The organism is Cupriavidus sp. PB-02 (genome assembly GCF_058252315.1).
In genome coordinates this window covers 632,985-688,783 of record NZ_JBXPSX010000003.1, presented here as the reverse complement: position 1 = coordinate 688,783, position 55,799 = coordinate 632,985, and the positions used below count along the sequence as shown (strand labels likewise).

The following is a 55,799-nucleotide window of genomic DNA, read 5'->3' as shown; positions in this document are numbered from 1 at the left end:
AGCGACTGGGCGTATCCGACAAACGGCTGGATCGGCCGAACTTCTGTCGTTCGCAGAGCAGTGTGCGAATGACCGTGAGGGGTTGGTCAGAGACGGCCGCGCCGGCCAGGAGCCGTCATTCACCGCTATGTTCGCTGGCCCCGCAGCCGGAACGCCCGGTGCGCCCAGGGGCTGCCTTGCTTTGTGGCCGGTGGGCGCCGCAAAGCGCAAGCGGCTCTTCACGCGTGCGGCCAGAAAAGAGACAGCCCTGCACGTCCGGTCGGCTATCATGCCAATCCTCTCCGAAATAGCTCCCTATGATTTCCGTCCGTAATGTCACGCTGCGTCGCGGCGTCAATGTCGTACTCGACCGCGCATCCGTCACCTTCAACCCCGGCGAAAAGATTGGTCTTGTCGGCCGCAATGGCGCCGGCAAGTCGTCCTTCTTCGGCCTTCTCAACGGCACGCTGCACGAAGACAGCGGCGAGTTCTCGATTCCCGCTGCATGGAAGATGGGCCAGGTCGCGCAGGAGATGCCGGAGACCGAGCAGAGCGCGACCGACTTCGTAGTCGAGGGTGACACCGTGCTGTTGGCCGCGCAGGCCGAAGTAGCCGCCGCCGAGGCCAGCGACGACGGCATGCGCATGGCGCACGCTTACATGGCCCTGCACGACGCTGGTGCGCACGATGCCCCCGCACGTGCCCAAGCGCTGATCCTGGGCCTTGGCTTCAGTGCTGCGCAGCTTAGCCAGCCAGTCAACAGTTTCTCCGGCGGCTGGCGCATGCGACTGCAACTGGCGCGCGCGCTCATGTGCCCGTCCGACCTTCTGCTGCTCGACGAGCCGACCAATCACCTCGACCTCGACGCGCTGGTCTGGCTGGAAGCCTGGCTCAAGCGCTATCAAGGAACCCTGGTAGTGATCAGCCACGACCGCGAATTCCTCGACGCGGTGACGCAGGTGACGATGCACGTCGACAACGCCAAGCTCGTGCGTTATGGCGGCAACTACAGCAAGTTCGAAGACATGCGCGCTGAGCAGCTCGTATTGCAGCAGGCCGCGATGGCCAAGCAGGCGGACAAGATCGCCCACCTGCAGAAATTCATCGACCGTTTCAAGGCCAAGGCCTCGAAGGCGAAGCAGGCGCAGAGCCGGGTCAAGGCGCTCGAACGCATGGAGAAGATCGCACCGGTACTTGCCGACGCAGAGTTCAACTTCGAGTTCAAGGAGCCGCTCAACGTCCCGAACCCGCTGTTGTCGATGCTGGACGCGAGCTTCGGCTACCCGGCGCCGACCGGCGCACTGCCGGGCACGCCGCCCACGGTCATCGTGCGGGGCATCAACCGTTCCGTGCTAGCCGGGCAGCGCATCGGCATTCTCGGTGCCAACGGCCAAGGCAAGTCCACGCTGGTGAAGACGGTGGCGCACGCGCTGGCGCCGATTGCCGGCGAAATCAGCGAAGGCAAAGGCCTGAATATCGGCTACTTCGCACAGCAGGAACTCGACGTGCTGCGCCCGCTCGATACGCCGATGGAACACATGATCCGCCTTGCCAAGGACACGCCGGCTCACATGCGCGCCCCCGGCCAGAGTGGAACCGAACAATCCCTTCGCACCTTCCTCGGCACCTTCAACTTCAGTGGCGACATGGTCCATCAGGCGGTTAGCACGATGAGCGGCGGCGAAAAAGCGCGGCTCGTGTTGTGCATGATCGTGTGGCAGCGCCCCAACCTGCTGCTGCTCGACGAGCCTACCAACCACCTCGACCTGGCCACACGCGAAGCGCTAGGCATGGCGCTCAACGAATTCGACGGCACAGTGATGCTGGTCAGTCACGACCGGGCCCTGCTGCGCGCCGTATGTGACGAGTTCTGGCTGGTCACCAAGGGCGGCGTCGAGCCCTTCGACGGCGATCTGGACGATTACCAGCAGTTCCTGCGCGACGAAGCCCGTCGCATGCGCGAGCAGCCTGCAGCAGAGTAGAAGGTCATCGCCTGAAACGGTGAGAACCAGGCGTGAGCTTTACACATTTCGCCAGCCTTCGTGTGCCGGATAACATACATTCCCACCGGTTGCGCGGCTGAGGCATTTTGGGTGGGTGCAGCTTCCCGAACACCCGGAAGCCGGCGTCGAACAACATGTCCGGGGCGGACTGGTGCAGATCGATGGCAGCGATCACGCCTGATTCCATGCGCTAGAGCTAGATGAAGCGGATCGCGCAACTGATGGGCGCCGCGACCGACGGCTCGCTCGCCTCGCTTCCGCGGAATAAGTAGCGCATCGCGCTCGCACGCACCCGACCAACCGTATCTGCGGTCCCGCGCTCCCGTTACTATGCTGCTAGTCACCACCGACCGGCACGGGAGCGAGCTTGGCCAACCCGGATCTTCTCGATAGCGACCAAATGACCGCGCACGTCGTCGCTGCACAAGCAAGCCCGTGCGACGAACTCGTCATCCGCACCCAGCCCACCGCGGTCGACCGCCCGTGCCAGCGCAAGCGTCTAGCACTCGCCGCGACGATCCTCGGCTCAAGCATGGCGTTCATCGACGGCTCCGTCGTCAATGTCGCGCTACCCGCCATTCAGAGCGAACTCGGCGCGAGCGTCGCGGCAATGCAGTGGATCGTTAACGCCTACCTGCTCTTTCTCGGGTCCCTCGTGCTGGTGGGCGGATCGATGGGCGACAAGCTCGGCCGCCGCACGGTGTTCATTGCGGGCATCGGGGTCTTCACGCTGGCGTCGGCCGCTTGCGGGTTCGCGCCGGACGCGAATTCGCTGATCGCCGCGCGCGCAGTGCAGGGCATTGGTGCAGCACTCTTCATACCCAGTAGTCTCGCGATCATCGGCGCCGTGTACGAAGGCGAAGCGCGCGGACGGGCAATCGGCACTTGGGCGGCCGTCGGGGCGATCACGTCCGCGGCGGCGCCGGTGGCGGGCGGCTGGCTCGTCGACGTGTTGTCCTGGCGCGCGATATTCTTCCTCAACGTCCCGCTTGCAGCGGTGACGGTCGCGCTCGCGATTTCGTCGGTGCCGAACAGCCACAAGCTCGATGCGCCTCAACGGTTGGACTGGCCCGGCGCGCTTAGCGTCGCAGCGGGGCTCGCTGCCCTCACCTATGGTCTGACCGAGGCGTCTTCGCGCGGTTTCGCAGATCCGCTTGTACTGTGCGCGATCGGCGCCGGCGCGTTCGTGCTGGTCGCATTCGTGATGATCGAAGCGAACAGCCGTCACCCCATGATGCCGCTCGACGTGTTCCGCTCGCGCGATTTCACCGGCGCCAACCTCGTCACACTGCTGCTCTACTTCGGTCTGAGCGGCGCACTGTTCTTCCTGCCGTTCACGCTGATCCGCGCACATGCCTACACCGCAACCGAAGCGGGTGCGGCGGTGCTACCGGTGCCGGTCATCATCGGCTTGCTGTCGCGCTTCACCGGCGGCCTGACGAGCCGCTTCGGTTCGCGGATCCTGTTGAGTGCTGGCCCGGGCGTCGCCGGAATCGGGTTCGTGATGCTGGCGTTTCCGTTTGTGCGCGGCAGCTATTGGGCCGGATTTTTCCCTGCGCTCACCGTGCTCGGGCTTGGCATGACGATCACCGTTGCGCCACTCACGACGATTGTGATGGGCTCGGTACCGGGCGACCACGCAGGCGTTGCATCCGGCATCAACAATGCGGTTGCACGTGTGGCGAGCCTGCTGGCGATTGCGGTGCTCGGCATCGTGTTCGTGTGGTCGCACCAAGCGGCGCTTTCGGCGCGGCTCGATGAACTGGACGTTCCTAGGGACGCACGCCGGACCGGGCAGTTGCTGGAGCCGGGCGCGCAAGCCGGGGCGGCAGCGGGCGACGCCCATTTGCCGACTCAGACACCCGTGGCGCAGGCGGAAGCCGAAGCTATCACCGACGCGCTGCGCGCCGTTGCGCTGGTGTCCGCTGTGTGCGCGTTCGTCGGAGCGGGTCTCGCGGTGGCGACCATCCAACCCCGCAGGTGATATGCCTCGTGTCGCTGGACGCGTCCGTTGCCTATCGGCGCCCTCCCCTCAACTAGCCGAAGTCGGCCAGCCTCAGCCGCTCATGGCGCAGCGCTTGAATGGCCGATCACCGGTCAATGCGGGCCCTAGCGACTACGTTATAGCCCTGAGGTGCCTCCCCGGATACAGCTTCCGCACCAGCGCTAGCGCTCGTCACGTACGCCTGGCACCGTTAATATCAATCTCGACGGCGCGATCGTCGACGCGCCCGACCTCTCCTTCGCCTCGCTCTGAACCCGGAGAAGCAAAGTGCCATACGTAACGTCCGACGGTGTTTCGATCCACTACGAGGTCAAGGGCCAAGGTTCGCCCGTGCTTCTTCTGGCGGGGCTTGCAGGAGTGGGCGCATCCTGGGGCCCACAGATCGATCTATTCGCCGAGCATCACCAAGTGATCGTACCTGATCACCGCGGCACCGGCGAGTCCGAGCGCACCGCACGCGACATGACAATTACGCAACACGCGCGGGACATGGCGCGGGTCATCGAGGCGGTCGGATGCGGGCCGGTCCACGTGGTCGGCTCCTCGACCGGGGGCGCCATCGCGCAGTTGCTGGCGATCAATCATCGCGAACTATTGCGCAGCGCGACCATTGCCTCTTCGATTGCGCGCTCGGACGCGTTCTACCGTCGTCAGTTCGCCATGCGGCGACGCATGCTGACTGATTCCGGGCTGCGCGCCTCCACCGAGGCAAACGCACTATTCCTCTTCGATCCGAAATTCATTCGCGAGCACCCGGAGCAGGTGCAGGCATGGGTGAACACTTCATCGGCTGGCACATTCGAACCGGAGATCGGCTTTGCCCGGATCGACATGATCGTAGGGCACAACGCCTTCGATGATCTTCAGTCGATCACGACACCGACGCTGGTGCTGGTGGGCGAGCGCGACTTCTGCTCCCCGCCGTACTTCTCTGCGGAGCTTGCAGAGCGGATTCCGGGAGCCGAGTTTGCCACCCTTGACGGTGGGCACCTCATCTTCCTGGAGAAGCCCGTACTACTGCACGACGCTGTTGAAGCCTTCATCGCCAAGCACGAACGATGATCAGCCCGTCTCTCTAACGGAAGGCGGGCGCCTCCCATCAGAGAGCCGGCGCGAGCTGGCCGTTATCTGGCCGCGACCTGCGACCGGCCGGTTCCGCCGAACTCCGGTCGTTCGCAGATGGGCGCGCGAATGACCGTGACGGGTCGCTTTGAGCCCCTCATCCACCCCACAGGCCGGCGAAGTTCCCAATTTCCGGCCCAATTGTTGGGGCCTCTTTCCAGCATTTAGGTGCGCTGCGCCACAAAACCACCGCCTCGGAGGGGTGGCTAATCCGGCGCTTTACCCAATATTGCCTTGGCTCCCAGGCTGCGGCCGTCTTTTGACCCAGGACCAACTGCCATGAAGAGAAGACTCCTGTTGGCCGCCGTTCTCATGTGTTCGTTTCCGGCTATGGCGGGATGGATAGATGGTAATGGACGCCCGGTGCCGGATAGTGACGATCGCAAGTCCTCAGGCGATTTTGGCGTACAACTTGTGTTGACAGGCGATGCCAAGACGTTTCGGGACACGTGGAACCGCCCGGGCACGCCGATCCTCCCTACCACGAAGATCGTACAACAGGGGGAGTCGGTGAGCACCATACTCCTGTTCGCTGGATGTAAGCCTGGTAAAGATGGGCGATGTAATGTGGACGTGAAATACCTCCTGATCTCACCAAACGGCTCGAGCGACGACTTTGGTACGACACCGGTCTCTCGTCGAGCGGCACCGAAGCCCGGAATCACGGAGCTCGGGGATTCCGGCGTGACCTTAGAATTCAACCACGACGACCCCGCGGGAAGGTATGTATTTGTTGCCACCGTCACAGATCGCGTTGCCAACAAGACGGTCGAAGTCTCAGCGCAGGTGACGGCCAAGGACAAATGGATTTAGAGAGAGGTCCGGAGGCGCTAGCCGTTAAGGCTACGCTGAACAAGCTGGGTGAATGGTTCGCCAGGAAGGGCTGAAGGCCGAAGTCGGCCAGAAGCGGCCGTTCGACATCGAGGGGTAGATGGTCGACGATTCAAGACACTAAACACAGCGTCTTAAATAATGCAGCATAGCCGTCGTAGTACCTCGTTTGGTCTCTTCCATTGCTGGAAGCAGGCGTCGACTGCCGAGAGAACTTCTACGAGGGTGGCGAAGTACCGGTTATGTAACCCCAGGCGGCGTGTCAGTTTCCATACCCGTTCGATAGGCGCCAGTTGCGGGCTGTATGGTGGCAGGAACAACAACGTCATGTGCCGCTTGTATTTGTGCAGCAACGGTTTGAGCAGGACGGCATGGTGGTACTTTGCGTTGTCCAGGACCACGACGATGCGCTTGCCGCGACGTCGATGGCGCAGTAGTTGGCGAAGAAAGGATGCAAACGTTTCTGCGTTGAAGACAGGGCATACCTGCCAGACGAAGCGACCCGTGCTCAGACTGACGGCGCCAAAACATGCCACCGACTTTCGCGTCGGCGCATGCATCAACACCGGATCGCGGATCTCCGGGGCCACCCACATGCGACAGCGCGATCCGTGTTGCTGGAAATGGCATTCGTCCAGGCTCCATAACTCAATGTCGTCGCGCTTTGCCAGTCGCCGCAGTTTTTTTTACCGTCGCCACGCGAACGGGATCAGACTGGGCAACCTGCGGGCGCGGCTTGCGCAGCCGGAAACCCATCTGGCGAAACAGCCTCTGGCACTGCCGCACGCCCAGCTTGATGCCATAGCGCTGACGCAAGTGCTCCGATAGAACGGGCCCATCCCACAGGCCCGCTTCAAATCCGAAGTCGCGTGGTGTCTTGCGCAGATCCGCCTCGATGCGACGCCATTGCGAGTCATTCAACGCACGCGGGCGACCGGGCCGTTCACCTTCCCGCAATCCGTCGAAACCGCCCCGCTCGAAACGTCGGACCCATCGCTGAACTGTCGTGGCTGCTTGACCGAACATCTGGCCCACTTCAGTGCACGAGTAACCGCTGCTGACCAGTAGCACCCCGTGCAGGCGGTGGTCATACCGCGACTCCTCGCTTCGCTCGATCTCCTGTCGAATCGCCAACTGCATTATCTGTGCGTCTGCAATCTCGAGTCTGCGCATGGCTGCCTCTCCATTAGAGTAACCACGCAATCATACATGCTGCAATACTTATGTCGTCATGTTTAGAAGCACGGCTGCCCGTCAATGCCGATCGAGTGCGCTGGCTTGCGCGGAGGCAGCGAATACGCTTCGGCGGACATCAAGTCGGCAGGGTAGAGCTGGAGGAACGACCGCGTTTCATCCGCCCTCGCGCCGGACAGCCAATTCACGTCAAGCCACCTTCTAAAGCCCGACGCCATACAAGGGTTGCAGGTGCCTACTTGCCGCCGACGCCGACCTTGCCGCGCCCGACCTTTCGATGCGGCACACAGGGGCGCAGCCTCTTCCTGGAGCCAGCCGTCAACGTGACGTGCTCCGCAGGGTAGCGGGTCGTCCTGTGCGGCGCGGCCTGATAGGCGGAATGGCCCGGATCGATGCGCTTGATAGCTGACATGACTGACACCTCCTCAGAGGATTCTAGTCCGAAACGGCACGGCGCTTATGCCGCCCGTCGCTAGCAGCCCATGGGCGCTGATCTCGGGGCGCTCACCAGTGAGGGGCCCATGACCGCAACATGCCAGACAGGCGCGGCAAACCTCTCCATCAAGGCAATCGAGGACGCGATCAACGCGTGGCGCAACCGGCAGCCGACCCCGTCAACGGGCGACCGCGTAGCCGCCAAACGAGAGGCAATGCCTTACTAAGCAACGGTTTGAGCAATGCGAAATGAGTCTTTCATCGTCCGGCTCGGGCAGAAGTCCTCGCCGAGTATTTCGAGAATCTAGCTCTCCCGCGCATTACTTACGGCCCTGCGCTGGATAGATTTGCTGCCAGTCTTGCTTCATGCTGATAACGGTCCAGCCTCGCGCCTTCGCAGCATTTAGTGCTGCGTCGAGCTTCCCAACCTTGGCACGAGTCCGGTCCGCACTTTTCCCGCCAGCGGCCAATTCCTTTCATACGCCAATCCAAAAGATTCACTTCAAACTGGCATGCGCCTAGTAGATCCTAAATTGGCTGGAGATCGACAACTGGAATGCCAATCAATAGCCAAGAGCCAGTATCGCACGTGATGTTTCGGCGCCAACGGCCAAACGCACAAGGGAGAAAGCCATGAAAAGTGATATTCGCAGCATACTGGCGCTGCTCCGCTCGGCATGGCGCTACGCCTCCACATGCATTCTCATTGCGCTGACTCTGACGCTGATCCCGGCTCTCGCCTTTGCCCAGACGCCTGCCACGAAGCCAAACATTGTTGTCATCTTCGGCGACGATATTGGCATGTGGAACGTGGGGGCTTACGCGCACGGCATGATGGGCCGGACTCCCAATATCGACAGCCTGGCGCGTGACGGCGCGCTCTTTACTGATCACTATGGCCAGCCCAGTTGCACCGCCGGGCGCGCAGCGTTCATCACCGGCCAAATGCCGGTGCGCACCGGCATGACGACGATCGGCATTCCGGGCTCTTCACGCGGCATCCAGAAGGAAGACCCCACGCTGGCCGAAGTGCTGAAGACTCAAGGTTATGCGACCGGTCAGTTCGGCAAGAACCATCTTGGCGACCGCAACGAGTTCCTGCCTACCGTGCACGGGTTCGATGAGTGGTTTGGAAACCTGTATCACCTGAACGCGGAAGAAGAACCGGAGGAGCTTGATTATCCGGGGCAACGCAACCCGGAGTATCTAAAGAAGTTCGGGCCGCGTGGCGTACTTCACGCTTGGGCGACCACCCAGGACGATTCGACCACCGATCCAAAGTTCGGCCGCGTCGGCAAACAGCGGATTGAGAATACCGGACCGCTCACGCGCAAGCGCATGGAAACCTTCGACGCCGAGGTCCTCCAACACACGCTCAACTGGATGGACCGGGTCGGCAAGGACAACAAGCCGTTCTTTCTCTGGTTCAATTCTACGGCGATTCACATTTGGTCGCACCCGCAGCATCAGTATGTGCAGAAGGCCGTTGCCGAGGGGCGTGCAGAGCAGGACGTGGTGCGCGCCAGAATGATCGAGCATGACGAGCAAGTCGGGCACATCCTCAACAAACTGCGTGAAATGGGCGTGGCTGAGAACACGATTGTCATCTACACCACTGATAACGGCAATGAACTGATGATGTGGCCGGACGGTGGCTACGCCCCGTTCCGAGGGGAGAAAGGCACTACTTGGGAAGGCGGCGTGCGGGTGCCCTGCTTGATTCGCTGGCCCGGCAAGATTCCATCAGGCTCAGATCTCAACGGGGTCCAGAATCACGAGGACTTGTTCGTATCGCTGGCCGCGGCAGCAGGTCTGCCCACGCTGAAGGACGACATGCTGAAGGGGTATCGGATGGGTGGCACACGGTACAAGGCGCATCTGGATGGCTATAACAATCTCGACTACTGGATGGGCAAGACCGACAAATCGGCACGACGCGAGTTCATCTACTACGACGAGACGGATCTAATGGCCATTCGGGTTGACGGCTGGAAGATGCATATCGGTGTCAAGAAGGATGGAAGCTGGTTCAACACGAAGTACTACCCAAGCGTGCCGTACATTTTCAACCTGCTGATGGACCCGCTGGAGAAGATGGATCCGGAATCGCACGAATGGGGCTATGCGGGCCGACGCTTTGTCGGACAGAAGCTCTGGGCACCGACGGCAGCCGTGCCGTTCCTGGATGCTCACTTGAAGTCGATGCAAGAATATCCACCACGCCAGGGTGCGGACACGCTCAGCATGAAGAAAGCGATCGACGAAGCAATGAAAAAAATGTCGACGCCTAATAAGGGCAGCAATTAAATTGCAGATGGCCTCCGCTGATTCACGCTGGCAATCCGACGTTCATCGCCTGGCACGGTACGTGAGATCCAATGATCGTTCATTGCCGATGAGCGGTATTATGGGGGGCTCTCATACGTCCGCTTTTCGGTGCGATTCGGCCATCCCGCCGCAACCTGCTGTACGCCCCATAAGGGTCGGCTCCTGCCGGCTGGCGCAGTCGTAGCGGATCTCGGGGTCGATCAGGCGCTTGCCGGCCAGTTTCGGCCGTTGCCCGGCGCCATAGCGCGGACAGTTGAGCGTCGGCTCCGTACCAGGCACCGGACGCTCGCCGCCTCAATACCCCGTCACGGTGTCGGCCATACCAGCCCTAATAGGATGCGGGGTCGATTGGCCGAAGGTGGCCATGACCTTCAGCCTTCCAAGCACACCATAGAAAGAACGGAATTCGGTGAGTTCGGCAGACTTCGCGTAAACTGCGCCAGATCCCCCGTTCGCTAGTTGGTCGGCTTGTGGCGACGGTAGAAACTCCCGTTATGCGAGGAGGCGTCTATGCATGCAATGCCTTTGCCGGATAGCAGTGCCATCGACCCGCACGCTAACGCGCCCGTGCGCGACCTGCGCCGTGTGCCCATCCATCCCGATCACTGGTTTCCGCTGGCCTGGTCGAATGAGGTCAAGCGGGGCAAAGCCCTCGGGGTGCATTTTGCCGGCGATCCGATCGTGCTGGTTCGTACCGAGTCCGGTACGATATTCGCACTGGAAGATCGTTGCGCACACCGGCAGGTGCCGCTGCACGCGGGCGTGGTGGAAGGCGAGTCCATCCGCTGCGGCTATCACGGCTGGACTTATGACTGCACCGGCCGCTGCGTCGATGTGCCATACCTCGGGCGTGAGCGCCTGCCCAACGGCGTGCGTGCCTATCCCTGCCGCGAGGTGCACGGCCTGATCTTTGTCTTTCCTGGCGATGTGGCGCTCGCCAAGGAGCGGCTGCTGCCCGCTCTGCCATCGGTGGCGGACAAGGCGTACAAGACGCGTCGCTTTGGCCGCGAGGTCAAGTGCCACTACTCCTTCATGCACGAGAACCTGATGGACATGAACCACCAGTTCCTACACCGGCGGCAGATGGGGCAGATGCGTGCGCGCTCGCTGGGCCGCCGTCGCGGCGAGGACTGGGTGGAAGTGGACTACACGTTCGCGCGCATGGAAGGCAAGCAGCCTGTGGGTGAGGCGCTGGTGTTTGGCGCCAGCAAGAAGAACGGCGACCGGGACGGCAAGGACGTGATGACGGTGCGCACCGGATATCCGTACCAGACCCTCCAGATCCGCTCGGGCGACGGCACATTAGTGATGGACCTGTGGATCGTCTACGTGCCGCTTGATGCGGCGCAGCGCACCAACCGGACGTTTGGCCTGCTCTCCATCCGCAAGCCCGGCATTCCGTTTGCACTGGACCTGGCATGGCCGCTGCTGGTCTGGTTCACAGAACGCATCTTCAAGGAGGACCGCTGGATCGTCGAGCGCGAGCAAGAGGCCCACGACAAGCAGGGGGCCGACTGGAACCACGAGGTATTTCCGGTCATCATCGAATTGCGAGACGTGCTGCGCAACTGCGGCGGCCGCGCCATGATCCCGATCCGCGAGGTGGGCGACACGGCCTGACGGCGAGGCCAACGGGGACTAGGGTGTCGAGATGGCGGTTGTACTTTGGAAGCGGCCGTTCACCTGCCGGTACTCGCAACGGCCGAGAAGTCGACACCAGCTAATGGATCTCCGTGAATGCCCACGCATGCAAATTACTGACCAGTCCCAAAATAAGGCGACAAAAATTGAACGAATGGGATCGACGGTAGTCTCATGAGCCATGAAACGAGATGGCCGCCAACTGGATCGCGCGACGCAGGAAGAATTTCGGCTGCTGGCGTTGCGCCGGGTGAAGGAAGGCGAGAAGCCGTCGGAGGTAGTGAAGTCCCTGGGAATGAATCGCACCTCGATCTACCGATGGCTCAAGGCTGCCAGCGGGCGCGGCAATGGGGAGCGGGCACTGGCAGCGCGGCCTGCCACCGGTCGACCGCCCAAGCTCACAGCGCACCAGCAGGCCCAGGTTCTACGCTGGATTAACGGCAGGGACCCGCGGCAATTCGGATTGGACTTCGGGCTGTGGACGCGGCAAATCGTGGCCACCTTGATTAAGCAAAAGTTTGGTGTGCGCATGGGTCTGACCGCAGTGGGGAGGTTGCTGGCCCGTTTGGGCCTGACGCCACAAAAACCACTGCAGCGCGCCTATCAGCGAGATCCGCAGGCGATTGAGCGCTGGCAGCGTGAGACCTATCCTGACCTTGCAGCAAGGGCCCGACGTAGTGGGGCGGAAATCTACTTCTGGGATGAATCCGGGTTTCGAGCCGACACGGTGCACGGCAAGACTTGGGCGCTCAAAGGGCAGAGTCCGGTGATCGAGCGCCCCGGCCAGCGCCAATCGATCTCGGCAGCCTCGGCGGTCAACGCCCGGGGCGGCTTCTGGTTCGCGACGTACAAGGGCGCGCTCACCGCGGAGCTGTTCATCGAATTGCTCAGGAAGATGATGAGGGGCAGGCGCAAGCCGGTGCATCTTGTCATTGACGGCTTGCCAGCCCATAAGAAGGCAAGTGTGCGCGAGTACGTCGAATCCACTGGCGGCAGATTAACGTTGCACTTCCTGCCGGGTTACGCGCCGGACCTCAATCCGGACGAGCTGGTATGGAGTCACCTCAAGCGCACCGGCGTGGCGCGCAATCCGCTGCGCACCGGCGAGAAGCTGGAGATTCGCGTCGAGCAACAACTGCGTGGGCTGCAGAAAAAGCGCACCCTCATTCGATCATTCTTTGATGCCCCATCTGTCGCATATATTTGGGACTGCTGAGTAAGGCGCCTCCCGGCGAGGCCACCGATCTCCGGCCATCGCTGGCCGACGTCGAAAGCCGGGGGCATCACCAGGTTGCAGCCTTACTTGCGCCGCCGGTCGCCTCCACGCGGATCAACGATGATCATCGTGCGATCCAGTACCCCCCGGTCATCAAAGTAGGCACTGAGGTGAGCCGGCTGATAGCCACTCGCATAGAGCCGGTACGACCAAGCCTCGCGCTTCATGAGCGCGTAGTACTGGACAGGCTCGCGCGGCAGGCCGAAGCGCTCGGCCACGCCGCGCTTGGTCCAGACCCCCGGCTTTGCCTCGTAGATCTCCTTCTCGGTCAACATCTGGCGGAAGCTGACCAGCTTTCCGTTCGCGTCAAAATCTGCGGCGTAGACCTCATACCCCAGGGGCCGGTGCGAATAGATCCAGCGGCTGGTGCCGTCGGCAAGCTGATAGGCCTCCGTGGGCGCGCCAAAGGTCTCACGCACGGAGCTTGCCGGACTGCCGGTCATTTTCAGTGCTGTCTGGAGCGGTTGCAGGGACGCACAGGCAGCCAGCGCAACCGCGCTGCCGGTAGCCAGCCACATGGCGAAACGATATTGCATGACCATCCTCCAATGCCGAAAGGCGCAGTTTCTGTCGGCTGGCATTCGATCCAGGCATGATCCACCGGCTACATTCCGGACCCTGCCCCTGCCCCTGCCCCTGCCCCGCCGGCGCCTGACACCGCCGCCCCCGGTGCCTGGCGTAGGCTGGAATCCGGGAGCGCTTCCCGACGAGGCGCCGCCCGTCATGCCCGCCCCCGATCCGGCAGTGGTGCCGGAATCGTCCTCGCCTCCACCGCAAGCCGCAAGAAGGAACGCGGCAAGCAACGCCGCAACAATTCGGGTCGACATGATGTTCTCCTGTGTTGCATTGGTGAACAAACCCCTGGTATTGCCCGGCGCTTCAAGGTCCATGCACGAACTCCACCTGGATATTCACGTGCACGGCATCGCCCACAGTGGGGAACCATGCTGACAGCCCAAACTCCCGGCGGCTGACTTCCCCGGCCGCGGAGAAGGCAAGCGTGCCGTCGCGCCTCGGACTTCCGATGGCGCCGCCGGGGGTCACGAGAAGGCTGACCGGGCGCGTAGTACCGTGAATCGTAAGATTGCCGAAAAGCCACCCACTGCCTTCCCCGGTCCGTACAAAGCGGGTACTGACAAAGCGGATCTCCGGATAGCGGGCCACATCGAGCATGCCGCCGCCCCGGATGATCAAGGACAGAAAGCGCGGGTGCGCCTCAACGCTTGAGGCATCGATCGTCACCGTCACGCGGCCCGAGTCAAGCCCGGCCTGCGTCCCTTCAAGCTGGGCATGCATACGGTGAAAGCGCATCTTGATATGCGAGTCCGAAAAGGCGTCGACGTCGAACGTGACGCTCGAGCGTTGTGGCTCCAGCACGTACCGATCTAGCCACCCGTCCGCCTCGGCTAGCTGGGCCTGGCAGACGGCACCCGCTAGCGATGCGAAAGTGGCGAGCACAAGTTTGGCAATCGCGTGTCCGCGAGTGGCCAGGAACCGGCGTGGCGAATCGCGCACGACCCCTCATCGGCAGAAAAACGATGGTCCGTTTGAGTAAACGCCTGGCGGCCAGGATTTATTCCATTGCCCGCCGCCCAGATGCCGAAGGGTTGCTTGCTACGCTATCCGCCCTCCCTCCACAAAAACCCTAGGGTGTGTTGACATTTAGACCGAAGTTCCCCAACCCCCTGGGCGAGTTTCCCCTTGTGCGACAGGCACTTGGCGTAATTCCCGGGTTCCGATTTCTGTCTACACGCGGATTTGCTGAAGCAATTCCAGAGCCTGCTTCTGTTTCGCGTTTGCCGTGGTGACGTGTTCGAACGTCGGCACTTCAGCGCCAGCGCTGGGTGTGCGGCAGGTGTTACGCACGATCGTGGCGAGTTCGGCCATCAAGCTCGAGAAGCTGTGCACGGGCGTGCCGTCGTCAAGTGTGTGGCGCGCCGCCTTGGCCAGCGCTGCCGCAGAGCGCACGGCAGGCGCCACCGGATCACGCGTGGCCTTGGCGGCCTGATCCGGGTCGGCGAACATCAGTTCGCGCCAAGCCTCACGCATGTGCCATTCGACGTAGTAGGCCAGCATGCACAGCAGGATATGCGCACGCACCCGATCGGCCGTGCGGTGATGGATTGGCCGCACCTTCAGGTCCACCGTTTTTAGCGAACGGAACGCGCGCTCCACGTTGGCCAGCGCCTTGTAGTTGCGCACGCACTCGGCCGAGTCCATCTGCGCCGCACTCACCGAAGTGCGGATGATGTAGAGGCCGTCGAGCGCCGCCTCGCGGGCGATGCCCTCGCTGTTGCGGCTGAACGTGAAGGCCGCGTCGTCGATACTCAGCGCAAAGTGCTTGGCCACCTTGTACTTGTCGATCACCTTGCCCACGCGCAGGCCGATCTGATCGCGCCCGGCAAGCTTGCCCGCCTGCACGCGGGCAACGATCGGCTGCAGGCACGCCTCGGTGGCCGCCAGCAACTCTTCTCGCTTGTGGGCACGTAGCCTGGCCAGTTCCGGATTGCGGCACGCCACCAGCCGCTCGCCCGGATAGTCCGGTGAACTCAGCTCCAGCAGATTGCGCTCGTCGAACAGGCCAAGCTGCAGTTGCCCTTGCTCGAGCAGCGGGCGGATCGAGGCGCTCTTGAGCGCGGTGATCCAGCCCAGGTCACCGCCTTCGCGCATCTGGTCGATGGCCTTGCTGGAGATCATGCCGCGATCGCCCACCATGACCAATCGGGAGAGACCAAATTCCTCTTGCAGGCGCCGCACCTCGGGCATGAAGGTCTGGCTGTCGGCCACGTTGCCCTCATGCACCGACACCGCCACTGGGCAGCCGCGCGCATCGGTGAGCAAGCCGTAGTTGACCTGTAGCAGCCCCTTCTTGCCATCGCGGCTGTAGCCAAGCTTGGCCAGCGGGCAGGTGCTGCCCTCGAAGTAGCTGGAGCTCAGGTCATACAGCACCAGGCCACCGGCGCTCAAGTGGCGCGCGGCGAGCTTCTTCTGGATTGTGCCCTGGCGCGCGAGCAGCCAGTCCATTGCCGCGTACAGGTCGTTCTCGTTGGCCTCGGTCACGCCGAAGTCCTCCGCCAGGGTGCTGGTGTGCCACCAGCGCGTGGTGGCCAGCTTCGTGTGCGGCGCCGCGATGCGCGCGGCCACCATCGCCAGCACCAGGTCGCGCTCGCGCGAAGGCTTGGAGGCGATCAGCGAGGCAAAGCCCAGACGCTGCATGGCCGTGGCCACCGCCTGCACGTGGCCGTGAGCGCGCGAGCGTGTCACCTCGAACGCCTCGCCCAGCGGCACGAAGGTCTCGCCCTTGAGTGAGCGGCGGATGATCTCGATCAGTGCCTCGGGCAAGTGGGACAGGTTGCCCAGCGTCTCGTTCTTGACCACGCCGTCCTCGCGGTAACTGCGCCGCAACAGGTGGGTGCGATAGATCTGGTCCTTGTACTTGCGGGTCGTCGTAACGACGTGAGCGGTTCCGTTTCGTGCTGGCATAGCCAGCAGAATAGGAGAAAACCCGCCAATGTCAAGAACTTTTAGTGACTACAAAATGAGGGCATCGAACGCCCCCCGATGAGCCGATTCCTCAATCAGGAAAAGGGCTTCGCGACGCCGCAGCCGCGGCGTCGGCATGGAACTTCGGTTTAGACGAGCCAGATGAGCGCGGAGGCCAGGGCAACGAAGGAAGCAAAGCGCTCGGAGAGCTTGTCGTATCGCGTGGCGATGCGTCGAAACTGTTTGATGCGGGCGAAGAAGCGCTCGACCAGATTGCGGGACCGATAGAGATGCTTTTCCAATGGACGTTGTACAAGCCGGTTCGCCCGACTCGGGATGACAGCCTGGACATCGAACTTGTGCAGATGCTCGATGAGCGCATCGGTATCGTAGGCCTTGTCGGCGGCAACACTGCCCGGGCACAAACTGCCCAGCAAAGGCAACGCCTCGGGGCTGTCGCCCGCCTGTCCGCCGGTCAAGCGAAATCTCGCCAACATGCCCAGTCCGTCAACCAGTGCATGAATCTTCGTGCTCAGGCCACCGCGCGATCGCCCGAGCGCCTGGTCACCTTTTTTTGGGCGCGCCAGCGGCATGCTGATGGGCGCGCACAATGGTGCTGTCGATGAAGACTTCCTCGAAATCCGCGTCACCTGCCAGCGTTGCAAATACTTTATGCCATACCTCGGCACGCGACCACCGAGCGAATCGCTGGTACACACTGTTCCAGTTGCCAAATTCTTCCGGCAGGTCTCGCCACGGGCTGCCGGTACGGGCAATCCACAGTACGGCCTCCACGAACTCCCGATTGTCGGCGGCGGTTCGTCCCCGATCCCCGGCCTTACCGGGTAGCAGCAGCGCGATGCGCTCGTACTGGTCGTCTCGCAACAGCCTTCTTGCCATCCCTGCCTCGCCCAAAAGACAGGATGTAAACAGATTTCGATCGAAGTTAACACCCCTTCGTGCCTCGGCCTTGCCTAACGTCAACACACCCTAGTCGGGGCCGAGGCAAGTTGCCGGTAAGTTTTGGCACCGGATTCGGGCCATGGCGCGAACTAGTACAACATCCCGTAAATAGGTTTAATAATTATCGGGCTGCCACGGGCCAGCCCGTAAAGGCAGTGTGTCGGTGATTGACTTTGCCACACGCAAGGTCATAACGAACTGGCCGATCCCAGGTGGCGGCAGCCCCGACATGGGCAACGTGAGTGCAGATGGCAAGATGCTGTGGCTGTCGGGGCGATTTGACGATGTCGTCTATGCAATCGATACGACGACCGGTTTCGTCAAAGCCATTCCAGTCGGCATGGAACCGCACGGCCTTACCTTCTGGCCGCAACCCGGTCGCTATTCGTTAGGCCACACGGGAAATATGCGCTGACTCCGCTGAATTCCGCGGGTCAGGGCTGACGTACTCAGTGATCGGCCCCGCAAGTACGTCCAGCAATGGCATCTCTCCATCGCCTGTGAATGGGTTCATCGACGCGGCGCTGGTTGACCGCCACCATGGCGCCAAGGAGATCCTTGCCGCCGGCAAAACGCAAGGTCATTGGTGCGACATGACCGATTTCCGGGGAAGGCCGCCCGGATCTTGAGGAAGAAGTAGTGGTCATCACGGAAGCCGCAGGCCGTAAGCTTGATCACCTTGATCATGTCGATGCCTTCGACCAGATTGGTGCCCAAGGGCCAGCGGGTGTGGGCCAGAATGGCCAGTAGGTAAGGCTTTAGCCGCCGGGGCGAACCGGCACAGCGGCCCCATCTCGCTATGGCGTCATGCTCGCCAGAAATGCTGATGACCCGATGTCGTGCACAGCCCGCTGCGAACTAACGGAACACCAGCACTGGGATCTTGCAGTGCGTCAGGACTTTCTGGGTTTCACTGCCGATCAGGAGGCCACGCACGCCGGCTTGGCCGTGCGATGCCATGACGATCAGGTCGCAGTTGCGTTCCTCGACAGTCCGGATGATCACCTCATAGGGGTGATCGCCCGTGACGCAAATCGTCTCGTATGCCACGGACGCATCCCTGGCCGCTCGCGCAATTACGCCCAGGTAATGCTCCGCATGCTGCTCGGCAAGCTGCGCGTAGCGCTCTGTTGCATCTTCCAGCATGTCGATCCGGTGGGTGAAAACACGATACTCCGGCAGAACATGCAATCCGGTGAGCTTGCCATGAAACACTTTGGCGAGTCGCACCGCCATACGGGCCGCGTCTTCCGAGAGCGCCGACCCATCGGTTGGCACCAAGATATGTTGGAACATCGTTGTCTCCTCAGTAAGCGTCCACGTCTTCCACCTTAAGCTGATGGAAGCGACCATCAAGGATGGCCGGGATTGGCAAGCAATTATGTGAAGCTTCGCATATTCACGAGCCCAGGTCTGCTCCTCCACCGGCTTCAGGTTCACCGCCCAAGGGCAGAGGGTCGGCCGGGATTCGCATATATGTGAAGCTTCAGATATCTGCGAATGGTGAGTAGCCCGGGGAGTTTTCTTGCAGAACCTTATGTGAGACTCGCGCCTCAGACGGCTCCTGTTATCCAAACCGTTACGCCGGATGACGTGCCAGTGGACAAAAAGCCTGGGGTAGACGGCCGCCATCTTGTAGCCATTCCTCGCTACGCCGTTTGTGATACGAGGGATCGTACGGCCGGAGGTGCATGCGTTGTTAAGGGAGATCGCGCGCCTTCAAAGCATCGTGCTGCGTGCCTGGCGGTTACAAGAGTGCTTTCCGAAGGGCAGCTGCTATGTGACGGGGAGCTACCAATCTATGATCCTCTGGCACCTGCGCCGCGGCTGGCAGAGCCCCATGCACCCACGTAGTTCACCTGCTGGGGCGCCGCCCTATACCCCGCACTCGCCGTGAGGGCAGCCGGGCAGGCGTTAAAATCCCCCTGCCAAGCAGCCGATAGCGTGGGATCCTCCAGGCTTTCGCGGCATAGACGTGACGATACTTCCGTCGTATTTGTTCCACCGTCCTCTGCCCCCGTTCCGGGCCGCTGCGTAGTGGCTTGCTGCTTGTTATGCCGGGCGGTCAACCCAAGCCTATATTTGACACAGTGCCAGTCGTGCTGTGCGACGCACCGCGATGATTTCGCTAACAGGAGGGCAAGATGAACGACATCCGATCCGATTTCTCCATGCACAAGGACGCATTGGCCCGCGACGTCGATACGCTGATGGCCGACGTGCAGGCGCTTCTTCATGAAGTCAAAGCCGAAACCGGCGTAGGGACCAGCCTTGAGCGCCACGCACTCAAAGCCCGGCAGCGCGCGCTGCAGGACCGCCTCGTTGCGCTGCGTGAAGAGAGCCGCGCCAGAGTCTCCGAGTGGGCGACAACGACCGATCGCTACGTCCATGAGCATCCGTGGCAAAGCATTGGTACCGTGGCCGCCATCGCGGCAACCACAGGCGCTATCGTCGCGCTGGCTGGCAGCCACCGTTAGGCATTTGTGACTGCGGCGCCGGCATGGCAATGACACGTGGTAGTCGTGCATGAGCCACGTGGTATTTGCTATGCCGGCAAATGGACGGTCTGCCAGCGTGCGATCCCAAGGATGTCATTCAAGAGGCCAGCCATGGAAGAGCTGACAAAGGAGGAGTTGGCGACATTGGCGGCACAAATGGACGCTGAGGAGTCGCGTATCCGTGCCGCCGCCGGAACCGCCGGAACCGCCGATTCGCCTGTCGTACTTTTCGTGAGTGAAATACCGGCGACCAAAGCACCGGCACGTAGAACATTTCCGCTGTGGTCCGGATAGTGTTCCAGCATCGCGTCGCCCTGGCGCTGCGCGTTCTTTCGTCCGCCAGTTCACCTTCATCACGGTGTTCACGTTGCGTTGGCGGCCACCGACACATGGATTTCTCCGTCGGGCAGGGTCCTTGATCTGGTGCCAGAATGCCAGCAGGGTTGCTACCCGGAGGCGCGCAAGTCAAGGGGACAGCGGCGCGTTGCAATGTTTTCAGATGCGATTTCCGCGCTCCTCAGTGGTGCATGCCGCCCCCATGAAAGCCACCACGCGCGCGCCCCCCATTGTGAAAACCCCTATGGAAGCCCCCATGGAAACCGTTGTGGAAACCACCGCGAACGATCACCCCCGGCCTGCGGAAGAACACATGGTGCATGTGGTGGAAATGATGGAAGCGGTCGACAAAGATCACACTGCCGCCAAAGCCGACGCCGACTGGGGCCCAGTACCAGGGATCGTAGTAGTAGGCCGGGGCCGCATAGGTGACCGCCCCGCTCGCTCCGTCGACCAACTGCCAGGTCCCGCCCGGCTGCAAGCAGGCCACACCCGAGATCTCCTGCAGCACGCCGCCAATCTCGGCCTGTCCGACCACTTGCTGGCAGGGCGCCGACACCAATTCCTCGGCCGACGCCGCCACGCCAAAGCTGAGGCCTGCGAACACGGCCGCCGCGGCCGCCAAAGCCTTGCCCATCATTTTCACCCTGATCTCAAAGTCCCGACGTATGCCCTTGCGGATCTCATGGCACATCGGTTTGCCTGCCGGACCGCGTCCGCTACCCACAGCCACGCCAGTCCTGCATGAAGTAAACGGATTAGAGCCACGTTTTATTCCACACGGCGGTGACGCCGCGCCTCACTGCCATGCTTGCGAATTGCCGCCCAGGCTGCTGCAGACGTCCATCGCGATCTCGCGCAGGCGCGGCTCGCTGTGCTGGCCCGAGAGCGCGTAACCGGCACCCGCGCTGGCCCAATAGAACGTGCGCCGGTCGTCCTGGCGCAGCACACGGAAGGAGGTGGTCGGCGGCGCTGCCTCGGTGATATACAGCGTGAGGCGCCCGCCCGCCTGGTTCTGATACATCAACTGTGCCGCTGGCCCGGCCGCGCCGGGCAACAGCCGCCCACCAATTAGCGTGTAGCCGTATTCGTTCAACGCTGGAATCGTCAGTGTGCGCGCCAGCCGGCGCGACAGCCACTCCACCAGGTGCGCCTGATCGGTGGCCGCCACTTCTACCGGGTGGCCCTGCTCCGGCGCAAAGACCGCGTAGGCAAGGTCAGCATGGCGGGCGAAATCCCAGGGATCGGGCCCGCGCAACGACAGCCAGGCGCCGCCGGTGCCCAGCAACATCCCCGCACCGACCCAGGCCAGCGCGGCCACCGCACGCCACCACCACGCGCGGCGCGGCATCACCACGACATAGTGCGCATCCGTCGGCAACGGAAACAGTGACCTGAGAGCGGCGCTCTGACGCCGATAATCCTCCACACGTGCGGCGGCCTGTACATCTTGCGCCAGCGCGGCCACGACCTCGACTTGCTCGTGCGGCGCAAGCTCGCCATCGACCAGCGCCGAGAGCCGCTTCAGCTCCGGGTCTGTCGCCGGCGCGGTGGAACTTCGCTTGTCAGTCATGGCCTGTGCCTCACGACTTTGAAAACCCAGGGCTGTTTCCAGCGTCGCCGCCGCCGAGCAGCACGCGCAGGTGCTCGAGCGCCCGCGACAGCCGCGACATTACCGTCCCCACCGGCACCTGCAGGATCGCGGCGGCTTCGCGGTAGCTCAATTGCTCCAGTGCCACCAGCAGTAGCACATCGCGCTGCTCCAGCGGCAAGCAGTACAGCGCGCGCTGCACATCGAGCAGTAGCAGCCCGTCGACCTCCCCGGCCGGCGCTTCCAGCCGCTGCCACACAGGGTCATCGGCATCGAGCGCCAGCTCGCGGCGCTTGCGCAACTGGTCGATATAGAGGTGACGCAATATGGCCATCAACCAGGCACGCGTATTGCTGTGGGCGCGCAGCAGCGAGGTGCGCGCGAGCGCGCGCTCGAGCGTGTCCTGCACCAGGTCGTCCGCCCATGCGGCATCACCCGTCAGCGCGCGCGCGTAACGGCGCAGTTGCGGCAGGCAGGCGGCGAGGTCGTCGCGCAAGCTCACCGGGATGGACTCTCCTCGGGCCGGCGGCCAGGACCAATTAGTAGCCGCCGGGATACATTGCGCCGCCCGTGCTCCGGCTACTGCCACTGCGGGATTGGGACGAACTGCCCGACGGATCTGTACCACTGTCGGTGGAGCACGCCGCCACCGCCATCATGGCAAGCAGCAAGCCAGAAATCAGATGGAGCATTTTCATTTCGGTCTCCAGAGGGTAGGCCGCGGAGCAGCATTCTCCACGTCGAAAACGCCGCACCCGGGCAGCGCATGTTGCTGCTGCCACAGTCCTGTCAATGGGTAAACGCGCCGCGGCGGCGCTTTATTCCACTGTCATGGAGTTTGTTTATGCGGTGCCGCCCCAAAGTCGGCAGATTGCCCTCGCCGAAGCCGCGACGGCCGTCGGGCTGAACAATCTCGAGGAGAACATTCCTACCTCGCGCGTGGCGGAGGCTTGCAGGAAACGTTCGCGGGTGGCACGGCGTCTGCCAGCCCCCCCGGAGAGAACGCGCCCAAACATCTGGAGCACTGGCATGCGGAGGGATTTTCCAACTCATGCTGGCGGTGGCTTCGGGTCAACACTCGAAAAGCGAGCTGCATGGCCATGGCCAGAAAGAATTCGTCCCCTGGCAGCCGGAGCAATCACTTGGCCTGCACCGGCGGGCTCGACTGCGGAGTATCTACCTAATGGCGCAGGCACGCTCACCGGCGGCACGGCGTGAACATCCGTCCTTGCGGCCGACGCACCGACTCATTCACCGCGAAGTGTGGACTTCATGGTCGAATGCAATATGCAGGTGCAAGGGGAAACCCCGGCCTTCCTCGCTACATACATCCACGACATGCCCGGCGCGATGTTCTTCGAGTCGAATCCACCGGATTGTGCCGTCACCGTGTGAGGGAAGGGATCTCTGTTGACCCACACGACGATGTCACCTGACCGGATGCTAAGGGACTGAGATTCGTAACGAGTTCCCTCGATCACCACGGGCTTGGCGCACGGCGGCAGACCTGGTGCCGTCAGCAGCAGGCCCGCCGTGACCCACAGCGCCGCAGACCGAAAACGCATGTCAGAGTAAGCCACGCGGGCAGTCACTTCTTCTGCCGAGCGAACCCTGAAATTTCACACTGCCGCAAAGCGGTGCCCTCATGAAGCGGTGTCGTCCGGGATGCCAACGTCCATCTGGAGTAGCGATCGCAGAACTTCATTCCATCGTTGACGCAAGAATGCGGTGAGCAGCAGATCGCCGCTCACCGCCCATCCCGCGCGCTGCCCTATTGCGGTTATTCAGCCACGACATTGGCCGCCTTCGCGACCGCACCCCACTTGTCAGTTTCGCTCTTGATATAGCCGGCAAACTCTTCGGGCTTGCTGGCTATAACTTCCGCACCGAGGGTCGCGAGCTTGTCCTTCACGTCAGGCATGGCCAACACCTTGACCAGCGCGGCGTTGAGCTGCTTGACAACTTCCGGGGGAGTTCCCGCCGGGGCAACAAGACCACCCCAGGAGGAGGCATCAAAGCCTTGCAACACCGTCTCATTAATGGTCGGTGCACTCGGAAATGCCGGAACGCGCTTCTTGCTGGCCACTGCAATCAGCTTAAGCTTGCCCCCCGTAATGTACGGACGCGCGGCAACCGCCGTGGTGAACATCATTGACACCTGACCGGCCATCACGTCGGTCATCGCCGGGCCGTCCCCTTTGTACGGTACATGCATCATGTCAAGTTTCAGGCCCGACCTGAACATTTCACCAACGAGGTGGTTCGACGAACCATTGCCGGCGGAGGCAAAAGTGTACTTCCCGGGGTTGGCCTTGACTTCGGCCACGAGGCCCTTGATGTCCGTCGCCTTGACCTTCGGGCCGGCAACCAGCACGATCGGCACCGTGGTGGTCTGGCCGATCGGCGCAAAGCTCTTGTTGACGTCGTAGTTCAAGTGCGGATAGATGGTCTGGCTGATCGCGTTCGGACCGACGTTCGCCATCAGCAGCGTATAGCCGTCTGCCGGCGATTTCGCCACCATTTCCGCAGCGATGTTGCCATTGGCCCCAGGCCGGTTTTCCACCACGAAGGTGCCGCCGGTCACTTCCTTGAGCTTTTCGCTCAGCACACGTGCAGTGGTATCGGATGCGCCGCCGGGCGGGTACGGGACAACAATGCGTACCGGCTTGTCCGGGTACGCTGCCGCGGCCACGCCCGACGCCAGCGTTGCAGCAACGATGGCCGTGCGCCAGGTGATTTTGATGATTGCTTTCATGTCTCCTCCAGATAATCGTCAACGGGGATGGATCGGAATCAGTACGGCCCCGCGAGCCAGCGGCTTTACTGTCTTGCTATAGATGTTCAGCCAGCCCTGCTCCGTGGCGCCCAGGATCGGCGCCGTCCGGGCTCGCCGTGCGGCCATCTCGCGCTCGTCGACAAGCAGGTTGATTTGCCGGCCGGGAATATCGATTTCGATGTCGTCGCCATCCTGAACCAGCGCGAGCGGCCCTCCGGCGGCGGCTTCCGGGCAGACCTGACCGACGGCCACGCCGCGATTGAGGCCCGACAACTGACCATCGGTCACGACCGCCACCTTGCCGTTGAATCCCGCGCCTTCCACCGCTGCCACGAACGACGAGGCCAGCGCCACGCCCGGCCCGCCAATCGGGCCCATGCCGCGCAGGCATGCCACGGTGCCGGCGGTGATCCTGCCATCCGCCAGCGCAGCAATGGCCTCCTCCTGCGAGTGGAACACCATGGCCTTGCCACGGAAGCGCTCCGCCTTTTCGCCAGCATTGCCAAGTTTCAGGATACTGCCCTCGGGCGCCAGCGATCCCTTCAGGATGACCAGCGATGGCTTGGTCGAAACGGGATCGTCGAGCGTACGCAGGATGGAAGGCGACGGCGCTTCATAGTCGTCCAGAATCGCACTCCAGGTCTTGCCGGACACTGTCAGGCAATCCTGCTCGATCATCGGCGCCAAGCGCTTGATTGTGGCCAACGTGCCACCCGCCGCTTCCAGTTCTTCTGTGCGATGAGGACCATTCGGCTTGACGGTGGCCAGCAGCGGCACTTCACGGCCAAGGCGGTCGAACAGGTCGTAGAGATCGACATCGGTGCCCGCCTCCTCGGCAACGCCCTGCAGATGGCGCAAAACATTGATCGACGTCGAAAGTGCAAGTGCCACCCTGACGGCATTGCGAAACGCCGCCGGCGTCAGGATGCTGCGCGGCGTCAGGCCAGCGTTGACCATTTCGACGATGCGCGCCCCCGCAGCCCTGGCCTGCTCCACCATCGCCGGCGAATTCGCCAGCACCGGGCTCGCGCCCGGCAGCGTCAGGCCCAGTGCCTCGCAGACGATGTGCATCGAGTTGGCCGTGCCCAACCCTGCGCAAACGCCCGGGCTGCGCACCGCGCGCTTGCACATGCCGTCGAGATCCTCGAACGAGAGTTGCCCGGTCACATGCATGCCGACCTTCTCGAATACGTCCTCGATATCGACATGCTCGCCCTTGTATTGGCCGCTGGCCTGGTAGCCGCAGATCACGACGATCGTCGGAATGTTCAGCCGCGCCGCCGCCATCATCTGACCGGGGGTGGTTTTGTCGCACGATGCCAGGCAAACCATGCCGTCAAGCTGCGCACCCTCGACCTGTACTTCGATGTCGTTGACGATCAGGTCGCGCGACGGCAGGATGTAGCGCCCCTGCTTGCCCGCACTGGTGATGAAGTCGCTCGGCGCGGCGGTGCGCACTTCGAACGGCACGCCACCGGCCGCGCGGATCGCTGCCTTCACCTGCACGGCCACCCCATCGAGGTGGCTGAAACAGCTCGACAATTCCGATGACGTGTTGACCACGGCAATTTTCGGCTTCTCCATGTCCGCATCGCTGAGGCCAAGCGCCTGCCATTGCGCCTTGCGCAGCGCCCAGCGCGTAGTGCCCGGGACGAAATTGCTACGGTATTTCTGCGAAGTCATTGCGCGTCTCCAAGGAAGGCGCCGTTGCGGGCCAGGGCCTGCTGGATGTCAGTGACGGGAACGCTGTGCACGCTGCATTGCCGCGCCACGGCGGCTGCAGCGGCTTGGCCCGCCGCCTCGCCCATCGCAAAGCACTGCGCGGTGACGCGGATCGACGCCTGCGCGCCATGTGTGGCCGATGCGCAGCGGCCCGCCACCATCAGGTTGTCGAAGCCGGGGAGCGTCAGCGAGCGCAGCGGAATCTGGAAGTACGTGCCCGGCTGCAACCAGATCCATTTGGTTGCACGGCCCGCCGCGTGGTCCTCCATTGGCCAGGCGCAGCAGGCGATAGCGTCGGAGAACCGCGCGCCTTCGAGCACGTCCTGATCGGTCAGGACATAGCTGCCGACCGTGCGCCGGCTCTCGCGCACGCCGATCACTGCGCCGGTATCCATCACGAATGCTGATTCGAAACCCGGTACGAATTTGCGGAACGCCTGCAGATACAGGCAAACCTGTTCCCGCCCGGCCAACTCCGCCCGCGACATCACGCTGACGTCGAACGGATTAGGAGACTTGCCATCCACCGCGACCTTCGTGATATTCAGATGCGCCAGACCCGGCCGTTCGGCAAACACGCCGCCGGCCGTTCTAGGCAGGTCGTAGCCGTCTTCCACGGCGCGTTCCAGACACTCGCGCAACGCCGCCCGGCTCAGGTTGCCGAGCGCCGTGGTATTGACACCGCCAAAGCGCACCATTGTGGTCGGAAACTGCAGGTCACCCGTGGAAATTTCGAACGGTGCGCCGGCGAACTTCACCACGTCCGCATCGCCCGAGCAGTCCACGAATGCCTTCGCGCGGATCGCCAGGCGGCCTTGCTTGGTTTCGATGAGCACGGCATCGACGTCCTCGCCATCCATGGCCACATCCACGACCAGGGCGTGAAACAGCACCTCGACCTTGGCGTCCTGGATGAGTTGGTCGAGCACGACCTTCATCGCGAAAAGGTCATAGGGCAACGAGGCCGTCTCCAGCCATCGCGTTGGCTCGCCTACCCCGTCCAGCGCATGCAGGCGTTCGATAACCTCATTGCAGAACCCGCCGACGATCTGGCGGACTTCCGACTCGGTGACCGCATATAGACCGCAGATGCTGCCCAGGCTGACTGAGGTCAAGGTGCCGCCGAGGAAGCCCTCGCGTTCCAGCAGCAGCACCTTCGCACCGGCCCGCGCTGCCGATATGGCGGCTGCCACACCGGCGGCGCCCCCGCCCACCACGCAGATATCCGCCGTCCGGACCACCGGCGTCGAACGCGGCGGTTCGGCAACGGCCCCCAATGAATACGTAGTCATTCTGTCTCCAAAAAATTGCGGTGGCGCATTCATGCGAGCCAACCGCACCTGTAGAAATGGTTACGTAGTCATTATAGGCGCAAGCCTTGCGGATTCAACCTCAAGATGTTGTGCACCGCAGCACCAGATCATTCGGCAACACGAACGTGTGCGGGGCCAGCCCGGGGTCCGCCATGCGACGTTCAAGCCGCTCAACCACCTGCTCCACCATCGCCGGCAGCGGTTGCTGAACGGTGCTCAGGCCGATGCATTCCCACCGAGCCATCGGAATATCGTCATAGCCCACGATCCACATCTCATCGGGCACCGACCGCCCACAGCGCTTTGCGGCATCCAGTGCGCCGATTGCGACGATGTCATTGGTGCAGAAGACGCTGTCAACTTCGGGGCGGTCGGTCAGCAACGTCTGCATGGCGCGGAAACCGAATTCATAGCCGAAGTCCGCCGCGTCAGCACGAGTGAAAGCCGGGCCAAGTGCCACATCCCCGAGCCCTTCCATGAACCCCCTTTCGCGCTCGCGAATCGTGCTTGCTCTCGAACTCTTGCTCGATTTTGCGGAAATCAATCCAATATGCTTGCGGCCCGCGGTCAGGAAATACTCCGCGACGCGTCTGCCACCGGCGTAGTTGTCGCTGACGATCGTATCGAAAAGATTGGTACCGACGGATCGGTTGATCAGAATGATCGGCTTCTCTGCCGCCACCCTGGTCAGCAGCTCCCTGGATTCATCGAGCGCGGCGGCAAAAATCACGCCGTCCGTCGCACTCTCCGCCAGCGCGCGCACTGTTGCATCGTCCATCACGCCGTCCAGTTCCCAGACCGTCGTTCGGAAGCCGTGGCTCGCGAGGCGCTCCACCAATAGCTGAAGCAGCAACGGGTAGAGCGGATTCGAAAGGCTTGCGACGACGACAGCAACCGTGCCACTGCGCCTGGTTTTCATCTGGCGAGCTGCGGCACTGGGGGAGTATTCATGATCCTGGATGACCTTGAGTACCCGAGCCTTTGTTTCCGGTTTTACTGACGGCAGATCTTGAAGAACACGGGAGACGGTGGTCTGGGACACTCCCGCCAGGCGGGCAATGTCGATACTGGTAAGCCTCTTGCTCATGGTGCTGGCAGAATCAGCGGCGCGTTGTAGGGATGCGCCCCGATTCTAAACGAACACGTCAGAATGAGCTGTGGCGGCCAGTGCCGCACCATGGAAGACCGGCACTTCAGTGCCGAGTTAGCGTGCGTGATGACCTTGCCAAAGGGCGTATTGAGTGGAGGGAAGAGCAGCTTTGCAGTGTCTCATTACGAAAGAATTCAATTCTTTACCGACGCGGAGCTCACTTTCGTCGTAAAGCCAAGAGTCCGCTTTTCGGCCAGCACGGCCTCTCGAACCAAAGCCTCCGAACGATCGAGAAGGGGTCATAAAGCGACGACCGGTGAGCGGCTGCCGTAGGTCACTTGCCGGCCGATAGTGTTGAAAAACTCGTTGTGGCCAGTGAGGAGGCCGTGCCTGGCGAAACTCGACCTATCAGATCGCCCTGTATTGAACGATCGTCGATCGGTTGGGGGTTCGGGTAACCCCAAAAATCTAGCTGGAAACCCCGCCTGCCGAGTTTTTCAACACAATCGGCCAGTAGCTGTCGTTGGATAAAGCCCGATTCGACGGCTGAGGTTGAAGCAAGAACGGACGTCTGGGCAAGTCCGGCGCGCTGAGCGGCCAGACCTGGCTTCGAGTACAAGCTCCTTCGCGGGTGCGACTGAACGCCAGCGAGCAGCAAAGTACCTCCGGTCTACCTCCTGCCGATCGTCATATAGCGGCTTCCGCTTGGGCGGCCAGGGACGGTCAATCCACGTATCTTCGCTGGTCCGCATGGACGCCCCACTCGAGCAGTCTGTCGAGGTCAGTCATGGTGTACGAAGTCCTGGGCCCTCCTTTGAGGGGGGCGGAGATCTGCAGCCAGCAGGACCCCTAACCTTAAAAAACTGTTTCATCCAAGGTACTCGTGGCGCCCTCCCTTCACTGAATCCTGTGGCGCATTTGGCTGTGCCCTGCGCGGGCGGAACTTCCCGCCAGCATGGCAAGAGCGGGAAGCGCTCGGGACGACATCCTTGGTCTGGTCCGGGCCCCTCCAATGCTTCCTTCGGGCTTGCCGCGTCGCCCTGAGAATCGGCTTCAATCGTCTTCGTCATCGTGCCAACGGTGCCACTTGCGATGGCGCTCCCGCCACCGCTGCTCACGCCACTGTTGCTCACGCCACTGTTGCTCACGCCATGCGCGTGCTTGCCAATCGTCGTAGTAATAACCAGGCGCCACTACCACTGGGCGCGGCGCAACGTAGACAGGGGCCGGCTCGTAGTACACCGGGGGCGGAGGTGCTACGACACCTGGAATACCGATGCCAATTCCGACGTCTACTCTTGCTTGCGCAGCGCTTGAGGCAAGCGCGGAGGCGGCTGCGATTACACATACTGCCAAGATCTTCTGCATGATGCTGTTCCGTCCAATGATGCTCACACCTTAGGGCGTTCTCGCCCAGTCTGATATGAGCAGAACCTAAAGCCGGTTACCTTGTGTAACGGCGGTAGGTTGTCACGGTTGACCACTGCGGCGTGAGCGTCTTGTAAGGCTTTGTATCCACTCCTTTGACAGCAGCAACTTCACCCTGGCTGTCGCTCCGAACCAACATCACCATGAGTGATCTCGATACACCCAAACCCGGTCGGTCCCTCCGTTCGGGTGGTTCTGCGATCTGCCCGCTACCACTTCTAGCCCTCGACCACTCCGGCCGAGGGCCTTTAAAAATGCAGCGATTTCGTCTGGCAGAGACTCTGAGATTGAGGTGGTCGTAGCCAGGATACGTACCTGCTTCTTGAGTGGCGTGGACCGCCGCACCATATCGGGGTCATCGTACTTTTGGTGCGAAATCTGCTGGTTTGACTTAAAAAACCATACGAATCAATGTTTTGCAAACATGTCTAACGCTCAGAATGGGGATGGTCAAGAACCGTTGCTGCGAGTGGCTCCTCCAGCTTGCTACCACCAGATCCTGCGCAAAAAGTACGACTACCCCAAACCAGCCGTCCTGGCGGCGCCTGTGTCCGGCCAGCCGAAGGTAGCCGCCGTCAATGCCTACCGCGCGGACCGGACTGGGTTCCGGGATATCGGGCGAACCGACGGTCGCGGCCATCTCCCCCCTGCTGCCGGGCATCGGTAGCCAGTTCCGCTTCCAGCCGGCGACCGAGCGCGGTCACCTGACGCCGGATCGAACTGGCCGCCAGCACATGATCGAGCGGTAACACCTCCTGCAAGACATTGACGGTCAGGCCGTAGGACATTTGCGCTGCAAACTTGACCTCGAAATACTGTAGTTCTGCACTGACCCGCTCCGGCAAGCCGCTGGCGACCACTCGGCTGTGCAACCTTACTGAGGCGGCTGGCGGCTTGTCACGCTTACCTGGCGACTGTCCCGAATTGGCAAATGTATATCCCGAAAAGCAAGCGGCACAGACAGGTACGCAGGATACTCGGCACTGGGAATACTGTGCACTCTATCCGGCCAACGGAAACTGCGCCCTGAAATCAGGTTGCTCTGTTTTTCCTAACGCGACATTTATTTGTCTATTGATGACATGCCCGTAAATATGCAAAAACCATCGATCGATGATGCTAACCTGCTCACCCCACCAACGCGCAGGCGACATGATGAGTAGCGCAAGGTTGCTGCTTTCAGGCATCTTCGCCTTGTTGTTGACGATAATCGTTGTCGCTGTGATGGCTCTAAACAGGAGCTGGGGCCAGATGGCGAAGGCGCATCAGGACCAGTATCTGGAAAAGCACTTTGCAACGGAGCTGCGACGGGGATCCGGCTGTCCGAATTTCCGGCACCACCTCTAAAATCTGGCATATGCTTGTGTTCGCTTCCATGCAAGTCAACGGCGGCTGTGGTGTTAGTTGTTCCTGACATTATCCATCCGCCTTCCGTCTTCGCCGAGTCGCTGCCAGACAACGGGCTCGGTGATCTGAACAATCATCGCTATAAGTAGACCCTAATGTCAGAGAAAACTGAATCGATTCCTGCAGACTCGGTAATTAATCTTGGACGTCGCCGTCTGATGGCAGGCAGCGCAACTGCGATCGCGGCCTCCATGTCAGGCTTGGCAAAGGCTGCCGACACGCCGGCCGCTACACCAGCAGCCGGGGGGAAACCGCTGCCGGCTTATGTTGCATGGAAAGATCCGAATGCAATGATCGTCCATTCAAGCAACACCCTCGAAACTAAGCGGGCTGCGTATGGCACCAGCATCATCACGCCGGCTGACCAACTGTATATTCGCAATAACCTTCCTGCGCCCGATGTGAGCATCGTTGCCGACCGCGATGGTTGGGAACTCACAGTTGAAGGCGTGAAGAATCCGCGCAAGTTGACGGTCAAGGAACTCAAGACCATGGGGCTGGATACCGTAGCGATGGTGCTCCAGTGTTCTGGTAACGGCCGCGGCTATTTTCCGAGCAAGCCGAGTGGCACGCCCTGGCAAGTAGGTGCAGCTGGATGCGTGATATGGAGCGGTGTGCCGGTGCGTGCCGTGATCGAAGCGCTGGGCGGCGTGGTGGCTGGCGCAGCGTACATGACCAGCACTGGCGGTGAGAAGATTCCGGAGGGGATTGATCCAAAGACCGTGATCGTGGAGCGTTCGGTGCCCAAGAGCGCCATCGACGACGCGCTCTTGGCATGGGAAATGAACGGTGAGCCGATCCCCCATGCCCACGGCGGGCCGTTGCGCATCATCGTGCCCGGCTATTCCGGCGTGAACAATGTCAAATACATCAAGCGCCTCGCCTTTACCACAGAGCAGACGGACGCGGCGATCCAGAAGACCGGCTATCGCTTCTCGCCTCCGGGAGAGAAGGGAGATCCCAGTCAGCCTTCGATTTGGGAAATGAGCGTCAAGTCGTGGATTAACAGCCCGGCCTCCGACGGCGGTCCGGTTTCGGCGGGTCTCGTGCAGATCAAAGGTGTTGCCTTTGGCGGTATCAATGCGGTGCGAGGCGTGGAAGTCTCCATCGATGGCGGCAAGACCTGGAAGGCTGCAAAATTCGTCGGCCCGGATCTGGGTCGCTATGCGTGGCGCCAGTTCGTGCTGCCGGTGAAGCTGACTCCAGGGACGTACACGATCGCTTGCCGCGCAACAGACTCCAAGGGTAAGGTTCAACCGGAAGAGCGTGTGGAAAACGCTCACGGCTATAACAACACCAGCTGGCGCGACCACGCAATGCAAATCACTGTAGTTTAAAGGGAAAAGGAATGCCATTTTACGTAAGACAGGCAGCAAGCGCAGCGCTTGCTGCGATCGCTGCACTCGCTGGCGGCAATGCACTGGCCCAGGCAAATATGGAAGAGGGAAAGAAGCTGTTCACTCAGACTGCAGTACCGGCATGCGCGGTGTGCCACACGCTGGAACACGCTGGCGCACAAGGCGCGATCGGCCCGAATCTGGATGAACTCAAGCCGGATGCATCGCGTGTGGAGAAAGCGGTGCGCAACGGTATTGGTCAGATGCCAGCATTCAAAGGCCTGACCGATCAACAAGTCGCGACGCTGGCGAAGTATGTGGCGGCCTCTACTGGCGCTGCAAAATGAAGCAATAAAAAGGTATGAGCAGTACCCACACTTAGGCATCTGCTTGGGTTTGGGCAACTGACGGACTCAGTGCCATCAGCTCTCGTCTATTCCCTCTGCGAGATTCGGTTCCTGAGTGATCCTGGTTCTGCTTTGCTTATCGCGGTCGATCTGCAACTGTTGGATCCGTCGCGCGTTCCGGGCAGTGACGAGCGACACAGCTATCGATCCAAACCGTGCCACAGGTGCCACTTGGCGCTATGCAGTGCCTTGATCAAGGCCGCGTTGGTGGGGCCGTCGCAGTGTGCCGGCCGGCCCTTGATCATCTGTTCGAGGTTCTGTATTCGCATGGCGATGTGGAACCAATCGAGAACGTACTCACCGCGGTCACCAAAGCCGAGCTGGGCAAACCGTACGGTATCGCCTCCGTCCGACAGGAAGGTGACCGGTTGACTGGGTTGCACACCTTCTCGAAGCAGAAAATTCAACATACGATCGGCCGGCCGGTGCTCCAGCTTGTGCACGTAAGCAAAACTGTGGCTGGCATCCTGATCCCGCATTGATTTCCCGACGATCACTTCAAACCAGCCGTCCTGCCGTCGCCGGTGGCCGGCCAGCCGAAGGTAGCCGCCGTTAATGCCGACGGCGCGGAGCGGACTGGGCTCCGCGACAACTTGCAAACAGGTGCCCGCGGCCATCTCCCCCTGCTCCCTGTCATCGGTCGCCTGGTCCGCTTCCAGCCGGCGACCGAGCGCCTGACCTGACGTCGGATCGAGCTGGCTGCCAGGGCGTGATCGAGCGGCAAAATCTCCTGCAGCACGTTGACGGTCAAGCCATAGGACATCAGCGCGGCAAACTTGACCTCGAGATACTGTAGTTCGGGACTGACCCGCTCAGGCAGACAGCTTGCGAGCGGGCTGAAGGTGGAGGCGCTGCCCGAGCATTGCCGGCAGGGATACAGCCTGGGACTATCAAACGACAGTCGTCCAAACGGCGAACGGAAGACCAGCCGATGGTGCCCCTTGCAGGTCATCGGTGCACCGCACTTGGGACAAACGCTGGACTGGGCAACCATCTCGGCAACCTGTGCCGAAACCATCGTGCGCTGCAGCTTGCCTAGCAGCGCTTTCGCTTCCGCCAGATGCAAGCCCAGTGATCCGGCATCAAAGGCTGTTCGCTCGAACTGGGCGATCTCGGTGACGGTGGCGGGCGTCTCCCCTTCGTCCTGCACAACGACTTGCAAAGTGATATGCATGGCCGCCCTCCTCCCGTGAACTGCGGCGACCAGTCTACGCCTGCAACTCTCGCAACCGATCATTGACGATTTGGCGGTCGAAGCGGCGGTCCAGCCACGTCAGCCACTGGTCGACCTCATCACGAAGCTCGTTCAGCTCTATGGAGCGCTCACGTAAGGACTCGAGCCACTCCATGAACTCCCATTCGCTCCGGCTTTCTCTAACCTCCAGGTATTCTTCCACCCCGCCGACATCCTCCGGCGGACAAGCCCCAGACTCCGCCACGCAACGTGGCAACAGTTCGATATGCTGCGTCAGTACGCGCCGCTCGACGCGTATATCGTGCCGCCACCATGCATTGAAGTCGTACACGTAGAAGAAAGCCTCGTGCTCGCGCAAAGCAAATTCGCTTAGCGTCAGCGTGGTTGCCGCCGTGGAAAATTGCAGAGCGCCTTCGCGGGCTTCGCCATATCTCCGGCCACGAATGACGAACCGATGCAGATGATCGTCCGTCCAGCCCATGGCTGCCTGGATGACTTCATGGAGGCGAGCCAGCGTGATGTGCCCAGGAATGAGCACACGTCGCCAGACCGGCGGGCTCAAGCCGCGCAGAGCCATCCGGAGTTGCAGGACGGCGATCGCCAGCTGAGGATCGGATGCCATGGGCCCATTCTAGGTGGCTCATTGGCCTCTCAGAAGCGGTCTCGACTTTCGGCTAGGGGCCATCGGTGCACCACTTGCAACGCGCTTGAGATAGATATCGTACAATTACGATATTAATTTTAAGAAAGCGCGATATATGGTTCGTGAGAGACCGAAACAGCGCCCGGCTGCCACGCCCTCGGTCAAGCCGGCGCTTGATGTGGACGCGATTCACAAGGCCTTGGCCAACCCCGTCCGGCGGAACATCCTCTCATGGTTGCGAACGCCCGATGCGTACTTCTCGGCGCAGGAATATCCGCTCGACCTGGGCGTCTGCGCCGGGCTGATCGATGCGCAGGCCGGGCTATCGCAATCAACCGTTTCCGCTCATCTGGCAACGCTGCAGCGCGCCGGCCTGGTTAGTTCGAAACGCATCGGACAGTGGGTCTTCTTCAAGCGCAACGAGGAGACCATCCAGGCCTTCCTCGAACACGTCCACCAGGACCTTTGAACAACCTGCGCCGCAGATTACACGGCGCCATGCCATTGCGCGCGATCGTGCGCGCTTCACCCTCGACAACAAAGGAGAATCCCATGCCCACTCTCTTCGATCCCATCCGTGTCGGCGATCTCGACCTGCCCAACCGTATCATCATGGCGCCGCTGACACGTTCGCGCGCGGTCGGTGGCGGCCGCGTGCCGAATGCCTTGATGGCCGAGTACTACGTCCAGCGGGCCTCCGCCGGCCTGATCATCTCCGAGGCCACCGCGGTGACGCCGCAAGGCGTAGGTTATGCCGACACCCCCGGCATATGGACCGATGAACAGGTGGCCGGCTGGAAGCAGGTCACCGAGGCGGTCCATGCCGCCGGCGGCCGCATCATGCTGCAGCTGTGGCACGTCGGCCGGATCTCCGATCCCGTCTTCCTGGACGGTGAACTTCCTGTCGCCCCGAGCGCAATTGCCGCCGAAGGCCATGTGAGCCTGGTGCGCCCGAAGCGCGCCTATGTGACACCCCGCGCGTTGGAAACCGACGAGATCGCCGGCGTGGTCGCGGCCTACCGCCGCGGCGCGCAGAACGCCAAGGCGGCGGGCTTCGACGGCGTGGAAGTCCATGGCGCCAACGGCTACCTGCTCGACCAGTTCCTGCAGGACAGCACCAACCAGCGCACTGACGCCTACGGCGGCCCGATCGAGAATCGTGCGCGGCTGCTGCTCGAAGTCACCGACGCCTGCATCGAAGTGTGGGGCGCCAGCCGTGTCGGCGTGCACCTGGCCCCGCGCGGCGATGCACATTCGATGGGGGATTCCGATCCGGCCGCGACCTTCGGTTATGTGGCCCGCGAACTCGGCAAACGCGGCATCGCCTTCATCTGCTCGCGCGAGGCGCTGGGCGACGGCCGCCTCGGACCTGCGCTGAAGGCAGCGTTCGGCGGCGTCTATATTGCCAACGAGAAGATGACCAAGCAAACCGCTGAAGCCGTGCTCGCCGCGGGTGAGGCGGATGCCGTTGCGTTCGGCCAACTGTTCATCGCCAATCCGGACCTGCCTCGCCGGCTTGAGCTGGACGCGTCGCTCAACGCACCGCAGCCAGACACCTTCTATCACCCTGGAGCGGAAGGCTATATCGACTACCCCGCCCTCGCCTGAGCGAGCCGCAATGAAGGCCCCGCTAGCGGGCCCCCCGCAAAGGGATTCTCTCGGGGGGACCTGCAAATGGTCGCATAGAGGTCGCGCCCATCACTTGGTGGCTTCTTCAAGTCCGTCGGCACTTACTTTTGTGAGCGCTCTTCGATATACCCATCGCGGTTGGTGATTCTCGCGCCGTCCGTAAACACATCCCGTCGATCGGTGCTTGCTCTGCCACCATTGGTGTAGGGGTCCGGCCCCTTCACAGCGCCATCGGTATAGACGTCCCGCATCCCGATGCCGGCATGGGCTACCCCAGCACCGAGCGCGGCACTCGCCGCAACGAGCAATAAGACGTTCTTCAGCATTTTCCACTCCTTTTCAGGTGGTTACAGGGCTCCGTTCACTATGACTTGTGCGCTGCGGGGCTGAGCCGGACGCCGCAAGGTTTAGACTCAGACAGGCCGATTGCTTGTCCTTGGATGTAGTGTGCGCAACGGAACTCACGCATTGATCCGTTAAAGATCAATTTTTCATCACGGCGCACCACTGAGTGCTTATTTGCCCCCCTATCCATGCAGAAGCGATGAAGCTAGCCGCGTCACGCTCTGATGGTTAAAGCCGACACCCCATCGAGCAACTGGTCAAGCAGCAAAACGGTTGCGCTGTCGTGCGACGTAAGAGTGGGACGGTGGCAAGAACGGATCGTGATTCCTTATGTGGGCTTCGCCATGCTCGATCGCGTGCGGGCGGAAGCTGCATCGGGGGGATGTCTGATCTGCTGGCTCCGCGCATCGCGCCATGACGCGTCAGGCGGCGACACATGGCCGACAAGCGGCGTTCTCGCGCCGCCCGTCGCTGCGCTACCCGGCACCGGGCGCCGCCTGCGCCCGGGTCAGGTGTTCAAGGACGGCTTTGCGCTCTATCTCGGCGGCGGCACGCGCGGTAAAGATGCGGTACACGTAGTCCATCAGGACTTCTTCCTCCTTCATCTTTCGAATATTGAGGAAGGCCATGTGCCCGATCACCTTGCCCCCACTGTCCTGGATCGGTAACCCGTAATAGCATTCGAAGCCCTGCTCTCGCGGAAACAGCTTGCCAATCCCCTCCGGGTAGAACACCGGTAAGCCATGGTCGAAAACTGCCTCGCAAGGCGTGCCGGCCAGGTCGTACTCGACGTTTTCGCGAAAGTCATCCTTGAACCAGAAGGCCAGCGTGTGGACACGCCGTGGCGGCCACCCGGTACATTCCGTAACGAAGGCGCAGGGGACGTCCAGTGCGGCAGCGAAGTGGCGGACCAGTGCGCGGAAAAATTCATCGCCACAGGTGCCGGAGGTGCCCTCGACGATGTGCTTGAGAATCTCTTCGACGCGCTTGATACGGGTCACATCGGTATCCAGGCCGACCAGCCGCAATGCCTTGCCGTTGGCATGGCGAATGGCGCTGCCCAGCGAATTGACCCACCGGTAGTGCCCGTCCTTGTGCAGCAAGCGGCACTGCTGCTGATAGCGCGGGCTGGCACCCTCGAGGTGGCGTGCCATCGCCTGCTCGACCGCGAGCAGGTCGGCGGGATGTACCCGTTCTTTCCAGGCCTTCAGGCTGTCCGGCAGTTCGTCTTCTTCAAAGCCGAGCATGGCCTTCCAGCGTTGCGACAGGTGGAATTCGTTGGTCTGGAAATTCCATTCCCACTGGCCGTCATCGGCGCTGCGCATGGCCAGGGTATAGCGTTCTTCGCTGGAACGCAGCGCGATCTCCTGCTGTCGGCGCTGTTCCATCGACAACGCCAATGTGCTTTGCGACGACTCGACGCGTGCGCGCAAGTCCGTGACGACCTGGCGGATCTGCTCGAATTCATCAGGGGGCTTGCCGCGGCCGGCGCCATCGTTGCGTGATACCTGGGATGTGGCGCAACTGCGCAGCAGCGCGCTAAGCGGACGTCCCCAGAAGGCGTGAATAGCAAGGGCGAGCACGCCAAGCAGAAACGCCAGCCCGGCCGCCGCCACCAGTGCGACGCCCGTGCGTGTGCCGGGCGGGCCGGCGCCGGGCACCCAGCCGAGCAGGAGATAGGCAATCAGCACCAGGCTGATCAATGCCGGCGGCAGCAGCAGCTTTGCTCTCAGGCCCATCATGATTCTCTTTCTGTTCCGCCCCGTCGCTACAGACGCGCATCACAACAGGTGCTTTTTGCTTTACAGCTTGCGCGGTTCTGTGGAGGCATGCCACGTCCGCACCACCCTCGCGTGACACGCCGGTGCGAGCCCTTCCTAACATAGCCCACGATCCCGCCACCAACCAGTACCGCGGAATCACGCCCGCACCCTGCCCATAGCGCTGATCGGCAGACTTAATTGAAGGCCGCGTGAGAGTTTCGTGATCTTTGTCGGCCAGAGTGGGACTGAAGGAAACCGCCACCGACAGGACTTCCGATGCTACCCACCAGCCTCCACCCCAATATGGTAGCCGCCATCCCGCCCCGGGCCGGGATCGGCTTGCGCGCCCCGCACTATCGCCAGGTCCTGGCGGAAACGCCCGCGACAGGGTGGTTCGAAGTCCATAGTGAAAACTACTTCGGTGATGGCGGTCAGCCCCTGCACTACCTCGCGCAGGTGCGGGCCTCTTACCCGCTGAGCCTGCACGGCGTCGGCCTGTGCCTGGGCGCTACGGACCGCCCGGATCGCGCACACCTGCAGCGGTTGGCTGCCCTGATCCGGCGCTCCCAGCCAGGGCTGGTATCCGAACATCTGAGCTGGGGCCGCATTGGAGACCGCTACCTCAACGACCTGCTGCCGCTGCCCTACACGGAGGAATCGCTCGCCGTCGTGTGCGAACACGTGGAGGAAGTACAGGACTACCTGCAACAGCAGTTGCTGGTGGAGAACATCACCAGCTATCTCCGGTTCAGCCACTCGACGGTTGCCGAGCCCGAGTTCATCGCGGCGCTGGTGGCGCGAACCGGTTGCAGCATCCTCCTTGACGTCAATAACATCTACGTCAACGCGGTCAACCACGGCACCGATGCATCGGGCTATATCGATGCGATCCCCGTGGGCGCGGTGAACGAAATCCACCTGGCTGGCTTTGACCACAGCGGCGGCATGCTGATCGACACCCACGGCCAGCGCGTGGCAGAGCCGGTATGGAGCCTGTATCGACATGCGCTCGCCCGCTTTGGCCCGGTTCCCACCCTGATCGAGTGGGATACCGACATTCCCCCGCTCGAGGTACTGCTCGACGAAGCCCGCAGGGCAGACCAGATGCTGGAGACCGACGATGCCTTCATTGCATGAGATCCAGTGTCGCTTTGCCCGGGCGGTGCTCGAGCAGGACCCGGCTGCACTGTCCGACCACATCGTCGGCGGCGCCATGGACGCGCAGCGGAGCCTGGGCATTTACGCCGGCAACGTGCGCCACAACTTGTGCGAGGCCCTGCGCGCCGTATTCCCCGTGATCGTGCGCCTGGTGGGCGAGCCGTTCTTCGATGCCACGGCGGGCCGGTATATCCGAGCCTGCCCATCCACCAGCGGCGACATCCAGCGCTTCGGCAAGAACTTTCCGGACTTCCTCGCGCAATTCGGACCGGCAGCGGGCTTGCGCTACCTGCCCGATGTGGCAAGGCTCGAATGGCTGACGCATGAGGTTTTCCATGCGGCAGACGCCGAGCCGCTCGCGCTGAAGCGCCTGGGCGCGCTCGCCGAGGCCGATGCCGCATGCCTGCGCCTGACGCTGAATCCGGCCTGCCGGTTACTCGCGTCCCCATTTCCGGTGCTGCATATCTGGCAGGCGAACCAGCCAGATCATGCGGACGCTATCGAGATCGACGCCGACAGCGGCGGCGACTGGCTGCTGGTCAGGCGCAGCGGCTTTGTGGTCGAAGTGCAGTCCCTGGATGTCGGGGAATACGCCATGCTTGACGCACTGGATGGCGGTGCCGCGCTCGAGCCGGCATACCAGCGGGCGCTGCAAACTGCGCCCGCCTTCGCACTGGGCGGCTTTATCCAGCGACGTATCCTGGACGCGACGATCATTGATTTCGACGCCTGCGCCGCCGGCCTTATCCCCGCGCCAGGTCGATCGTAAAGGCAGTGCCCTTGCCGAGCGCGCTGCGCACACGGATCTCGCCGCCGTGCAACTGCACGATGCGCCGGCTGATGGCCAGCCCGAGACCGACGTTGCTGCCATTGTCAGACGCCATGCGATCCACCCGGTAGTAACGGTCGAACACACCCTGCACCCGGCTCGCGTCTATGCCCTGGCCGGTATCGCGCACGGTCAGTTCGACGCGCTCCCCGGCGGCCTGGACGTCGACGCTGATTTCTCCGCCGGCAGGCGTATAGCGCATGGCGTTCTCGATCAGGTTCTCCAGCACCCGCTCGATCATGCCGATATCGGCGCTCACCGGCGGACAACCGGGACCTGACGTCGCCAGCAGGGCCAGCCCGCGCTTGTTTGCCGCCAGGGCGAACTTCTGGACCACGTCCTGCGCCAGTTCCGACAACGGGAAGCTCTCCAGCCGCGGCTGGACCTCCCGCGCTTCGAGCTTGGTCAGGTCAAACAGGTCCTGCACCAGCTTGCCGAGCCGTTCGCAATGCCTGGTCGCCACCTGCAGGTAGCGATTGCGGTCCTCGGGCGTCATCTCTTCGGCCTTCAGCAGCAGCATTTCCAGGTAACCCTGCATCGATGCGAGCGGCGTACGCAGGTCGTGGGAGACATTGGCAAGCAGCTCGCGCCGTTGCTGGTCCACCTGTGACAGCTGGGCGAGCTGCGTGACGATCCGCTCGGACATCTCCTCGAACGCCGTGCTGAGCTTCTGGATCTCGTCGTCCGCACGGCCGTCTTGCGCCAGTCTCACCGGCGTGGAAAAACCGCCCGCCCGGAATGCCTCGATGGCCTCCGACAGCACGCGCAGCCGCACCGTCAACAGCCGAAACACGATCAGCGCCGCCACCAGGCTGAAGGCCACCGTACCGATAATGAGATCGGTCGCCAGTTCGATCAGGCGCTGCGTCTCGATCATCTTCTGGGAGGCCAGGATCATCAGCGCGCCAATGGTAATGAACACCGCCATCAGCACCACCGCCAGCCTGCCGTAAAGGGTGCGGAACATGGAATCCCCTTTCCCTTCCCCTATTGCGCCCTATTACGTATTGCAGAACTTGTAGCCCACGCCCCAGACGGTCTGGATGTACTCTGGCTCGTTGGGGTCGAGTTCGATCTTGGCGCGCAGCCGGTTGATATGCGAACTTACCGTGTGCTCGTAGCCACTGTGGCTATAGCCCCAGACCTGGTCCAGCAACTGGGCGCGGCTGAAGACGCGCCCCGGATTGCTGGCAAAGTAGAGCAGCAGCTGGAATTCCTTGGCGGTGAGGCAGATCGGCGTGCCGCGCACGCTCACTTCACGCTTGTCGATATCGATGTGCAGGCCCTTGACCTGCACCGTCCTGCGGCCATCCGCTGGCGGGTTGGCCAGGGTGTCGACCAGCCGGAAGATCGCCTTGACCCGCGCAGTCAGCTCCAGCACGCTGAACGGCTTGGTCAGGTAGTCGTCGGCGCCCATCTCCAGTCCCAGCACCCGGTCCAGTTCGGTGGAGCGTGCGGTGAGCATCAGGATAGGCGTATAGCGCGGCTCCGCGCGCAGGCGCCGGCAGATCTCCAGCCCGTCGGCGCCCGGCAGCATCAGGTCCAGGATGACCAGGTCATAGGGACGGCTCAGCGCCTCTTCCAGTCCCGCCCTGCCATGGTTGATCACCTTCACGTCGCAAGACAGGCCACTCACCTGCAGCCGTACCAGTTCGGCGATATCTGCGTCGTCCTCGATCACCAGAACCTGGCGCGACATGGTTTCACCTCATCGTTGAAGCATGCGGGATGTCGGCAACACCGTCCTTGCCGCCCGGTTTGCGGCCGGGCAGTCACTGAACCATTCTAGAACGCATTTCGTGGATGGAAAGCCATCCGCCGGCGTGGCTGACGTCCCGGCCCGTCACGACCCGCGCCCTCGTGAAGAAAATTTGAAATTTGAGCGAAACCAGCGTGAACTCGCCTTTCCATACTGCAATCCAGAGACAGGTATCCCTCCTGTCCTGAACCCAAATGGAGTGTGCATCATGAATAGCGATCAAATCATCCGCGGCGCGATTGCAGGCATGCTGGCGCTTGGCATTGCCGGCGCCGCCTCCCAGGCCATGGCAGCGCCAGGCGACAACGAAAAATGTGCGGGCATCGCCAAGGCCGGCAAGAACGACTGCGGCACCAGCAAAAGTTCCTGCGCTGCCACGGCCAAGGTTGACCGCGACGTGGAAGCCTGGATCCTGGTGCCCAAGGGCACATGCGAAAAGATCGCGGGGGGGCGGCTGCAGATGTCCGAGTTCGCCAAGCCAGGTGGCAAGAGCGGCGAACTCAGCCCGGCCGCCAAGGCGGCCCACCCGGCCTGAGCGGCACCCGAGCCTGCAGCGGAAAGCCGTGACACGTAACCGCGTCACGGCTGCCCAGCGCACCCCAAGTCCTTGACCGCTTCGCGAGGTAGCCCAAATGAAATGCACCACCCCTCTGTCGTCCGCGCCGCTGGATGTGGCCGGCGCAAAGCCTTCGCGCATCATCGCCGCTGGGCAGGCGGCGATCAGCCTGCTGGAAATGCTGGCTCCCGCGCTCGATCTCGGCATTCGTGTCTTGATCGGCCTGGTGTTCTTCCAGTCCGGGCTGACCAAGCTCGCCAGCTGGTCCACCACGCTAGCGCTGTTTGAAAGCGAGTACGCCGTGCCGCTGTTGAGTCCGACCCTGGCCGCCTATCTCGGTACCGCCGCGGAGCTGTGCCTGCCGGTGCTGCTCGTGCTCGGGCTCGGTACGCGGGCAGCCGCGCTGGCCTTGTTCGTCTTCAACATCGTCGCGGTGATCTCGTATCCGGGATTGGGCGAAGTTGGCCTGAGGGACCACCAGTACTGGGGGCTCCTGCTGCTGGTCACGATGCTGCACGGCCCCGGCCGGCTGTCGCTGGACCACCTGATCGACCGCTTCCTGCTGCGCGGCAGGGGCAGCCACTAGCTCGAAAGCCCCGGGGCGCCATGCCAGGGCGAAAGGAACCGTCATGCTTGCAGAGAACAACATCGTCATCATCGGTGGTGGATTCGCCGGCACCACGCTGGCCCAGGCGCTGGAGAAGCTGCTGCCGACGCCTCACCGGCTGATCCTCGTCAGCGACGAAAGCTACACCACCTTCAACCCGATGCTGGCCGAGGTGGTGGGTGCCTCGGTCTTCCCTGAACACGTAATCGTGCCGATCCGCCAGATGCTCAGGCGCACCCAGTTCATCATGGGCACCGTGCAGGACGTCAACTACGCCCAGGGCAAGCTATCCTGCACGACCCTGGCGGGCCTGCGCGAGATTCCCTTCGACCATCTGGTGTTTGCCTTCGGCACCCGCGCGAATCTCGACCTGGTGCCAGGTATGGCCGAGCACGCCCTGCCCCTGAAGCTGGTGGGTGACGCCCTGTTTATCCGCAACCGCGTGCTGCGCCAGCTGGCCCGCATGGAACTGGAGTCGGACCCGGTCCTGCGCCGCCTGCTGGGCCATTTCATCGTGGTCGGCGGGGGCTTTTCGGGCGTGGAGGTTGCCGGGGAACTCGCCGACTATCTTTGCAGCATCGGGCGCTTCTACCCGCGCGTGCAGCGCGAAGAGCTGGCGGTGACGCTGCTCCATGACACCGGGCAACTGCTTCCCGAGTTGCCCGCCTCGCTTGGCATGGCCGCGGCACGCCATATGGCCGCGCGCGGCATCCGGCTCAGGCTCGGCACCCGGGCCGTCCGCTTCGAAGCCGACACGGTGGTGCTGGCTGACGGCGAAATGATCGAAGGTGCAACGGTGGTCTGCACCGTCGGCACCAAACCGAATCCGCTGGTCGCCACCCTGGAGCGCAATCTCGCACTAGCCACCCGGCGCGGACGCATCGAGACCAACCCGGATATGTCGGTGCGCGACATGCCCGGACTGTGGGCCATCGGCGATTGCGCACAGGTGGCCAACGCCGCCACCGATGAGGATTCGCTGCCAACCGCGCAGTTCGCCGTGGCTCAGGCGCGCCAGCTTGCCCATAACCTCGCCGGCCACCTGGAACAGCGTGAGAGCAAGCCGTTCTCGTACCAGAGCAAGGGCGCGATGGCCAGCATCGGGCATATGAAGGGCGTTGCTCAGGTCTATGGCTTCAGCTTCTCGGGCTTGCCGGCCTGGCTGGCCTGGCGTGCGCTGTACCTGATGCGCATGCCGACGCTCGGGCGCAAGCTGCGCCTCTGGGCGGAATGGACGTTGTCCATGTTCTTCCCGACTGACATCACCCACCTGCGCTTTACACGCACCAGCGAGGCAGACGAATCGCCACCCGATGCGCTGCCACCCCACCGCCCACAAGCGCCGGGTGCATCGGCAACCCGCATTGCAACGCATGACTTTTCCGGGATACCGCGGGCGCCCTACGCCACCCCCGCCGCCCCCACGCGAACTGGAGATCAACATGCTTGAAGGAAAATCCGCCATCATCACCGGCTCCAGCAGCGGTGTCGGGCTTGGCATTGCGCGCGCCTGCCGCCCAAGGCGCCGATGTACTGCTGAACGGCTTCGGCGATGCCGATCAGATTGAAGCCACGCGTGCGGGGCTGGAGCAGGAGTACGGCGTGCGCGTGCGCTATTCGCCCGCGGATATGAGGCAGCCCGGCCAGGTGCGCGAAATGGCCAAATTCGCTGCAGCGGAGTTCGGCAAGGTCGACGTCATCGTGAATAACGCCGGCATCCAGCATGTCGCCCCGACCGAAGAGATGCCGGACGACAAGTGGGATGCGATCGTTGCCATCAACCTGTCCTTAGCGTTCCACGTGATCAAGGCTGTGCTGCCCGGCATGAAGGCCAGGCTCTGGGGCCGCATCATCAATATCGCCTCGGCCCATGGCCTGGTGGCTTCGCCGTTCAAGGCGCCCATCGCGCCGGCGCTGGTGGCGCTGACGCCCTCGATTGCAAGCCGGCCGTCTTCGAGCAGGCGGTCCAGCACGCCCCAGGCAAAGGCACCATGGGCACCCCCGCCTTGCAACGCCAGCGTGATCGGCTTCACGGCTTGGCCGGTTTCTCCGGCATCTCGCATTCCAGGATCGGTCGACATGGCTCGCCCTCAGTGCTGGGTCCAACCGCCCGGCAATCATCTATATCGTCTCCGGCGAGATCGTGGAATATGCGAGCAACTGCGCGGTGCCGATCGTACACCGCGCCGGCGACGTGACCGCGGAGAGGAACGGGACTTCCCACTGGTGGAAGAATGAAGGCGGCAGCCCCGCAGTCTTGCTGTCGTCCGATCTCTTCCCGGTCGAAATGAAGATGGACCCGCATACTATGTGAACAGGTGTGGGGACGGCTACCTGCGCATGCCCGAGGATGAAGCGCCCATGAAACTCATGCTGCTGAGTCTGTCCTTTGCCGGCGCCCTGATTTGCGCCGCCGTGATGGGATTCGCCATCCAGCGCGGCGCAACCTGCGCGGTCGCCGCGGTCAGCGAGATCACGTCATCGCGCAATTGCTCGCGCCTCCTTGCCATGGCAGAAGCGTCGCTGTACGTGTGTGGCGGACTGCTGATCGCGCAGCGGTTGCATCTGCTTCCCATCATGCCGTCCGGCTATCCGGTCGATGGCCTGACTGTCCTGGGAGGCGCCCTGCTCGGGCTGGGCGCCTTCATCAACGGCGCGTGCGTATTCGGCGCCGTCGCCAGGCTGGGCAGCGGGCAATGGGCGTACGCCGCCACGCCCCTCGGATATTACGTGGGCTGCGTGGGGCTGCTTGCGCTGTGGCCGCAAGCGGAGCGCCCGGTGCTCGCGACCGCCTCGCCGGTATGGAGTGCTGCGCCGCTGCTGACACCGCTTTTCCTTCTGTTCGTCGGGTGGCGGCTGCTCCGTCTGTGGCAGCGGGCGCGACGTCATTGCGCTCCTGCAACCCTGGTGCAAACGTGGCATGCACGCGTTGGCGCCCGGATCTGGTCACCGCACCACGCCACCACGGTGGTCGGTCTCACCTTCTTGCTGCTCCTGTTGCTGGCAGGCGCGTGGTCATACACCGAGGTGCTGGCCGAACTGGCACGTGGCAGCGCTGCCATGCTGCCGGCACGGGCCTTGCTGTCGCTGGGGCTGCTCGCTGGTGCCATCCTCGGCGGGATAAGCGCTGGCCGCCGCGAAGGTCCCGCGACTTCCAGTGCGCAGTGTCTCCGCTGCTTCACGGGCGGTGCCATCATGGGCTGGGGCAGCATGCTGATTCCGGGCGGCAACGATGGACTGCTGCTGGTCGGCATGCCCCTGCTGTGGCCGTATGCATGGGTCGCATTCGGCACGATGTGCGTCACCATCGCGCTCGCGCAATGGCTTCGGCGTCGGCTTGGCCAGGCCGCTGCGACCCCGGGCGCCCCGCAATCCTAGGCAAGGCTAGCAGGACCAGTCGTGTTGCATTGCTGACAGTCTGAAGGAGTAAGCATGAGCCACCGTATCGGGAACGCGCTGGTGATCGCGACCGCGCTCACTGCCGTCGGGCTTGCGATCAGGCAGAACACGCATCTGCTGGCCAGTTCCCCGGCACACTTTGCCCTGGACCGTGAACGGTGCTTCGGCGTAGCCAGGGCAGGCAGGAACGACTGCGGCACCGCGCTGCACGCTTGCGCGGGCCGCGCCCGCCACGACGCCGCCGGCGATGAATGGCTGATGCTGCCCGCCGGCACCTGCGCCCGGATCGCGGGTGGCAGCCACAGGTCTGCCGCGCCCTGAGCGGTGGCTGCGGGACTGCGCGTTGAAAGAGGAAAGACAGACACTGTCGGCGCCGCACCGGCAGAAGTCGGAACGTATTGCGGCAAGCATGGCACGGAACATCGCTGCGGGGCTGGCAGCGAAGCTCGCCGCGTTGGACCTCTTCAGCCTGATCGCCTTGAGCCTGGCGTCGGGCAAGGTCCGGCGCCGGACTCTGAAGCTTCCTGTTGTTTCGAAGAGGCAAACCGGGGCCATCCAGAACACTCGGCCTGATTTCCGACCTACACCATGATGAGGCCGTTCCGCATGCCCTGCATGACGGCCTCGGTGCGGCTGCTTGCGCCGAGCTTGCCGAAAATGGCGGAGAGGTGGAACTTCACCGTGTTGTCCGAGATGTCGAGTTGGCGCGCGATCTCCTTGTTGCCAAGCCCTTCGGCGAGCATGGTCAGCACTTCAATCTCGCGTGGGGTGAGCGCTTCGATCAGAGCCGCGGATGCCATCTGGCGAGGCGCCCTGCGCTGCGCCAGCAGCCTGGCGAGAATCTCCGGGGACAGCACGCAAAGTCCCGCAGCCACTGCTTCGATCGCGGCGATGATTTCGCCGGGCGTCGCGCCGCGCGGCAGCAGTGCCATTGCGCTGCCTCCCAGCGCCTCATGGATCCAGTCGGTGTCCGCCTCGTCGGTGAGCAGGACCTGCGCCGGCGTTGCGGGATCGCGGTCCGCCTCCGGCACCGGCAAGTCGCCGGCCTGCGGTTCCAGTTCGACCACGACCACATCCGGCACGTCGCCGGCAAAGCGGTCGGCGATCGCTGCGGCGTCGGCCGCGCTGCCTGCGAAATCCAGCGCCGGCGCCGCCTCGACAAGCGCCTGCAGACTTGCGCGCGCCTGCGGCGAGGCGGCGACGACGGCGACCCTGACCGGGCTCATCTGTGTCATCTTAGCCTCCGACATGCGACGGCTGGCAAGGATTTCAGCCGCACGAATTCCGTTGCTGCCGTTCGCCCACCGTGACCGAGCACTCGCTGCGCTCGCCACCCCGGACCAGCCCGATCTTCAGCAACTGTCCGATACGGTCGCCGCCAAGCGCGGCATGCACGTCGTCCATGTCGCGGCATGGCTTGCCATTCAGTTCGACCAGCACATCCCCGATCAGTACCCCGGCTTCCTCCGCGGGCCCGCCCGCGGCAAGCGATACCACCAGCAGCCCGCGCTCGGAAGCCAGATTCAGCTTCGTCTTCCAGGTCTCCGACAGGTTCACCGGCTGCGTGCCCACGCCAAGGTAGCCGTGCGACACACGTCCTTTGCTTAGCAGTTCATCGCTCACGCGCGCCACGGTCATTGTCGGAATCAGCATGCCAGCGCCAGGGGCGAGCGCCGATGTGCACAGGCCCATGACCCGCCCCTGCATATCCGCCAGGGCCGCCCCGGAGAAACCGGGGCGCAGGCCGCCGTCCAGCCGCACGAAGGCGTCGAACTGCCCGCCTCGCCAGCTACGCCACGGACCGCCGGCAGTGCCAACGACGCCGAAATCCGCGCTGGTGCCGAGCCGGTCCACACGCGCCACCGCGAGCACCAGATGGCCTGCTTTGAGGGAGCGCGCATCACCCGTCTCGACCGGGTTCAGCTCCACGCCATCGAGCCTCAGTACGGCCAGGTCGGTGCCAAGGTCCCGCCCCGCGAGGACGGCCGCCACGGTACGGCCATCGTCCAAGGTGACTTCAATGCCGTCTTCGTGCCTGACCGTATGCGCCGCCGTGACCACCACGCCGGGTTGCCAGATTACTCCACTGGAGGGAAAGCGGTGCCGCCCGTGCACCGCGACGACACTCTGGCCGACGCGCTCGGCAATGGCCGCCAGGTTGGCGGAAAGATCCTGCAAGGGATTTCCGCTGGGGGTTGAGGGTTCCATTGTGATGACTCCTGCCATTTGCTACGTGAATCGACGCTTCGCGCGCCCGGCCAGCCTGAGGATGCCAGGCAGGCAAGCGGAGACGAGTGGCCTCACAATGACAGGCACGCGACTGCCGCGCACCACCCTAATGGGTAGCTGGCGTAGGGGCGGCTTGCGCGCGCAGAAAATGCTGCAATGCAATACGTTATCGCTGGAACACTGAAACCTGCTGCCTACAGGCCCTGGCTTCCTGCAGATGCCGGCGCAGGACGCGCTGCCTCCGAATTGTCTCGCCTACAATTACCCAGGCTGCACGATCTGACCCGCCACCCATGCATTGCTGCGCGGCAGCTATCGTGAATACACAGGCGGCCCGTTCAGTCGCGATTGCGGCAGACCAGCGGTGCACCATGGCCGGCACACGGTGGGTCACGGACGGCGGTGCGGCAAAGGAGCATGATCGATGCGCTCGCCAGCGAGGGACGCCACGCGCCTGAGACGCCTTGCGACCTGGGTCGTCGCCGTCATCGTCGCCCTGTTCGCCCTCGGGCGCGTCACCGGCCTCGTTGTTGACTGGCTGTGGTTTGCCTCGGTTGGCTACGCCGGGGTTTTCCGCACGATATTCTTCACCAAGACGCTTTTATTCCTTGCCGTATTCGCCGTTTCCGCAGGCGCGCTCTGGATATCGGGCTGGCTGGCGCACCGCTACGCGAGGCAGGCGCAGGTCCGGACGCCGGAGGTTCTGAGCGAACTGGTCGGCGAGATTGCGACGCCCCTCCCCTGGCGCGCCGCCATTGCCGGCGCCGCTGTCCTCGTGGGGCTGCTCATGGCCGTCGGTGAGCTGTCGAGCTGGGACATTGCGCTGCGCTATATCTATCAGGTGCCTTTCGGCAAGACCGATCCGATCTTTGGCAAGGACGTCGGTTTCTACTTCTTCTCGCTGCCGGCATATCTTGCACTCAGGAACTGGCTGCTCCTGCTGCTGTGCTGCAGCGCAGTGGTTGCCGGCGTGGTCTACGGGTTGCGCGGCGACATCGCGCTGATCCGGTCGCCGCGCGGGCTTTCACCGGCCGCCGCTACCCATGGTTCGGCATTGCTCGGTTTGTTCTTCGCGCTGCAGGCGTGGTCCTACTGGCTCGACCGTTTCATGCTGCTTTACGGCGACAACGGCGTCGTGGTCGGCGCGAGCTATACCGACGTCCATGTCGGGCTGCCGGTTCTGTGGCTGCAATTCGGCCTGACTGTGGTGCTTGCCGCCGCTTCATGGGCCAATATGCGCTGGCGGGACTATCGGGTGCCTGCGGCCTCGGCACTCCTGGTGGTCGGCAGCGCAATCATGCTCGGCACGATCTGGCCGGCACTGTTCCAGCGTTTCTATGTCAAGCCGAACGAGCTGCAGCTGGAGACGCCGTATCTGGAACACAATATTGCGCTGACGCGGGAGGCCTATGGCTTGACGCAGATCGAGGCAAAGCCGTTTCCGATTGAACAGAGCCTGAATCTCGCCTCGCTCCAGGCCAATCGCCCGACCATCGACAACATCCGCCTGTGGGACCTGCAGCCGCTGCGCGCTACCTATGCGCAGCTGCAGGAGATCAGGACCTATTACAAGTTCCTCGCGACGGACATCGACCGCTACCGGCTCGACGCAGGTTACCAGCAGGTCATGCTGTCGGCGCGGGAGCTGGAGCCGGCACTGATTCCGGCCAATGCCCAGACCTGGGTGAACCTGCATCTCTTGTTCACCCATGGCAATGGCATCGTGATGTCGCCGGTCACCGAGAAATCCGCCGAAGGCCTGCCCTCGCTCTATCTGCATGACATTCCCCCGCTCTCCAACGGCGGCCCGGTCATCCAGGAGCCGCGCCTCTACTTCGGTGAAGGCGGCAAAGGCTATGTCATCGTCAAAGGCAGCATGCCCGAGTTCGACTATCCCAAAGGCAAGGACAACGTCTATACGACCTACCGCGGGCGCGACGGCATCGAAATCGGCGGCATGGCGCGCCGGGCCCTGTTCGCCTGGCAGCTCGGCGATCCCAATATCCTGCTGAGCGGCTACATCACGCAGGAAAGCCGCATCCTGCTCCGTCGCAACATCCGGGACCGCGTGCGCACGATTGCCCCGTTCCTCAGCCTCGACCATGACCCCTATATTGTCGCGAGCGACGGGCGCCTTTATTGGATCCAGGACGCCTACACCACCAGCCGCTGGTTCCCTTATTCGCAGCCCAGCACAGGCGGCGGCGACAACTACATCCGCAACGCAGTCAAGGTCGTGATCGATGCGTACAACGGTACGGTCGACTTCTACATCAGCGACCCGGCCGATCCGATCCTGCAGGTGTACCAGCGCATCTTCCCGGGCATGTTCAGGCTGCTGGGAGCCATGCCGCAGGACCTGCAGCGGCATATCCGCTACCCTGAAGACCTTTTCCTGATCCAGGCGCAGATCTACCGCGCCTACCACATGGAAGCGGCGGAAGTCTTCTATAACCGCGAGGATCTCTGGGAGTTCCCACGCCAGCTGTCGGGCATGAACCCAGGGGACATGACCGGCGGGCGGATGATGCCCTACTACATGATCCTGCGGCTGCCGGCGGAACCTCGCGCCGAGTTCGTCCTCATGCTGCCGATGGTGCCCAGCCAGCGCGAGAACATGATCGCCTGGCTGGCGGCGCGCTCCGATCCTCCCAACTACGGCAAGCTCGTCGCCTACACTTTCCCCAAGGAAAAACTGGTCTACGGGCCGTTCCAGATCGAGGCGCGCATCCAGCAGAATACCGAGATCTCGCAGCAGATTTCCCTGTGGAACCAGATGGGCTCGCGCGTCATCCGCGGCCATCTGCAGGTCGTGCCCATCGAGAACTCCATCCTTTATGTCTCCCCGCTCTACCTGCGCGCGGAATCCGGCCAGTTGCCCGAACTCAAGCGGGTGATCGCCGCCTATGGCGATCGCGTGGTCATGGAAGAAACCCTGGACGCAGCCCTTGCGGCCCTCTTCAAGGAATCCGCCCCGGCGGCGATACCGACTCAGGGCGCAGCGGACGCCCGCGCCCGCGAGGCACTCGCGCACTATGATCGTGCCATCGAGCGCCTGAAGGCGGGGGACTGGCGCGGCTTCGGCGCGGAGCTCGATGCCTTGCGGCCGCTGCTTGAGGCACTCGGGGCCGGGGGTGCCGATGAGCGGAAGTGAGCGGCCTGTTTAAGGTCCGGCTGCCGCAGGCCAGCCGGAGGAGGTTCATCGGGCCAAGGTCGTCAATGGCCCGCATCTGCGCCGCATCCCGGACAAACAACGAGCCGGCGAACGCCAGGGCATTGAGCGGGATGGCTTCAAGAAGGTTGACCGGGATTCGCAAATATCTGAAGCTTCAGATATTTGCGAATCCCGGCCAATCCTCTCCTCGGGACTGGCCTCGGCGTCAAGATCCCAGCCCAGGTTTTCCTGTCGGCGCAACGCCGGGTAGGGGCAGCCATGCCACAGGTGTTGCCACTTGGCACCACGCAGCGCCACGATCAGTGCCGCGTTGTTTTCGGGCCGTCGCAGTGTGCCGGGCGACCCTCGAACAGGTGCTTCCTGTGAATGCCCAGGTAGGCTGGAGATAAGCACTCGCCGCCGCGGTCAGCGGCCATGCGTTGTATCCGTCAATGTCAAAGCAGGACTATGCGCGGCTCCGCATTCCGGGCACCACCGGCCGCGATGCACGAGGTTGGTAACGCGAGTGGTCTATTCGTGCCCAGCCGCGCAGGTGAAACGCAGGACCGACTTGGTATCGACGAAGTCGGAGGGCGCGGATAGGCAGCGCCCGCCTTTCGACTGGGCCAGCGCGACCATCTCGGCGAACGTGTGTATTGCCATCGCGTCTTTTCCTTGTCACCAGATCGACTTAACGTGCTTGTAGGCGCGAATCTTCTCGTCTTTCGTGACGAGGGGTGCGGCGAGCTTCCGAGCTGTAGCGACGATCATCCGATCTGCCGGGTCCTTGTGAAATTCCCCAGGCAGATCGACAGATTTAGTTGCGATATCGATATCGATTGGCAAGAAATGCACGGCCTCAATCTCCGCCACCGTGGCCAACCAGCTTCCGACGTCCATCGACAGGACAAGCTTTTCGCGCTCCACCAGCATGGCGATTTCCCAGGCGGAGATCGCCGAAACGATAATTTGCCCGCCTTCGAGTTCCCGATCGATGGCGGCCTTCGCCGTCTTGCTCAAGGTCTCGTCCTCGGCAACCCACCAAACGAGGGTATGCGTATCCAGGACAATCACCGAGCCGCCTCCCACTCCACGTCAACCGGCTCTGTCGGGTTGTCATAGCGGACAACCGTCCCCCGCAAGACGTCGAGCGGATTCCGGTCAGTGCTACGGAAGCGCCGCACCTCAAGTGCGGGCTTGCCGTGATCTGTCACGATCACGCTCTCGCCCGACGCCTCGACCTGCCGGAAGAACTCCAGCGCCTTCGCCTTAAACTCGGTTTTCGATACTTGATTTCTGTGCACAATATCCCCTAGTCATCAGCGATAGTCATTATGCTACTACAAATGACTATCTAAGCAAGTCATTTCGTTCGCAAGTAGGCCTCTGGCTACGGACTGTGCTTGAGGAGAAGCGAGACGACGAGGCTCCAGCGCAACTGGAGATACTGCGTTGTCTACAGCTCTGCACTTCAGATGTATCGGCACCGTCTCCAATGGCTTTAGCCCAAAGCGTCGCCCAGCACAACTGCCTCTCGCCGATCGTGCCGCGACACCTCCAGATGCGGCGCCACATGATCCAGCGCAGCATGCCCCAGCAGCAACTGAACCGTATCGAGCGACTGCCCTTGTGCCAGGAGCCGGCTTGCGAACGTTCGGCGCCCGGAGTGGCTGGCTGAAACTCCTACCGAGTCCAGCTGCGCGATAGAGAGGGTCGGCGGCGATTCGCGGGTATGTGAAGCTTCACATATCCGCGAATCCGCGGTCGATAGCCTCAGGCGTTTGCGCAACGACCGTGAGGCCTACGTCGCTCCAAAAGAAAATGCGCCTCATACCTCGAGGCGCTTTCGGGAGCCAGCCCTACTAGTGTGGCGGGCGTCGACTGGTGTGGATCGTGATTCGAGCCCTGACATGTTCGGCGGGCTGCGGGTATCGTCCGCGTTTGCCCCGATTAAGCCCGGCGATTTCTCACCAGCTCGCGCCCGGTGGCATGGTTCGGCTGGATCGTACATGCTCACTATGATCCGCCTGCCGCTGGCGCGACCAACCTCGCACTTTCCTGCGTCCCGGTGACGCAGGCCGGCCGCCTTCAGCGACTCAGTGCGGATAATCAGTATAGAGAATGCGGCGGCGCGCAGTATGGGCAATCCTGCACGCCCTTTACAGAAAGGCCTTCGCTTTTTCCGTGTTCCTATACCCGCAACTACAGCGTTCCTTGGGGTTCGCCTGCCTTGGGGGGCGGCGCTGTGGGCTTATATGGTTCCACATGAACTTCAGAGCGTGTCAGCCCCTTCCCATTCGCCGGCGGCGTTCTGTCCATGATGGCCCAGCTCCCAGAGGCCATACCTTGCCGATTGCCGTTTTGGCTCAAGCCTGTCAGCACATTTGGCTTGTGAATCCGCGACGGCGGCATCCGGCGCGTAGAGAGCCCAGCCGGCCATGAGCGTGGTGGGGCAGCGTCGCAACAAATATGAGCTTCGTTTGCTTCCCCATATTCTGAATTAAGGCGCGGCATTGCCGGCGCCCTTTCATCAGATAGACAGGTTCGGATTCACGCCCGCCGCCGGGGACACGATGGCTTGCTGCGTGATGAGGGGCACACCATATCCGGTCAGCACCGCAGCCACCGTGTGGTCCGCGGGCTCGATGGGTGCAATGGAGTGTGAATGTGAGCATAGTAGGCGCAGCGCTCGACAGCGGCCTTGCAAATTGCCCGTCTCTTGGCATGACCCTTTGCGTAGTGGCAAAATCAGTTTGTTCGACGGTGACGGCGCTCTTGACATTACCTGGCTGCCGATCATGGGTCAACGCATATTGCCCGTGTGGCCTAGCGAATAGCGACCGGGTTGCGGCCAGACCGTCAGGCCATGCGGCTCCATACCGACCGGAATGGACTTGATCGAACCCGTCGTCGTGTCGATCGCGTAGACGACATCGTCAAACCGACCAGAGAGCCACAGCGTCTTGCCGTCGGCGCTAACATTGCCCATATCGGGGCTGCCTCCCCCCGGAATGGGCCAGGTCGCGACGATTTTGCGCGTGGCGAAGTCGATCACCGACACGCTGCCCTTGCCATGGCGCGGCCCGTGAACGCGATTGGAGCCGCGATTGGCGACGTACAACCTGGTGCCGTCACGGCTCGGGTACAGCCCGTGCGTACCGATGCCGGTCTTGATGAAGTCGATCTTAGTCAAGCGATCGCCGTCGACCACATGGACGCCACCGGCCATCATGTCGGCGACATAGAACACCTTGCCGTCCGGCGCAATGCGAATGTCCTGCGGCATTTCATTCCTGGCGAGTTGCAGATAGCCGACGACGTTGCGGTTCACAAGATCGATCTTCGCGAGGCTGCCATCGAATTCGCAG

52 protein-coding genes and 9 pseudogenes (1 of these 61 only partly in view) are annotated in these 55,799 nt (G+C 62.6%); 25 read left to right on the top strand and 36 right to left on the bottom strand.

Annotated elements, in window-relative coordinates:
- The first annotated feature begins 296 nt into the window (after positions 1-296).
- The 4 genes from AC10V3_RS37635 to AC10V3_RS37620 all read left to right on the top strand — a co-directional run bounded on the left by AC10V3_RS37635 (position 297) and on the right by AC10V3_RS37620 (position 5,922).
- Positions 297-1,961, top strand: coding sequence for an ABC-F family ATP-binding cassette domain-containing protein (locus AC10V3_RS37635; protein ID WP_349608260.1), 1,665 nt, complete (start codon positions 297-299; stop codon positions 1,959-1,961).
- A gap of 421 nt (positions 1,962-2,382) precedes the next feature.
- On the top strand, positions 2,383-3,966 hold the full coding sequence (locus tag AC10V3_RS37630) for an MFS transporter (protein WP_349608298.1): 1,584 nt from the start codon (positions 2,383-2,385) through the stop codon (positions 3,964-3,966).
- A 288-nt stretch (positions 3,967-4,254) separates the two neighbouring features.
- On the top strand, positions 4,255-5,049 hold the full coding sequence (locus AC10V3_RS37625; RefSeq protein ID WP_349608258.1) for an alpha/beta fold hydrolase: 795 nt from the start codon (positions 4,255-4,257) through the stop codon (positions 5,047-5,049).
- Between the two features lie 339 nt (positions 5,050-5,388).
- A complete protein-coding gene (locus AC10V3_RS37620) occupies positions 5,389-5,922 on the top strand; it encodes a hypothetical protein (protein ID WP_349608256.1) in 534 nt (177 codons plus the stop codon).
- A gap of 152 nt (positions 5,923-6,074) precedes the next feature.
- Here AC10V3_RS37620 and AC10V3_RS37615 read toward each other — a convergent pair whose 3' ends face one another.
- The 3 genes from AC10V3_RS37615 to AC10V3_RS37605 all read right to left on the bottom strand — a co-directional run bounded on the left by AC10V3_RS37615 (position 6,075) and on the right by AC10V3_RS37605 (position 7,546).
- Positions 6,075-6,578, bottom strand: coding sequence for an IS630 family transposase (locus AC10V3_RS37615; protein ID WP_490924655.1), 504 nt, complete (start codon positions 6,576-6,578; stop codon positions 6,075-6,077).
- A gap of 10 nt (positions 6,579-6,588) precedes the next feature.
- Positions 6,589-7,113 (bottom strand): IS630 family transposase, encoded by a 525-nt coding sequence (locus AC10V3_RS37610; protein WP_490924390.1) that lies wholly within the window; start codon positions 7,111-7,113, stop codon positions 6,589-6,591.
- A 256-nt stretch (positions 7,114-7,369) separates the two neighbouring features.
- Positions 7,370-7,546: a hypothetical protein gene (locus AC10V3_RS37605; protein WP_200872568.1), complete on the bottom strand. Its 177-nt coding sequence runs from the start codon at positions 7,544-7,546 to the stop codon at positions 7,370-7,372.
- Between the two features lie 70 nt (positions 7,547-7,616).
- On the opposite strand from AC10V3_RS37605, the gene AC10V3_RS37600 reads away from it, so the two are divergent.
- Positions 7,617-7,796 (top strand): DUF3717 domain-containing protein, encoded by a 180-nt coding sequence (locus AC10V3_RS37600; RefSeq protein WP_374063799.1) that lies wholly within the window; start codon positions 7,617-7,619, stop codon positions 7,794-7,796.
- Positions 7,797-7,889: 93 nt separating this feature from the next.
- On the opposite strand, the pseudogene AC10V3_RS37595 reads toward AC10V3_RS37600, so the two are convergent.
- Positions 7,890-8,006, bottom strand: a pseudogene (locus AC10V3_RS37595) (haloacid dehalogenase-like hydrolase); the annotation flags it as partial.
- Positions 8,007-8,202: 196 nt separating this feature from the next.
- Here AC10V3_RS37595 and AC10V3_RS37590 point away from each other — a divergent pair.
- The 3 genes from AC10V3_RS37590 (at position 8,203) to AC10V3_RS37580 (ending at position 12,754) form a co-directional block, all read left to right on the top strand.
- Entirely contained in the window at positions 8,203-9,876 is a 1,674-nt protein-coding gene (locus AC10V3_RS37590; protein ID WP_349608167.1) for an arylsulfatase, read from the top strand.
- Between the two features lie 531 nt (positions 9,877-10,407).
- On the top strand, positions 10,408-11,517 hold the full coding sequence (locus tag AC10V3_RS37585) for a Rieske 2Fe-2S domain-containing protein (RefSeq protein ID WP_374063798.1): 1,110 nt from the start codon (positions 10,408-10,410) through the stop codon (positions 11,515-11,517).
- 202 nt (positions 11,518-11,719) lie between these two features.
- Positions 11,720-12,754, top strand: a complete 1,035-nt coding sequence (locus AC10V3_RS37580; protein WP_022535114.1) for an IS630 family transposase — start codon at positions 11,720-11,722, stop codon at positions 12,752-12,754.
- An 83-nt stretch (positions 12,755-12,837) separates the two neighbouring features.
- On the opposite strand, the gene AC10V3_RS37575 is transcribed toward AC10V3_RS37580, so the two are convergent.
- The 4 genes from AC10V3_RS37575 to AC10V3_RS37560 form a co-directional block, all read right to left on the bottom strand.
- Entirely contained in the window at positions 12,838-13,350 is a 513-nt protein-coding gene (locus AC10V3_RS37575) for a hypothetical protein (RefSeq protein ID WP_349604933.1), read from the bottom strand.
- A 343-nt stretch (positions 13,351-13,693) separates the two neighbouring features.
- Complete coding sequence (locus tag AC10V3_RS37570; RefSeq protein ID WP_490924654.1) at positions 13,694-14,191, bottom strand: YceI family protein; 498 nt, start codon at positions 14,189-14,191, stop codon at positions 13,694-13,696.
- A gap of 369 nt (positions 14,192-14,560) precedes the next feature.
- Complete coding sequence (locus tag AC10V3_RS37565) at positions 14,561-16,297, bottom strand: IS1634 family transposase (RefSeq protein WP_022540517.1); 1,737 nt, start codon at positions 16,295-16,297, stop codon at positions 14,561-14,563.
- A gap of 149 nt (positions 16,298-16,446) precedes the next feature.
- A protein-coding gene (locus AC10V3_RS37560) for an IS5 family transposase (RefSeq protein ID WP_374063797.1) occupies positions 16,447-17,197 on the bottom strand; the annotation gives its coding sequence in 2 pieces (ribosomal slippage) (positions 16,447-16,870 and positions 16,869-17,197; 753 coding nt in all).
- A gap of 211 nt (positions 17,198-17,408) precedes the next feature.
- On the opposite strand from AC10V3_RS37560, the pseudogene AC10V3_RS37555 reads away from it, so the two are divergent.
- A pseudogene (locus AC10V3_RS37555) lies at positions 17,409-17,675 on the top strand (YncE family protein); the annotation flags it as partial.
- 188 nt (positions 17,676-17,863) lie between these two features.
- Here the strand turns inward: AC10V3_RS37555 and AC10V3_RS37550 are convergent.
- Both AC10V3_RS37550 and AC10V3_RS37545 read right to left on the bottom strand, forming a co-directional pair.
- Positions 17,864-18,028: pseudogene (locus AC10V3_RS37550) on the bottom strand (ISL3 family transposase); the annotation flags it as partial.
- 90 nt (positions 18,029-18,118) lie between these two features.
- Positions 18,119-18,556, bottom strand: coding sequence for a universal stress protein (locus AC10V3_RS37545; protein ID WP_349604938.1), 438 nt, complete (start codon positions 18,554-18,556; stop codon positions 18,119-18,121).
- A gap of 848 nt (positions 18,557-19,404) precedes the next feature.
- Between AC10V3_RS37545 and AC10V3_RS37540 the strand changes: the two genes are divergently transcribed.
- Together AC10V3_RS37540 and AC10V3_RS37535 are read left to right on the top strand one after the other, a co-directional pair.
- Complete coding sequence (locus AC10V3_RS37540; RefSeq protein ID WP_349604939.1) at positions 19,405-19,737, top strand: ElaB/YgaM/YqjD family protein; 333 nt, start codon at positions 19,405-19,407, stop codon at positions 19,735-19,737.
- Between the two features lie 132 nt (positions 19,738-19,869).
- The gene (locus tag AC10V3_RS37535; protein WP_349604941.1) at positions 19,870-20,052 is read left to right on the top strand and encodes a hypothetical protein; all 183 of its coding nucleotides are present in this window, start codon (positions 19,870-19,872) and stop codon (positions 20,050-20,052) included.
- A 223-nt stretch (positions 20,053-20,275) separates the two neighbouring features.
- Here the strand turns inward: AC10V3_RS37535 and AC10V3_RS37530 are convergent, their stop codons facing one another.
- From AC10V3_RS37530 to AC10V3_RS37515, 4 genes are all read right to left on the bottom strand, one after another.
- Entirely contained in the window at positions 20,276-20,731 is a 456-nt protein-coding gene (locus tag AC10V3_RS37530) for a hypothetical protein (protein ID WP_349605005.1), read from the bottom strand.
- Positions 20,732-20,893: 162 nt separating this feature from the next.
- A complete protein-coding gene (locus tag AC10V3_RS37525; RefSeq protein WP_349604942.1) occupies positions 20,894-21,667 on the bottom strand; it encodes an anti-sigma factor family protein in 774 nt (257 codons plus the stop codon).
- Between the two features lie 10 nt (positions 21,668-21,677).
- Positions 21,678-22,187: a sigma-70 family RNA polymerase sigma factor gene (locus tag AC10V3_RS37520; RefSeq protein ID WP_349604943.1), complete on the bottom strand. Its 510-nt coding sequence runs from the start codon at positions 22,185-22,187 to the stop codon at positions 21,678-21,680.
- A 37-nt stretch (positions 22,188-22,224) separates the two neighbouring features.
- Positions 22,225-22,383, bottom strand: a complete 159-nt coding sequence (locus AC10V3_RS37515) for a hypothetical protein (protein ID WP_349604944.1) — start codon at positions 22,381-22,383, stop codon at positions 22,225-22,227.
- A 574-nt stretch (positions 22,384-22,957) separates the two neighbouring features.
- Here AC10V3_RS37515 and AC10V3_RS37510 point away from each other — a divergent pair.
- Positions 22,958-23,080 carry a hypothetical protein gene (locus AC10V3_RS37510; protein ID WP_349604945.1) on the top strand — a complete coding sequence of 41 codons (123 nt, stop codon included), beginning with the start codon at positions 22,958-22,960 and terminating at the stop codon, positions 23,078-23,080.
- 385 nt (positions 23,081-23,465) lie between these two features.
- Here the strand turns inward: AC10V3_RS37510 and AC10V3_RS37505 are convergent, their stop codons facing one another.
- From AC10V3_RS37505 to AC10V3_RS37475, 7 genes and pseudogenes are all read right to left on the bottom strand, one after another.
- Positions 23,466-24,440 carry a Bug family tripartite tricarboxylate transporter substrate binding protein gene (locus AC10V3_RS37505; RefSeq protein ID WP_349604947.1) on the bottom strand — a complete coding sequence of 325 codons (975 nt, stop codon included), beginning with the start codon at positions 24,438-24,440 and terminating at the stop codon, positions 23,466-23,468.
- An 18-nt stretch (positions 24,441-24,458) separates the two neighbouring features.
- Positions 24,459-26,144: a dihydroxy-acid dehydratase gene (ilvD, locus tag AC10V3_RS37500; protein ID WP_349604949.1), complete on the bottom strand. Its 1,686-nt coding sequence runs from the start codon at positions 26,142-26,144 to the stop codon at positions 24,459-24,461.
- Positions 26,141-27,475 carry an FAD-dependent oxidoreductase gene (locus tag AC10V3_RS37495; RefSeq protein WP_490924680.1) on the bottom strand — a complete coding sequence of 445 codons (1,335 nt, stop codon included), beginning with the start codon at positions 27,473-27,475 and terminating at the stop codon, positions 26,141-26,143. The genes ilvD and AC10V3_RS37495 overlap by 4 nt, the downstream gene beginning before the upstream one ends.
- A 100-nt stretch (positions 27,476-27,575) precedes the next feature.
- Positions 27,576-28,583 carry a LacI family DNA-binding transcriptional regulator gene (locus AC10V3_RS37490; RefSeq protein WP_349604952.1) on the bottom strand — a complete coding sequence of 336 codons (1,008 nt, stop codon included), beginning with the start codon at positions 28,581-28,583 and terminating at the stop codon, positions 27,576-27,578.
- Positions 28,584-29,639: 1,056 nt separating this feature from the next.
- The gene (locus AC10V3_RS37485) at positions 29,640-29,954 is read right to left on the bottom strand and encodes a PXPV repeat protein (RefSeq protein ID WP_490924653.1); all 315 of its coding nucleotides are present in this window, start codon (positions 29,952-29,954) and stop codon (positions 29,640-29,642) included.
- 730 nt (positions 29,955-30,684) lie between these two features.
- Positions 30,685-30,868 (bottom strand): annotated as a pseudogene (locus AC10V3_RS37480) (ISKra4-like element ISBte1 family transposase); the annotation flags it as partial.
- A 147-nt stretch (positions 30,869-31,015) separates the two neighbouring features.
- A complete protein-coding gene (locus tag AC10V3_RS37475) occupies positions 31,016-31,201 on the bottom strand; it encodes a hypothetical protein (RefSeq protein ID WP_374063796.1) in 186 nt (61 codons plus the stop codon).
- Positions 31,202-31,516: 315 nt separating this feature from the next.
- Between AC10V3_RS37475 and sorT the strand changes: the two genes are divergently transcribed.
- Positions 31,517-32,758, top strand: a complete 1,242-nt coding sequence (gene sorT / locus AC10V3_RS37470) for a SorT family sulfite dehydrogenase catalytic subunit (RefSeq protein WP_349604955.1) — start codon at positions 31,517-31,519, stop codon at positions 32,756-32,758.
- A gap of 11 nt (positions 32,759-32,769) precedes the next feature.
- Positions 32,770-33,105, top strand: coding sequence for a SorU family sulfite dehydrogenase c-type cytochrome subunit (sorU, locus tag AC10V3_RS37465; protein WP_349604956.1), 336 nt, complete (start codon positions 32,770-32,772; stop codon positions 33,103-33,105).
- A 212-nt stretch (positions 33,106-33,317) separates the two neighbouring features.
- Here sorU and AC10V3_RS37460 read toward each other — a convergent pair.
- The 3 genes and pseudogenes from AC10V3_RS37460 to AC10V3_RS37450 form a co-directional block, all read right to left on the bottom strand.
- Positions 33,318-33,737, bottom strand: a pseudogene (locus tag AC10V3_RS37460) (ISKra4-like element ISBte1 family transposase); the annotation flags it as partial.
- 77 nt (positions 33,738-33,814) lie between these two features.
- Positions 33,815-34,339 (bottom strand): annotated as a pseudogene (locus tag AC10V3_RS37455) (ISKra4-like element ISBte1 family transposase); the annotation flags it as partial.
- A gap of 34 nt (positions 34,340-34,373) precedes the next feature.
- Complete coding sequence (locus AC10V3_RS37450) at positions 34,374-34,982, bottom strand: plasmid pRiA4b ORF-3 family protein (protein WP_349604957.1); 609 nt, start codon at positions 34,980-34,982, stop codon at positions 34,374-34,376.
- Positions 34,983-35,118: 136 nt separating this feature from the next.
- On the opposite strand from AC10V3_RS37450, the gene AC10V3_RS37445 reads away from it, so the two are divergent.
- Complete coding sequence (locus AC10V3_RS37445; protein WP_349604959.1) at positions 35,119-35,472, top strand: ArsR/SmtB family transcription factor; 354 nt, start codon at positions 35,119-35,121, stop codon at positions 35,470-35,472.
- An 83-nt stretch (positions 35,473-35,555) separates the two neighbouring features.
- A complete protein-coding gene (locus AC10V3_RS37440) occupies positions 35,556-36,611 on the top strand; it encodes an alkene reductase (RefSeq protein ID WP_349604960.1) in 1,056 nt (351 codons plus the stop codon).
- Positions 36,612-36,733: 122 nt separating this feature from the next.
- Here the strand turns inward: AC10V3_RS37440 and AC10V3_RS37435 are convergent, their stop codons facing one another.
- Positions 36,734-36,958 carry a hypothetical protein gene (locus AC10V3_RS37435; protein ID WP_349604961.1) on the bottom strand — a complete coding sequence of 75 codons (225 nt, stop codon included), beginning with the start codon at positions 36,956-36,958 and terminating at the stop codon, positions 36,734-36,736.
- 495 nt (positions 36,959-37,453) lie between these two features.
- Positions 37,454-38,719: a PAS domain-containing protein gene (locus tag AC10V3_RS37430; protein WP_490924652.1), complete on the bottom strand. Its 1,266-nt coding sequence runs from the start codon at positions 38,717-38,719 to the stop codon at positions 37,454-37,456.
- A 297-nt stretch (positions 38,720-39,016) separates the two neighbouring features.
- Between AC10V3_RS37430 and bufB the strand changes: the two genes are divergently transcribed.
- Entirely contained in the window at positions 39,017-39,877 is an 861-nt protein-coding gene (gene bufB / locus AC10V3_RS37425) for an MNIO family bufferin maturase (RefSeq protein WP_349604964.1), read from the top strand.
- Positions 39,861-40,667: an HvfC/BufC N-terminal domain-containing protein gene (locus tag AC10V3_RS37420; protein ID WP_349604966.1), complete on the top strand. Its 807-nt coding sequence runs from the start codon at positions 39,861-39,863 to the stop codon at positions 40,665-40,667. Before bufB ends, AC10V3_RS37420 begins: the two co-directional genes overlap by 17 nt.
- On the opposite strand, the gene AC10V3_RS37415 is transcribed toward AC10V3_RS37420, so the two are convergent.
- Positions 40,642-41,694 (bottom strand): sensor histidine kinase, encoded by a 1,053-nt coding sequence (locus tag AC10V3_RS37415; RefSeq protein WP_349604968.1) that lies wholly within the window; start codon positions 41,692-41,694, stop codon positions 40,642-40,644. The two genes, AC10V3_RS37420 and AC10V3_RS37415, sit on opposite strands and share 26 nt — an antisense overlap.
- 33 nt (positions 41,695-41,727) lie before the next feature.
- Positions 41,728-42,426 carry a response regulator transcription factor gene (locus AC10V3_RS37410; protein WP_349604970.1) on the bottom strand — a complete coding sequence of 233 codons (699 nt, stop codon included), beginning with the start codon at positions 42,424-42,426 and terminating at the stop codon, positions 41,728-41,730.
- Between the two features lie 268 nt (positions 42,427-42,694).
- Here AC10V3_RS37410 and AC10V3_RS37405 point away from each other — a divergent pair, with 268 nt between their 5' ends.
- The 4 genes and pseudogenes from AC10V3_RS37405 to AC10V3_RS37390 form a co-directional block, all read left to right on the top strand.
- Positions 42,695-43,021: a BufA1 family periplasmic bufferin-type metallophore gene (locus AC10V3_RS37405; RefSeq protein WP_349604971.1), complete on the top strand. Its 327-nt coding sequence runs from the start codon at positions 42,695-42,697 to the stop codon at positions 43,019-43,021.
- 199 nt (positions 43,022-43,220) lie between these two features.
- Positions 43,221-43,628 carry a DoxX family protein gene (locus tag AC10V3_RS37400; protein WP_490924679.1) on the top strand — a complete coding sequence of 136 codons (408 nt, stop codon included), beginning with the start codon at positions 43,221-43,223 and terminating at the stop codon, positions 43,626-43,628.
- A gap of 43 nt (positions 43,629-43,671) precedes the next feature.
- On the top strand, positions 43,672-45,099 hold the full coding sequence (locus AC10V3_RS37395) for an NAD(P)/FAD-dependent oxidoreductase (protein WP_349604975.1): 1,428 nt from the start codon (positions 43,672-43,674) through the stop codon (positions 45,097-45,099).
- 35 nt (positions 45,100-45,134) lie between these two features.
- Positions 45,135-45,503 (top strand): annotated as a pseudogene (locus tag AC10V3_RS37390) (SDR family NAD(P)-dependent oxidoreductase); the annotation flags it as partial.
- A gap of 41 nt (positions 45,504-45,544) precedes the next feature.
- Here the strand turns inward: AC10V3_RS37390 and AC10V3_RS37385 are convergent.
- A pseudogene (locus AC10V3_RS37385) lies at positions 45,545-45,705 on the bottom strand (patatin-like phospholipase family protein); the annotation flags it as partial.
- 305 nt (positions 45,706-46,010) lie between these two features.
- Between AC10V3_RS37385 and AC10V3_RS37380 the strand changes: the two are divergent.
- Positions 46,011-47,027, top strand: a complete 1,017-nt coding sequence (locus AC10V3_RS37380) for a YeeE/YedE thiosulfate transporter family protein (protein WP_490924651.1) — start codon at positions 46,011-46,013, stop codon at positions 47,025-47,027.
- A gap of 54 nt (positions 47,028-47,081) precedes the next feature.
- Positions 47,082-47,369 (top strand): BufA1 family periplasmic bufferin-type metallophore, encoded by a 288-nt coding sequence (locus AC10V3_RS37375; RefSeq protein WP_349604977.1) that lies wholly within the window; start codon positions 47,082-47,084, stop codon positions 47,367-47,369.
- Positions 47,370-47,629: 260 nt separating this feature from the next.
- On the opposite strand, the gene AC10V3_RS37370 is transcribed toward AC10V3_RS37375, so the two are convergent.
- Complete coding sequence (locus AC10V3_RS37370; protein ID WP_349605007.1) at positions 47,630-48,274, bottom strand: helix-turn-helix transcriptional regulator; 645 nt, start codon at positions 48,272-48,274, stop codon at positions 47,630-47,632.
- Positions 48,275-48,317: 43 nt separating this feature from the next.
- On the bottom strand, positions 48,318-49,256 hold the full coding sequence (locus tag AC10V3_RS37365; protein ID WP_349604978.1) for a S1C family serine protease: 939 nt from the start codon (positions 49,254-49,256) through the stop codon (positions 48,318-48,320).
- 445 nt (positions 49,257-49,701) lie between these two features.
- On the opposite strand from AC10V3_RS37365, the gene AC10V3_RS37360 reads away from it, so the two are divergent.
- Entirely contained in the window at positions 49,702-52,431 is a 2,730-nt protein-coding gene (locus tag AC10V3_RS37360) for a UPF0182 family membrane protein (protein WP_490924650.1), read from the top strand.
- Between the two features lie 28 nt (positions 52,432-52,459).
- On the opposite strand, the pseudogene AC10V3_RS37355 reads toward AC10V3_RS37360, so the two are convergent.
- The 5 genes and pseudogenes from AC10V3_RS37355 to AC10V3_RS37335 all read right to left on the bottom strand — a co-directional run.
- Positions 52,460-52,570 (bottom strand): annotated as a pseudogene (locus AC10V3_RS37355) (phosphorylase); the annotation flags it as partial.
- Positions 52,571-52,962: 392 nt separating this feature from the next.
- Positions 52,963-53,094 carry a hypothetical protein gene (locus AC10V3_RS37350; RefSeq protein WP_349604980.1) on the bottom strand — a complete coding sequence of 44 codons (132 nt, stop codon included), beginning with the start codon at positions 53,092-53,094 and terminating at the stop codon, positions 52,963-52,965.
- 15 nt (positions 53,095-53,109) lie between these two features.
- Positions 53,110-53,505 carry a type II toxin-antitoxin system VapC family toxin gene (locus AC10V3_RS37345; protein WP_454753721.1) on the bottom strand — a complete coding sequence of 132 codons (396 nt, stop codon included), beginning with the start codon at positions 53,503-53,505 and terminating at the stop codon, positions 53,110-53,112.
- Positions 53,502-53,738, bottom strand: coding sequence for a type II toxin-antitoxin system Phd/YefM family antitoxin (locus AC10V3_RS37340; RefSeq protein WP_374063820.1), 237 nt, complete (start codon positions 53,736-53,738; stop codon positions 53,502-53,504). Before AC10V3_RS37340 ends, AC10V3_RS37345 begins: the two co-directional genes overlap by 4 nt.
- A gap of 1,496 nt (positions 53,739-55,234) precedes the next feature.
- Positions 55,235-55,799, bottom strand: the final stretch of a protein-coding gene (locus AC10V3_RS37335) for a YncE family protein (RefSeq protein ID WP_490924649.1). 608 nt of this gene lie beyond the right edge of the window; the window shows 565 of its 1,173 coding nt (coding positions 609-1,173); the start codon falls outside the window, past its right edge — the gene reads right to left on this strand; the stop codon is at positions 55,235-55,237.

Excerpts from the sequence above, each read along its gene's own strand:
- AC10V3_RS37620 (WP_349608256.1), top strand. The coding sequence starts at position 5,389 with ATGAAGAGAAGACTCCTGTTGGCCGCCGTTCTCATGTGTTCGTTTCCG.
- AC10V3_RS37475 (WP_374063796.1), bottom strand. The coding sequence starts at position 31,201 with ATGCCTGAAAGCAGCAACCTTGCGCTACTCATCATGTCGCCTGCGCGT.
- AC10V3_RS37600 (WP_374063799.1), top strand. The coding sequence starts at position 7,617 with ATGGGCGCTGATCTCGGGGCGCTCACCAGTGAGGGGCCCATGACCGCA.
- AC10V3_RS37420 (WP_349604966.1), top strand. The coding sequence starts at position 39,861 with ATGCCTTCATTGCATGAGATCCAGTGTCGCTTTGCCCGGGCGGTGCTC.
- AC10V3_RS37495 (WP_490924680.1), bottom strand. The coding sequence starts at position 27,475 with ATGACTACGTATTCATTGGGGGCCGTTGCCGAACCGCCGCGTTCGACG.
- sorT (WP_349604955.1), top strand. The coding sequence starts at position 31,517 with ATGTCAGAGAAAACTGAATCGATTCCTGCAGACTCGGTAATTAATCTT.
- AC10V3_RS37370 (WP_349605007.1), bottom strand. The coding sequence starts at position 48,274 with ATGAGCCCGGTCAGGGTCGCCGTCGTCGCCGCCTCGCCGCAGGCGCGC.
- AC10V3_RS37585 (WP_374063798.1), top strand. The coding sequence starts at position 10,408 with ATGCATGCAATGCCTTTGCCGGATAGCAGTGCCATCGACCCGCACGCT.
- AC10V3_RS37535 (WP_349604941.1), top strand. The coding sequence starts at position 19,870 with ATGGAAGAGCTGACAAAGGAGGAGTTGGCGACATTGGCGGCACAAATG.
- AC10V3_RS37490 (WP_349604952.1), bottom strand. The coding sequence starts at position 28,583 with ATGAGCAAGAGGCTTACCAGTATCGACATTGCCCGCCTGGCGGGAGTG.
- AC10V3_RS37440 (WP_349604960.1), top strand. The coding sequence starts at position 35,556 with ATGCCCACTCTCTTCGATCCCATCCGTGTCGGCGATCTCGACCTGCCC.
- AC10V3_RS37515 (WP_349604944.1), bottom strand. The coding sequence starts at position 22,383 with ATGAAAATGCTCCATCTGATTTCTGGCTTGCTGCTTGCCATGATGGCG.
- AC10V3_RS37605 (WP_200872568.1), bottom strand. The coding sequence starts at position 7,546 with ATGTCAGCTATCAAGCGCATCGATCCGGGCCATTCCGCCTATCAGGCC.
- AC10V3_RS37435 (WP_349604961.1), bottom strand. The coding sequence starts at position 36,958 with ATGCTGAAGAACGTCTTATTGCTCGTTGCGGCGAGTGCCGCGCTCGGT.
- ilvD (WP_349604949.1), bottom strand. The coding sequence starts at position 26,144 with ATGACTTCGCAGAAATACCGTAGCAATTTCGTCCCGGGCACTACGCGC.
- AC10V3_RS37580 (WP_022535114.1), top strand. The coding sequence starts at position 11,720 with ATGAAACGAGATGGCCGCCAACTGGATCGCGCGACGCAGGAAGAATTT.
- AC10V3_RS37430 (WP_490924652.1), bottom strand. The coding sequence starts at position 38,719 with ATGATGGGCCTGAGAGCAAAGCTGCTGCTGCCGCCGGCATTGATCAGC.
- sorU (WP_349604956.1), top strand. The coding sequence starts at position 32,770 with ATGCCATTTTACGTAAGACAGGCAGCAAGCGCAGCGCTTGCTGCGATC.
- AC10V3_RS37375 (WP_349604977.1), top strand. The coding sequence starts at position 47,082 with ATGAGCCACCGTATCGGGAACGCGCTGGTGATCGCGACCGCGCTCACT.
- AC10V3_RS37405 (WP_349604971.1), top strand. The coding sequence starts at position 42,695 with ATGAATAGCGATCAAATCATCCGCGGCGCGATTGCAGGCATGCTGGCG.
- AC10V3_RS37445 (WP_349604959.1), top strand. The coding sequence starts at position 35,119 with ATGGTTCGTGAGAGACCGAAACAGCGCCCGGCTGCCACGCCCTCGGTC.
- AC10V3_RS37360 (WP_490924650.1), top strand. The coding sequence starts at position 49,702 with ATGCGCTCGCCAGCGAGGGACGCCACGCGCCTGAGACGCCTTGCGACC.
- AC10V3_RS37510 (WP_349604945.1), top strand. The coding sequence starts at position 22,958 with ATGGTCGAATGCAATATGCAGGTGCAAGGGGAAACCCCGGCCTTCCTC.
- AC10V3_RS37590 (WP_349608167.1), top strand. The coding sequence starts at position 8,203 with ATGAAAAGTGATATTCGCAGCATACTGGCGCTGCTCCGCTCGGCATGG.
- AC10V3_RS37575 (WP_349604933.1), bottom strand. The coding sequence starts at position 13,350 with ATGCAATATCGTTTCGCCATGTGGCTGGCTACCGGCAGCGCGGTTGCG.
- AC10V3_RS37635 (WP_349608260.1), top strand. The coding sequence starts at position 297 with ATGATTTCCGTCCGTAATGTCACGCTGCGTCGCGGCGTCAATGTCGTA.
- AC10V3_RS37525 (WP_349604942.1), bottom strand. The coding sequence starts at position 21,667 with ATGACTGACAAGCGAAGTTCCACCGCGCCGGCGACAGACCCGGAGCTG.
- AC10V3_RS37630 (WP_349608298.1), top strand. The coding sequence starts at position 2,383 with ATGACCGCGCACGTCGTCGCTGCACAAGCAAGCCCGTGCGACGAACTC.
- bufB (WP_349604964.1), top strand. The coding sequence starts at position 39,017 with ATGCTACCCACCAGCCTCCACCCCAATATGGTAGCCGCCATCCCGCCC.
- AC10V3_RS37350 (WP_349604980.1), bottom strand. The coding sequence starts at position 53,094 with ATGGCAATACACACGTTCGCCGAGATGGTCGCGCTGGCCCAGTCGAAA.
- AC10V3_RS37395 (WP_349604975.1), top strand. The coding sequence starts at position 43,672 with ATGCTTGCAGAGAACAACATCGTCATCATCGGTGGTGGATTCGCCGGC.
- AC10V3_RS37450 (WP_349604957.1), bottom strand. The coding sequence starts at position 34,982 with ATGGCATCCGATCCTCAGCTGGCGATCGCCGTCCTGCAACTCCGGATG.
- AC10V3_RS37415 (WP_349604968.1), bottom strand. The coding sequence starts at position 41,694 with ATGTTCCGCACCCTTTACGGCAGGCTGGCGGTGGTGCTGATGGCGGTG.
- AC10V3_RS37610 (WP_490924390.1), bottom strand. The coding sequence starts at position 7,113 with ATGCGCAGACTCGAGATTGCAGACGCACAGATAATGCAGTTGGCGATT.
- AC10V3_RS37565 (WP_022540517.1), bottom strand. The coding sequence starts at position 16,297 with ATGCCAGCACGAAACGGAACCGCTCACGTCGTTACGACGACCCGCAAG.
- AC10V3_RS37400 (WP_490924679.1), top strand. The coding sequence starts at position 43,221 with ATGCTGGCTCCCGCGCTCGATCTCGGCATTCGTGTCTTGATCGGCCTG.
- AC10V3_RS37380 (WP_490924651.1), top strand. The coding sequence starts at position 46,011 with ATGAAACTCATGCTGCTGAGTCTGTCCTTTGCCGGCGCCCTGATTTGC.
- AC10V3_RS37410 (WP_349604970.1), bottom strand. The coding sequence starts at position 42,426 with ATGTCGCGCCAGGTTCTGGTGATCGAGGACGACGCAGATATCGCCGAA.
- AC10V3_RS37505 (WP_349604947.1), bottom strand. The coding sequence starts at position 24,440 with ATGAAAGCAATCATCAAAATCACCTGGCGCACGGCCATCGTTGCTGCA.
- AC10V3_RS37485 (WP_490924653.1), bottom strand. The coding sequence starts at position 29,954 with ATGCAGAAGATCTTGGCAGTATGTGTAATCGCAGCCGCCTCCGCGCTT.
- AC10V3_RS37545 (WP_349604938.1), bottom strand. The coding sequence starts at position 18,556 with ATGTTCCAACATATCTTGGTGCCAACCGATGGGTCGGCGCTCTCGGAA.
- AC10V3_RS37365 (WP_349604978.1), bottom strand. The coding sequence starts at position 49,256 with ATGGAACCCTCAACCCCCAGCGGAAATCCCTTGCAGGATCTTTCCGCC.
- AC10V3_RS37540 (WP_349604939.1), top strand. The coding sequence starts at position 19,405 with ATGAACGACATCCGATCCGATTTCTCCATGCACAAGGACGCATTGGCC.
- AC10V3_RS37530 (WP_349605005.1), bottom strand. The coding sequence starts at position 20,731 with ATGGGCAAGGCTTTGGCGGCCGCGGCGGCCGTGTTCGCAGGCCTCAGC.